Consider the following 57,671-nt stretch of genomic DNA (forward strand, 5'->3'; position numbering starts at 1 on the left):
CGAGGATTTCCAGCGGTTCTGGGACTATCAACGCCCCGACTTCGCGGGAAAGTTTCTCGACAACTGGGTGACCCGGGCACTTCAAACCGACTTGGAGCCGATGAAGAAAGTAGCCCGGATGCTGCGCAGCCACAAGCCGCTGATCCTCAACTGGTTCAAGGCCAAAGGGCGGCTTTCCAGCGGGGCCGTGGAGGGTATGAACCTCAAGGCGAAACTCACCATGAGAAAAGCCTTCGGTTTTAAAACCCTGAAATGCCTGCAAATCGCCTTATATCATGAACTTGGCAAGTTGCCGGAACCTGATTATCTCCACAGATTCTGCTGACGAGCCCTAAAAAATAAGGGAAGGGAGAGCTGACTATGAAACGACTGATGCAACTGGGCTTGACCCTTTTCTTTATGCTGGTTTCCAGCAACCTCTTCGCCGCTGTTGAGGACCTGAACCCGGAAGGCAAGTTCAAGGTCATTCCGGCCCTGATGATGATCGCCCTGCTGGTGCTGTTCGTTCTGGTCGGGGTGTTCGCCAAGGCACAGAATACCGAGGACTACTGGGCCGCCGGCCGTGGTGTCGGCCAGCTCGGTGGTGGTATGGCTATCGCCTCCAACTGGATGTCGGCCGCTTCCTATCTGGGTATGGCCGGCCTGATCTACCTCAAGGGCTATTTTGCCCTGTCCTACGTGCTTGGCTGGACCGGTGGCTACGTGCTGCTGCTGGTGCTGATGGCCGGACAGGTGCGGCGCTATGGCAAGTACACCGCGCCGGACTTTATCGGTGACCGCTACTATTCGACCACCGCGCGTCTGCTGTCGTCGCTGATCGTTATCGTCATCTCCTTCGTTTATTCCGTCGGCCAGTACAAGGGCATCGGCATGATGTTCAACTGGATCTTCGGTATCAATTATCAGATGTCGGTGTTTGTCGGTACCGGCGTCGTGCTGGCCTACGTGCTGATCTCCGGTATGCTCGGCGCCACCAAGAACATGCAGGTACAGTATGTCGTTATCGTCATCACCTTCTTCCTGCCGCTGTTCTTCATCGCCCACAAGCTTGGCTACTTCTCGGCCGTGCCGCAGATCGGTTATGGCGCCGCCCTGTGGGATATCGGTCATGGTGGCAATGGCATCGCCGCGGCTTCGGCCGACCCGAGCTACTATCTGCCGTTCTCGAACTACACCGCTTACCACTGGTTCGCGCTGTGCATCACCCTGATGCTGGGTACTGCCGGCCTGCCCCACGTTATTGGCCGCTTCTATGTGGTGCCGCGCGTCAGTGACGCCCGCTGGCAGGTGGTATGGGGCCTGTTCTGCATCGCCCTGGTGTACTGGACCGCGCCTTGCTACGCTGCTTTCGCCAAGTTCTCCAACCTGCTGGGTACTGCCGGTGTCAATGTCTCGCCCGACGCCATCGTCGTCAACGCCGCCGAATTGGCGGGTCTGCCCGAGTGGTTTGCCGGCTTCCTCGCTGCCGGTGGTGTGTCGGCCGCGTTCTCGACGGTTGGTGGCTTGCTGATGGCGGGTGCCTCGGCCTTCGCCCATGACATCTACTTCCGCGTCATGAATCCGAACGCGACGGAAGAGAAGAAAATGCTCATCGCCCGCGTCGGTACCATTATCCTGGGTGTGTCCATCATCATCGCCGCACTGAATCCGCCGGCGCTGATCGCTCAGATCACGGCTGTCGCCTTCTCGCTGGGCGCCAACACCTTCTTCCCGCTGTTCCTGCTGGGTCTGTGGTGGAGCCGCACCACCAAGGAAGCCGCCATCGCCGGCATGGTCGTCGGTCTGGTGGTGACTTTTGGTTCGATGTTCCTGCCCAAGGCATCGGTGCTGGCCTACTACATTCCGTTTACCTCCAGCGCCATCCTCGGTGTCCCGGCGGTTCTGATCACGATGATCGTGGTTTCGCTGATGACCCCCGAGCCGTCGCAGGAAATCAAGGAACTGCTCTACAAGGTACATAACGACGAATAAACGCCCAGCGTTGACCTCGTCATCTTGCCCTCCGGTGCTCCCTCGCGCCGGGGGGCTTTTTTTGTGGCGCAGGACAGCCGGATTTTGCCAGGCTCAGGCGGCCTGGTGTGACAGCCGGGCTTGTTGGGGGGGGCGGATTGGCAGTGGGCAGCGCTGGCCTGGCCGACGCAGAAGGGATGTCTTCGCAGCAACCCAGCAGCAAGTCAGCGTCGTATCCATGGATGGAGCGCTAAGCCAGCGCCTGACTTGCCGCGATGGATTTGCCGGGCAAGCTGGACCGCGTTCTCTTTGGCCGGTGGCAAAAAATGCCGTGGATGATGCTGTTGCAATTTGAGCAGGATTGCTTCCTACATGCTGCAGACGTGGTGTGGGGCGGTGGTGCCTCGTGGCGGAGATGAACGGGGCGGGTTGAGGCCAGGGCTGGGATATGGTGGTGTTGAGGAACAGGTAAGCAAATGCTGGTAATACGGGGCCGGGGGCCGCCGCTGTGGCCCACCGACACGAAGGGCCGGGATCAAAAACCAGACCGGGGCCAAGGCAGGAGCTGGGCAAGCTTCGGGTGGGGCGCAACGGGCAGGTCAGGACGGTCGGGCTGGGCGATTTTCAGGCTGAACCAAGGCGGGAAGCGGCGCCGCTCTTTTTCGATACGGGCGAACGGGTACAAAAAAACGGCAGGCGGAACAATCCGCCTGCCGCAGGTTTTAACCGGAGGGAGAGGAGAGCGCTGCTACAGCGGCAGTTTCTTGTAGCGCTCGCGTTCGGCCTTGCCGGCTTCGATATGGGGTTCCGATGGCAGCTGCAGCAGTTCGAAGCCGCGCAGGGCGGTGCCGTTTTCCGGGTTGCGCAGCAGGGCCAGGCGGTAGGCCTCAATGGCTTCGTCCTGTCGGTCGGCGTATTTCAGGGCGGTGCCATAGTTGGCGTAGGATTCGGCAATGGCATTGCTGTAGCGTTCGTAATCCTTGGGATTGTGGCCGAACCAGCGCTGATAAAAGTCGATGGCGGTTTCAAAAGACTGCAGGGCGGTCTGCAATTCGGCGGAGTCAATGCTGGCCGGGTCGATGTGGCTGCGCTCGGTGTCGAGCTTCTTGCCGTAGAGGGCCCAGCCGAGGTGGATGACGCCGATGTCGTTCATGACGAAACCGTAGTTGATGTAGACATCGGTCCCCTGGTTGGCCTGGATGTTGGGGTGCTCCATTTCCTGGCGCGCCAGTTCATAGTAGCGCAGGGCTTCCTCGAACTGCTTCTCCTTCATCAGCTTCTGGGCGCTGACGGCGGTGATGTGGGCGTTTTTGTATTTGGGATCGACATCCTGGTGTTCGGCACCGTATTCACATTGCGACAGCCACATGATCAGTGACAGAATGATGATCAATACAAAAATAGGTTTTAGATTCATCCGCTTTGCTCCTGTTGAAAAATAAAAGAAAAAGTATAGACTGGACACCAATGAACTGCCAGCCCTATTTTGCGGGCGAATTTGCGGCCGGCCAACCCTGACGGAACCAGAACAGGGTTTTGTCTCAATCGTGGCCAAGGGAGCCTGAGCCATGTGGAAGTCTCTGTTCAAATCGGCCCAGCGCCGGGTCAAGGGCGAGCGGGGCGATCCGGTGGCGGAGTTTGTTTGCCGCAAGGCCGAGCAGATCCGTTCTTCGGCGGTGCTGAAGCTGTCGCTGAGCGAGGCAACCTTCTGTGTTGTCGACCTGGAGACCACCGGGCTGGATCTGGACAGCGATGTCATTATCAATGCGGCGGCGGTCAAGGTGAAAAGCCGGCAGATCACCAAGATCTTCGATACCTTCGTCAAGCCGCCGTTTCCGGTGCCGCCCGATTCGATTCAGTGGCATGGCATCACCGACACCATGCTGGAGAACAAGCCGACCATTGCCGAGGTGTTGCCGGAGCTGCTGCGCTTTATTGGACCGAGCATCCTGGTTGGTCATCATATCAATTTTGATCTGCGCATGCTGGACCGGCAGCTGCGGCGTTATTACGACTGCCCGCTGGAAGGGGCGCCCTGGCTGGATACCATGCTGCTGCACAAACTGGTGATGGAAAACAACACCAGTACCCGGCTGGACGATCTGTTGATGACCTACTGCATCGACTGCGAACAGCGCCACCGGGCGCTGGGCGATGCCATTGCCACCACCCGGGTGTTCCTGCGCATCATCCAGGAACTGTCGACGTCCTATCAGTCTCTCAACGATCTCTACAGCGCCCAGCTCGATCTTTCACGCAAGGAAAACCTGTGATGGTGCATCCCCGGCTCGAATACCGCCGCCATAAGATCTCGGTTCACCAGTACGAGGCTTACAAGGCCATGCCACGGCTGGAGTTGTTCGATACCCTGGCCCGCAGATATCTGGAGTTTGCCGAGCCGTACCGGACCGTGGTCGATGAGATGGCGCCGCCTTATTACCGCTGGTATCCCGGCGGCCGTCTCGATGTGTTTCACAATCTGATTGGCCGCCACATGGACAGCCTGCGCCGCAACAAGGCGGCGCTGATCTGGCGTGGCATGAACTTCGAGGAGCGCACCTATACCTATCAGGCCCTGGGCCACGAGGTTCTGTGCCTGATCAACGCCCTGCTGCGCCTGGGGGTGAAAAAGGGCGATTTCGTACTGCTCTATCTGCCCGATCTGCCGCAGACGGTGGTGGCCATGCTGGCCTGTGCCAGTCTGGGCGCCATTCATGTCAATTTCCACATGGCCTATTCGGCCGAGGCTCTGGCGGAACGGCTGCAGCACTGCCGGGCCAGGTATATCATTACCTGTGATGGCGTCAGTTTCCGCAGTCGGGGGCTCAAAGAGGTGGTTAACGAGGCCCTTGAACGGATCGATTACAGTATCAGCCATTGTGTGGTGGTACGTCATACCGGTCAACATTGCCAGATGAAGCCCAAGCGTGATCTGTGGTACGAGGATCTGATCACTGACCCGGATTATGCCACCGGCGCGGTGTTCGATCCGCTCTGTTCGGCGGACGAGCCGCTGTTCATGCTGTATACCTCGACCAAATCGAAGCGACCCCGTGCGGTGCTGCACGGCCTGGCCGGCTATCTGGTGTGGGCCCAGTTCACCACCGAGCTGCTGTTTGATCTGGTCGATACCGATATCTACTGGAACACCTCGGATCTGGCCTGGATCAATGGCCACAGCTACACCGTCTATGGCCCCTTGGCCCTGGGCGCGACAGTGTTTCTCTACGAAGGAGCTATTTCCTACGAGAATACCCGCTGTTTTTTCGATTATCTCGACCGCTATCATATCACGGTGCTTTACACCAACCCGTCACTGCTGCGCAGTGTCATGCGGGCCAAAAGCACCAAGCGCTACCTCAACCGGTCGAGCAATTCCCTGCGCCTGATTGGTTGCGGCGGCGAGAAGATCAGTGAGGAACTCTACAACTGGGTACAGTTCGAGCTGACCAACAAGCGCAACCTGCCGATTACCCAGATCTGGGGTCAGACCGAAACCGGCGGTTGTCTGATCGCCGGCGTGCCGGGGGTGCTGGGCTTCGAGGACGACACCATGATGCAGCCGCTGCCGGGGGTGGATGCGCGCATTGTCGATCATCAGGGCCGGGTGATTAGCGCTGCCGGTGAGCCGGGGCGGCTGGTGCTGGCTTCGCCCTTGCCGTCGATGCTGCAGGACCTCTACAAGGATCCGGTGGGCTATCCGCAGACCTTCTGGAAGAAGTATCCCCAGCGCAGCTACTACGCCACGGGTGATGGGGCCAGTTACGACGCCAAGCACAATCTGGAGCTCACCGGCCGGCTTGATGACGTGGTCAGCACCGGCGGCGGGCGGCGCAGTGTCGCGGAAATCGAACAGGCGGTGCTGGGCATGGAACGGGTGCGTGAATGTGCCGCCACGGTAATCGATCACCCGCTGCAGGGCTACATGCTGGTGGCTTTCTGTGTCCTGACGGATTCACGCGATGAGAGTTATCGCGAGAAGACCCTGCGCGAGATTCGTGAGCACATCATCGAGGAGATCGGCGAGCTCAATCTGCCGGACAAGATCCGTTTTACCAAATACCTGCCGAAGACACCGGACAATCAGATCAACCGTGAGCTGCTGAAAGAAATCGCTTTGCAGATGGAAGGCATTTGATGGCTGGAGGGGGCTGAAGCGCCTGGCGCCGCAGCCCGGCCGGCGGGGAGGCGCGATGGCCTGCTATTTCCCGGACCATGCTCGTGGCAGTCGTTACGAGCAGCTTTACGCCGAACTCAGCGCGGTCGAGCGGGTGATGCTGCTGCGCGAGTTCATCGGTGTAACCTACCGTCGCCGGTTCTGGTTCTTCCGCCAGTATGACTACCGCGCCTTCTACCGCGCGCCCTTGCGGTATAACCTGCAGGTCGCCGCCGCCCGGCAGGATCAGCGCCTGCAGGTCCCCTGGCGCATCTGGCGTAAAAGCGACCTGCGGCCGCACTATCTGCGGTTGGTGCTGCGCCATTACCAGCTGGGCGCGCTGCTGCAGCGCCTGCGACGGCGCCATCGTGACCGGCTGCCGCCAGCGGAGCCGGGCTGTCATCCCGATGGGCCGATGCTGCTGACGGCCCTGGGCTGGTATCTGAACCATGCGGCGCTGCTGACCTGCCAGACCGACCAGCTGGTTGCCCGGCTGGAGGCGGAAAACTGCCGCAGTCTGTACCTCTACTGTCTGGCCTGCCAGCACCAGATCAGTCAGCTGCTGGCGCAGGATGACAGCCCGCTGGAGGACTGCTTGCCCCTGGCGCAGCGCGTCGGCGGCCGCTGGCCTCTTGGTGCTGAACTTGAATTCAGCAACCTGGGGTATCGGGCCAGTTTCGAGCACAGCTTCGGCCGGCACCGGCGTGACTCCCGCTTTCACAATTTCATCTACTTTCATCATTATTTTCTTGAGGATGTCAGCTGGCGCCTGGGCGGCTATCTTGATCACCATGTGCGGCTGCGGCGCTATCTGCCGGTGCCCTGGATTGGCGGCTTCTTCGAGTACTCCCTGGTGCGGATGGATTATCTGCGGCGCTACAGCCTGCCGCTGACCTGTGATCCGATGCTGCTGGCGCACTACATTGCGCGGGTGGTCCGTTTCAGCCCCGATATCGCGCCGCACAGCCTGCATCTGAATTGCGAGCAGATTGCCTGTGGCGAGCGTTTGCCGCCTCGGCTGGGCGATCTGCTGTGTCTGCTGCTGCTGGGCGGCGACCTGCAACGCGACGACAGTACGGGTGACTGGGTGGAACAGCGGCTGTCGCGCCACGAGCTGATCAAGCTGGTCCGCCGGCGCCAGCACCTGTCCCTGTGGGATGGCCGGCCCCATGCGGTGGTGGAATACGCCTTCTGCCGCTTGCGAGCCCACTGGCAGGAGGAGGACTGGTTTTTGCTGTTGCTGGCCGTCAAGGGCTTCAATGCCAGCGCGGATTTTGGCCACGGCGAGCAGGTGCCTATTGAGTTGCTGGCGCAGTGGGCCCGGCGGGCGCGGCCGCTGGCAGCGCACCAGATCGAGGGGTTTGTCACGCGGGTGGCGGAAGGGTTACTGCGCGAACAGGTGTACAGTGCTGCCCAGGTCAGCCGCTGGCGTGCGGCTCTGGAACAACGTCTGTGGCGGGAAAACCGGCGTTTGGCTGGGGAATGAGCTGGCGGGCCTGCTGGCACAGCCGGTGGCTGTCGCACAGCTGGCGGCAGGCCTGCTGTACCTGTGGCTGCTGGTAGAACAGTTCGTCGACCAGAATCTGCTGCTGGCTGTCGCACAGCCGCAGGCTGTGGCAGCCGGTGCGCACCGGCAGCTGTGGCGTGTCGCGAAAGGAACGCCATTGGCCGCAGGGCAAAGACAAGGCGCCGCGATCCTGGCGCAGCAGGCGGCGCGGGTAGATATAGACCCAGGCGTCGTGACGCTGCAGAACCGGCTGGCCATCGCCGTCGCTGGCGATTCGTTCCACCAGTACCGGCAGCCGGCGACGCAGATAGATGCTGCGACGTGGTTGCAGCGGATAGAATTCCTCCAGTTTGTCGAGCAGTCGCATGACCCGCAGCGGCTGGTCGAACTGCATCAGTTCGCCGGCCACCAGCTGATGGTCATGCTGGTCGCCGATGATCAATCCGGGGAAACCGGCGGGCAGAAAATAGAGACTGCCACGGCAGAAGGCCGGCTCGATCTGGCGGACATGCTTTTTGATGAAGCGGTTGAAGTTGCCGTAGCGCTCCATCAGGCTGCCATAGAAGAAAAACAGCGCGCTTCGCTCCAGGTCGGCCTGGCGCAGGCGGTTGGCGCGCTGCCAGTGGTGGCGCACAAGCTGCAGCATGGGGTCAGCTCAGTCCCTTGCCGAAGTGGCTGCGGGTGGCGTTCTGCAGTTTGCTGACAGCCTGGAAGGCGCTGCGCAGCAGATCCTGCTCGGTGCGCGACAGGCTGGTGGGATCAATGGTGCTGCTGGGCTTCTCGCCTTCGCGCAGCAGGCTGATCTCGTTGCGCAGCCGCAGAAACGACAGGGCCTCGAACGCCACCCGGATATGCTCGGCGGTGTCGGCACTGAACACCTGGTCGCGGGTCAGGGCCTTGAGCCGCTCCAGGGTGGTCAGGGCGCGGACCTCGTGTTCGAGGGCGAACATGCGCACGCAATCGACAATGTAGATCAGACCGCCTTTTTTCAGCGACAGACTGCCGGCGTTGGGCCCGCTCTTTTCGGTGATGAAACGGCCCCACAGCCCCAGCGGTACCCGGTGGGTCAGGTTGAGTTGCATCACATGGTAGAGAAAGCCTGGATGTTCGCGCACGGCCTGAAACACGATGCTTTGCAGGCTGTGAGCCAGGCTGGCGTCGCCGGCCAGGGGCGTGAAGTCAAAAAAGATCGATGAATAACGCACCTTGTGGGGTTCGGGATTGGCAGCCCAGTCGGCGATGCGCTGGCGCCAGTCGTGCAATCGGCCGCGCCAGGCGGCGTTGCTGACCATGACATCGCCCTCGCACAGCGGGTAGCCGATAAAGTCGAGGGCCTGGGTGATGCGCTGGGCCAAGGGAATGAAGTAGGCATCAACCTCGGCCTGGCGCTCATCGGGAAAGTCTTCGTAGATGAAGCCGTTGTCCTGATCCGGCCCCAGCAGCATTTCGCGCCGGCCGCCGCTGCCCATGATCAGAAAGCAGTAGCGGATGTCCGGTTCCTGCTGGCCTTCGGCCGCCAGTTGCTGGCGACAGAGGTCGAAACAGCGACGGATGAGGCCATGGTGAATGTACGACAGGGTTTCCATGACCTCCGGTGCGCTGCGCGTTTCCGACAGCAGGCTGTCGGCTACCTGCACCAGGGTATCGTGCAGCTCGCGCAGGCTGGCCAGGTCCTGCGCTTCCTCGATACGGCCGAGCATCAGCAGGGCTTTCTGACTGCGGTGTCGCACCAGATCGGTCATGGTGACCATGCCGAGCAGGTGACCCGCTTCGACCACCGGCAGATGCTTGATGCGGTGGCCGATCATGAAGGCCATGGCCTCGTACATGTAGGTTGACGGTGGCAGAGCCAGCGGTTTGTGGCTCATCAGGGTGCGGGCACTGATCTGCTCGGCGTCGACACTCTGGGACAGTACCCGGCTGATCAGGTCACGGCAGGTCACCAGCCCGACCATGGCGCCGTCAGCGTCGGTGATGACCAGCGAACGGATGTGGTGGTCGTGCATCTGCCGCGCCACGTCGCGGGCGCTGGCGTTTTCGTTGCAGGTGATCACCGGTGCCGTCATGATTTCTGACAGCCGTTTCTGGAACGGGTAGGCCTCCAGCCGCCCGAGGGCTTTCTGGCTGTGGCTGGCGACGATATCGGCGTAGAGGTGGCGCACGCGGGCGACGATGGCGTTGTTGAAATACTGGCGCAGCTGCGGTTCGGCATCGCAGACGGCGATGATGACCTGCTGCGGCAGCAGAAAACATTCGGTTTCCCGGGCGGTGCGGGCGCCGCCGGTATAGGCCTCGCCGCTGAAGATCGGCGTGCAACCGAAATGCTGGCCTTCTCGGCGGTAGTCCACCACCAGTTCCTCGCCGCCGGTGGTCAGCAGGGTGATTTCGACCGTGCCTTCGCGGATCAGATAGAGATAGCCGGTAAAGGGATCGTTCTGGTTGAAGACATGGAAGTGGGCGGGGAATTTGCGTATGATGGCCGCTTCTTCCAGGCGGGTGAGATGTTCCGGCTGAAGATGACAGAAGGGCTCAAAGTCGCGCAGGGCGCGTGACGCCGCCATGGGAACCTCCGGCACAGGTGGTAGATGAACCTGGGGCTGCTCGATTGAAACGCTGTTTTGCAGTCTAGCATTGCGGGGCGCCAAAAAGAACCGTTTTTTACCGGCGACTGGCAGGCGCCGTTGGCGCAGGGACAGGAAAGGAAGACAAATGCGGATCAAACAGATTTTGGCTCGGCGGCAAGACTGCGCCGACCTGCAGGTGCGCGGCTGGGTGCGGACCGTGCGACGTGGCAAGGAGGTGCTGTTTGTCGAGGTCAATGACGGTTCCTGTCTGGCGGGCTTGCAACTGGTGCTGCCGGCGGCCCAGCTGGACGCCGGAGTGGCGGCGGGCTTGACCACCGGCGCCTGTGTCTGGGCCCAGGGCGCGCTCTGTCCGTCACCGGCGGCGGGGCAGCACTGGGAACTGCAGGTGCAGCAGTTGCGGCTGATCGGGGCCAGTGACAGTTCCTACCCCTTGCAGAAAAAGCGCCACAGCTTCGAATACCTGCGCAGCATTGCTCATTTGCGGCCGCGTACCAACAGCTTTGGCGCCCTCTTTCGCCTGCGCAGCCGGCTCTCGTTTGCCGTCCACCAGTTCTTTCAGGAGCGGGGCTTCCTCTATGTTCATACGCCGATTATTACCGCCAATGACTGCGAAGGGGCCGGCGAGCTGTTTCGTGTCACCACCCTGGATGCGGGCCAGCCACCGCGCACGGCAGCGGGGCAGGTCGATTTCAGCCAGGATTTTTTCGCCACCCGTACCGGCCTGACCGTCAGCGGCCAGCTGCAGGGCGAGCTGTTTGCCTGTGCCTTTGGTGATATCTATACCTTTGGTCCGACCTTCCGGGCGGAAAATTCCCATACCAGCCGCCATGCCGCCGAGTTCTGGATGATTGAGCCGGAGATGGCCTTTGCCGATCTGGCGCAGGATTGCCAGCTGGCGGAGGATTTTTTACGTTATCTGGTGCGGCATGCCCTGGAGCACTGTGGCGAGGAACTGGCCTTTTTCAACGAGCGGGTCGAGCCCGGGCTGTTGCCACGGCTGGAGGCGCTGGCCGAGGCCCGTTTTGAAAACCTCAGCTACACCGAGGCCATTGCCCACCTGCAGGCCAGCGGTCGTGATTTCAGTTATCCGGTATCCTGGGGGGCCGATCTGCAGACCGAACACGAACGCTATCTGTGTGAGGAGGTCATCGGCGGGCCGCTGTTTGTGACCGATTACCCCAAGCAGATCAAGGCGTTTTACATGCGGCAGAATGACGATGGCCGAACCGTGGCGGCCATGGATCTGCTGGTGCCACGGGTGGGTGAAATCATTGGTGGCAGCCAGCGCGAGGAGCGTCTTGACCTGTTGCAGGCCCGCCTGGCCGAACTGGGTATGGAGGCCGCCGCTCTCGATTGGTATCTCGACAGCCGGCGCTGGGGCAGTTGTCCCCATGCCGGCTTTGGTCTGGGGTTTGAGCGGCTGCTGATGTATTTCAGCGGCATGGAAAATATCCGCGATGTCATCCCCTTTCCACGGACGCCCGGCCATGCCGAGTTCTGAGCCGGTGGCCGCCGGGGTTGCTCAGAGCGCTATGCGGCGCTTCTGGCAGTAGCCGCGCAGCAGATTCAGGGCCTGGTTGACCCGCTGCAGCTTGTTGTTGCGGGCCTTGAGAGCCAACACGTCGTCGAGCGGAATCTGTTCCTGCCGCAGGTCGCGCTGTACCAGGTTCAGCTGGCTGGCCAGGGTTTTCAGATCCACCGCCGTGTAGGGCCGCAGCAGCGGCGGCGACAGGCTGAAGTAGCCGTCGGCGATATCCTGCGCCAGCTTTTTGGGGTTGCCGCTGATGGCCATGCGATCCTCCGTATCAGGGAATAAAGGGATGCCCGATGGTTGAGTACAAGGTGATCGAAACCAGTATTGTAACGGACGAAACCCTGGAGCGCATTCTCAATGAGGGCACGCGCCAGGGTTGGTTGTTCGAACGTATCCAGTTTGCCATGTATGAGGGCAGCAAGCGGCCCGGCATGGCCTTTGTGCTGTTCACCCGCGAGCTGCCGCTGGCGGCGCAGGACTCCATGGCGCCCTGAGCCGCCAGCGGCGATCAGCGGCGGGAGGTGTCGTTCGGCTAGTAAGCCAAGCCGGCTTTTTTACGGACCTTGCGCATGACCCTGACCGCCTCGCGGCGCGCCTTGTCGGCGCCCTGTTGCAGGGTCTGCCGCAGTTGGTCGCTGTCCTGCAACAGGGCATTGCGTCGTTCGGTAAAGGGGGCGAAGTAGTCGCGAATCGTGACGAACAGCTCTTCCTTGATCTCGCCATAACCGGTGCCCCCGGCCAGATAACGCTGACGCAGGGCCTCTTGGCCGGCTTTGTCAAGGAACAGGCGGTAGATCTGAAACAGGTTGCAGCTGTCGGGATTCTTGGGCGCTTCCACCGGCGTGGAGTCGGTGACAATGCGCATGACCTGCTTGCGCAGCGCCTTTTCCTCCTGAAACAGGTCGATGGTGTTGCCGTAGCTTTTGCTCATCTTCTGGCCATCCAGGCCGGGCACGGTGGCCACCTCATCGTCGATGTCCGGCTCGGGCAGGGTGAAGATCTCGCCATAGACGTTGTTGACCTTGATGGCGATATCACGTGTCACCTCGACATGCTGCTTCTGGTCTTTGCCGACGGGTACCCGGTCGCTGTTGAACAGCAGGATGTCGGCACTCATCAGCACCGGATAGGCGAACAGACCGTGGTTGGCGGCAATACCCTTGGCGACCTTGTCCTTGTAGCTGTGGCAGCGTTCCAGCAGCCCCATGGGGGTGAAATTGGACAGAAACCAAGCCAGTTCCTGCACTTCGGGCACGTCGGATTGCACCCAGAAGGTGCTGCGCTGTGGATCCATGCCGAGGGCGAGGAAGTTGGCAGCCGCTTCCAGGGTGCCGCGGGCCAGGGCCTTGCCGTCGGACAGGCTGGTCATGGCATGATAGTTGGCGATGAAGCAGAACAGCTCGCCCTGCTGCTGGTAGTCGATCATCTTCTTCATCATGCCGAAATAGTTGCCCAGATGCAGGGAACCCGAGGGCTGGATGCCGGAAAGTATGCGCATGGTGGTGATCCTTCTGGTGGCTTTTGGTTGATAAGCTGGAAGCTGGCCGGCGGGGCCGCAGGAAAAACAAAAAAGCCGCGATCGGGCGATCGCGGCAGGCATTTGGTTTCAGGCCCGGCCGAACGAGGTGGCGGGCGGTTGATGGTCGGCAGCGCGCGGTCGCGGTTACGGCAGCGGGCAGCGGCGCCATCGTCTGGTCGGGGTCGGTTGCGGATTCATGGCGGGCAGACTAGCAGCTTCGCCGCTGCCGGTCAACGGCGGATTCCGCGTTCCGCGCCGGGTTTTCTGCCTGTGCCGGAAGGTCAGCAAGTGGTTTGTGGTGTCCCGGCTAGAGCAGGCGGCTGCGGAAGATAAAGAAGACCGCACCGAGCAGGCACAGGCCAGCCCACAGGTAATCGAGACTGAGTTTTTCTTTAAGATAGAGCAGCGAGAAGGGCACGAAGACCAGCAGGGTGATCACCTCCTGCAGAATCTTCAGCTGGCCGACGGGTAGGACGCTGTGACCGATGCGGTTGGCCGGCACCTGCAGCAGGTATTCGAACAGGGCGATACCCCAGCTGACCAGGGCTGCAATGATCCAGGGCTTGTGCGCCAGATTGCGCAGGTGGCCATACCAGGCAAAGGTCATGAACACATTGCTCAGGCTCAACAGCACAATGGTAATGACAATTCGGTTCATGATGGAGTAGCCGCCGCTGCCGCAGGAGTGGGAAAGCTGCCGGAAAAACCGCTTTCTTATGCGCCGGCCCGACCAAAAGATCAAGCCGGCTTTTGTCCGCTGAAACAAAAAGCCGGCTTGACTTTCTAGGGTCAAATTGCTAGGTTGCGCGTTCCGCTCCGCCTGCGGGGCGAATGTCACGGGAAAGCGAGGTGAAGGATACGTGGAAATTCAGGTTCTCGACAACAATGTCGAAAAGGCCATTCGCGTGCTCAAGCGTAAGCTGCAGCAGGAAGGGCTTTTCCGTGAGATGAAACAGCGCAAGTTCTATGAAAAACCCAGCGTCAAGCGCAAGCGCAAGGAGAAGGAAGCCCAGCGCCGTCTGCGCAAGAAGATGCGTCTGATGACCAACGACTGACGCCGGTTGATTGTTTTTTCCGGTAAAGCACAAAAAAAAGGGAAGGCCCGCGGGCCTTCCCTTTTTTTGTGTGTTGTACGGTGCGCCACTCAGGGCAACTGGGGAATCTTCAGCCCGACCAGATCCTCCAGCAGGCCGATCACCTGGCAGCTGTAGCCGAATTCGTTGTCATACCAGACATAGAGCACGCAGCGGTTGTCGTCAACGATGGTGGCCAGCGAATCGACCACGCCGGCATAGCGTGAACCGACGAAGTCAGACGACACCACCTCGGGCGAATTGGTGAAGTCAATCTGGTTCTGTAACGGCGAATCCAGGGAAATGTCACGCAGGTAGCTGTTCAGCTCCTGCACACTGGTGCTTTTATCCAGGGTCAGATTGAGAATGGCCATGGACACGTTGGGCGTCGGCACGCGGATGGCGTTGCCGGTTAGCTTGCCGGCCAGTTCCGGCAGCGCCTTGGCCACGGCCTTGGCCGCGCCGGTTTCAGTCAGCACCATGTTGAGTGGCGCGCTGCGACCGCGGCGCGGTTTTTTGTGGTAGTTGTCGATCAGATTCTGGTCGTTGGTGTAGGAATGGCAGGTTTCCACATGGCCGTAGCGGATGCCGAAACGGTCATTGACCGCCTTGAGCACCGGCACGATGGCATTGGTGGTGCAGCTGGCGGCGGAATAGAGGTGTTCGTCGGGCCGGATCAGCGCGTTGTTGACACCGTGAACGATGTTGGGGATGTCGCCCTTGCCCGGTGCGGTCAGGATCACCTTGGCGATGCCCCTGGCCTGCAGATGGCGGCCCAGTCCCTCGCGGTCGCGCCATTTGCCGGTATTGTCGATCAGAATGGCGTTGTCGATGCCGTAGGCGGTGTAGTCGACGGTTTCCGGCGCGTCGGCGTAGATGATCTTGATCAGGTTGCCATTGGCGACAATGGCGTTTTCCTCCTCGTCAATCTTGATGACGCCCTGGAACCGGCCGTGGATCGAGTCGCGCCGCAGCAGGCTGGCCCGTTTGATCAGGTCGTCGTCACTGCCCTTGCGCACCACGGCGGCGCGCAGCCGCAGCTTGTCGCCTCCGCCGGTCTGCTCAATAAGCAGGCGGGCCAGCAGCCGGCCGATGCGGCCAAAACCATACAGCACCACGTCGCGCGGTTCGGCCAGCACCGGTGTGCTGCCGGTATTGAGACCAGCCAGCTCGCGGCCGATAAAGGTCTCGACGGATTCACCGGCGGCCTGGGCCTGATAGCGCACGGTCAGCTTGCCCAGATCGATCTTGCAAGGCGCCAGGTCGAGTTTGCTGATGGCCTGCAGCAGCGGATAGCTGTCGCGCACGGAAATCTCGTTTTCCAGAATCTGGCGGGCGAACCGGTGAGCGCGCAGAATCCCGATGGGGTTGCGGTTGATCAGCGAACGGCCATAGATACTGAGGATGATGCCCCGGTTACGGTAGAGGCTGCCGATGATCGGCACCATGTTCTCGGCCAGTTCCGAACGCTGTGCCCAGTCGGTGAAATAAAGCTGCGCCTTGTCTTCCATGCGATGTCGTCCTTTATGCGCGAAGGGTTGGGGAAAAGGGCTGGGTGCCGTCAAATGGCAGACAATGGGCGGCATTCTAGGGGAAGCGGATTTTTTTCTCAAGGCGAAAGGACCGCCGGCGGGCGGGCTTGCCTTGGTGCCACAGTCATGTAAGATAGGGGCTGCCCCGGCTGGCGGGGCGATGTGACAGCACAGCCCGTGATTCGGAGGATGCCCCCTATGACGCAGCGCGTACAGTATTCAGAACTGGGACTGGTCAACTCGCGTGCCCTGTTTGCCCGCGCAATGGCCGATGGTTATGCTATTCCGGCCTATAATTTCAACAATATGGAACAGCTGCAGGCCATTGTGGTGGCTTGCGTGGAAAGTCGCTCACCGGTCATACTGCAGGTGAGCAAGGGCGCGCGGCAGTACGCCAATGAAACCCTGCTGCGCTACATGGCCATGGGCGCCGTGGCCATGGCGCGCGATCTGGGTGTCGACCTACCCATCTGTCTGCATCTGGATCACGGCGATTCCTTCGAGCTGTGCCAGTCCTGCATCGACGCCGGTTTTTCCTCGGTGATGATCGATGGCTCGCATCTGACCTACGAGGACAATGTCGCCCTGACCCGCCGGGTCGTCGACTATGCCCGCCGTTTTGACGTGACGGTGGAGGGCGAACTGGGCGTGCTGGCCGGCATTGAGGATGAGGTCAGCGCCGAGCACTCGACCTACACCCGGCCGGAAGAGGTGGAGGATTTTGTCAGCCGTACCGGTGTTGACTCCCTGGCCATTTCCATCGGCACCAGTCATGGCGCCTACAAATTCAAGCTCAAGGAGGGCGAGGAGGTGCCGCCGCTGCGCTTCGATATCCTTGATGAGGTCGCGCGCCGCCTGCCCGGTTTTCCCATCGTGCTGCATGGGGCCTCCAGTGTGGTGCCGGAATATGTCGCTCTGATCAATGCCCACGGTGGCCGGCTCGACGGCGCCGTCGGTGTGCCGGAGGAGCAGCTGCGGCGCGCGGCGGCCAGCGCCGTCTGCAAGATCAATATCGATTCCGATGGTCGTCTGGCCATGACGGCCAAGGTGCGCGAGTACCTGGCCCAGCATCCGGAGGAATTCGATCCGCGCAAGTATCTCGGCGCGGCCCGCAGCGAACTGGTCCGGCTGATCCGTCACAAGAATGAAGCCGTGCTCGGCAGCGCCGGCCGGGTCTGAGGCCCCTGCTTTGTTTCTCTTTTTCCAGCGACAGGAGAATCTCTCATGATCAGTGAAACCATGGCAGCAGCTCTCAACGAGCAGATGAATTACGAGTTCTATTCCGCCAACATCTATCTGGCCATGAGTGCCTATTGCAGTGCCAAGGGCCTCGACGGCTTTGCCAGCTGGCACTATAACCAGTATCTGGAAGAGCAGCTGCACGCGATGAAGTTCTACCATTACCTGCTGGACCAGAACCAGCCGGTGGAACTGGATGCCATGCCCAAGCCGAAGAAGGATTACGGGTCACCCTTAAGCGTGTTCGAGCAGGCCCTGGCGCACGAGCGTTCGGTGACAGCGCGCATCTACAAGCTGGTTGATCGTGCCCTGGAGGAACGTGACCATGGTACCAACTCCTTTCTGCAGTGGTTTGTCAACGAGCAGGTCGAGGAGGAGTCCACCATCAATGGCATTCTTGACAAGCTGCGGCTGGTGGAAAGTTCCGGCAATGGTATCTTTATGGTCAACAACGAACTGGGCCAGCGTCCGGCCCCGCAACCGCTGGCCTGATCCCCGCGGGATTTCCGGCCGGCCCTGAGCCAAAGGAGAGCGTGATGGAAAAGTACGTCTGTGGTCCCTGTGGTTATGTCTATGATCCCGCCGAGGGCGATCCGGACAACGGTATCGCCGCCGGCACGGCCTTTGCCGATCTGCCCGAAGACTGGTGCTGCCCGCTGTGCGGTGCGCCCAAGAGCGAATTCGATCCGGCCTGAAGCGCCCCCTTGTCGTCAGATAAAAAAGCCCCGTGTGGCCTGGTTGGCCGCGCGGGGCTTTGCTGTTGCGGTGCTGTCAGGCCGATGGCCGGCGGAGACGGGCGACTAGAAGATGTTCTTGGAATAGAAGATCTCGGTCATCTCGTGGCGCAGCAGTTCCTTGACCCGTTCCTTTTCGCTGTCGGAAAAATCCTGCATCGCCGTGCCGAACAGGTAGTTTTCCAGTTCCACATCCTTCAGCAGCATCTTGGTGTGGAACAGGTTTTCCTGGTGAATGTTGATATCGACACAGTGGTACAGATCCAGCGTCTTACGCTTGATGAACTGCTGGATCGAGTGGATGCGGTGGTCGATATAATGCTTTTTGCCCTTGGTGTCGCGGGTGAAGCCGCGAACCTTGTAGTCCATCAGCACGATATCCGATTCGAACGATTCGATCAGATGGTTGAGGGCCTTGAGCGGGCTGATCTTGCCGCAGGTCGACACGTCGACATCAACCCGGAAGGTGGAAATGCCCAGCTTCGAATCCGTTTCCGGATAGGTGTGGATGCACAGGTGGCTCTTGTCCAGATGTGCCAGTACCTGGTCGGGCTTGGGATCGACCGGTTCCTCGGCGATCAGGATCGTGACACTGGCGCCCATCGGGTCATAGTCCTGACTGGAAATGCTCAGGATGTTGGCGCCGATGATGTCGGCAACCTCCTGCAGGATGGTAACCAGCCGCTCGGCGTTGTATTCCTCGTCGATATACTCAAGGTATTCCTTGCGGTTGGCCGGCGCTTTGGCGTAACAGACATCGTAGATGTTGAACGACAGCGTCTTGGTGAGATTGTTGAATCCGCGCAGCTTGATTTTGTTGCGTGGCCGCTTGACCCGGGTGAGCTTTTTTGCACACATGGCCCGCCTCCTTTTTGTCAGAAAACAAAAGGCTGGAAAACGAAAAAACGCGCCAATAGAAGCACAAAGCCGTTGACAGAACAAGGAAATAAACGGCGGACGGCAGGAAAAAATCAGCCGGAAAATCCGGGCGGTAAAAACAGTGGCTTAGCTGGCTGGGGGTGGGGCACAGGGCGGACGCAGGGCGCTCAGGCACAGGTCGATGGCGTGTTCCGCCAGAGGGGGGATCGGCAGATCCTTGAGCAGGCGGATGCGCAGGATGCCGTAGAAGGCGGCGTCGATGAACCAGGCGGTCTTTTCGGCGTCCAGCGGGCGGACGCTGCCATCGGCCATGCCCTGCTGCAGAAAACGGATCAGCAGGCTGATCTTGTAGCCAAGAAAGTCGCGGATCAGCCCATGGCCGCAGGTGCCGGGTACCAGGACCTCGTCGGTCATGTCGCGGATCAGTACCCGCACGCGCAACTGTTCACGTTCGACCAGGGTTTGTTCGCTGCGTAGCAACCGTTCAACACAGGCATAGCCGCTTAGCCGACGGCTGTCGATGCGATCGTAGCCCTGCCGGGTGGCGTCGAGCAACTCGCGCAGCACCTCGGTGAGGATGCCTTCCTTGTTTTTGAAATGGTAGAACAGGGTGCCCTGGGCCACGCCGGCCTGACTGGCGATTTCCGCCGTGCTGGTGTTGCGGAAGCCTTTTTCGGCAAACAGGGTGATGGCCGCCGTGATGATTCGGTCACGCTTGGGGGTCATGGGCCCTCCCGGACAGTTCGAGTGATTGGTCAGTCAGTAACGACTGCGCCCGCTCTTGTCAAGGGAAAATTGCTGGTGCCCGGGCGCAACCCGGCGATAACGCGTCGCAGGCTGGTGCGCAGGCGCAGGCCGAGCATCAGGGCGGCGCAGCTGAGGCCGGCAATGAGGCCGTACCAGAAGCCGGGCGCGGCCTGTTGCAGGCGCAGTCCCAGCAGACAGCCGAGGGGCAGGCCGATGGCCCAGTAGGCCAGGGTCTGCAGCAGCATGGGAACGCGGGTGTCCTTGCAGCCGCGCAGGGCTCCGGCGAAGATCACTTGCAGGGCGTCGGGCAGTTGGAACAGGGCCGCCAGCAGAATCAGTTCGGCAGCGCGCTGGCGCAGATGGGCGTCGCTGGTGTAGAGAGCGGCGCAGGCCGGTGCCAGCAGCAGCATCAGGCTGGCGCTGGTCAGGGCCAGCACCAGGGCGGTGGTGACGGCGGTGCGTACGGCACAGCGTACCTGCTGTGGTCGAGCCCGGCCAATGCTGAAGCCGACCCGAACGGCCGTGGCACTGCTGATGCTCAGGGGAATCATGAAGATGAGCGAGACAAAGTTGAGGGCGATCTGATGGGCCGCCACCTCACCGGCGCCAAAGCGCGATAGCAGCAGGGCGATCAGGGCAAAACTGCTGCATTCGATGAACAGGCCGATGCCGATCGGCAGGCCCAGGCGCAGCAGTTGCAGCTGCAGCCGGCGATCCAGTAGGCGCCAGCCGCGCCGCCACTGAGACAGGGCGGCGCGGTCGATCCGGCGATAGAGCAGCAGCATGACCAGCAGCATGGCCCACATGGCCAGAGCCGTTGCCGGGCCGCAGCCCACCCCGCCCAGGGCCGGAGCGCCGAGCAGGCCGAACACCAGCACGGCGTTGGCGACGATGTTGACCCCCAGGCCAATGAAGCTGGCGATCATGCTTGGACGCGCGAGGGAACGCCCTTCGCTGCAGTAACGCAGGGCGAAGCAGACGCCGATAGCGGGGAAGCCCCAGGCCACGCCGACCAGATAGCCGTCTATCAGCGGTCGCACCGCTGTTTCGACCTGCAGCAGCGGTAACAGATGGCGACTCTGCGGCAGCAGCACTGCCAGGGCCAGGCCGGCCAGCCCGCCCAGCAGCATGCCCTGGGCCGGCAACTGGCGCAGTTGCTGCCGCTGGCCGGCACCCTGAGCCTGGGCCATCAGCGGCGTCAGGGCGCTGAGCAGGCCGAGCAGCAGCAGAATCAGCGGAAACCACAGACTCGAACCGATGGCCACCGCTGCCAGATCGCGCGCGCCGACCCGGCCGGCCATCAGGGTGTCGACAAAGCCCATGCTGGTCTGGGCCAGCTGGGCTAGAATCAGGGGAGCGCTCAGGCGCAGCAGTGCCGCCAGTTCGCAGCGGTAGAGGCGCAGGGAGGGAAAGCGGGCAGACCACATGCGGTTATCCGGAAAAAGCTGCAGGCCCTGCTCGCTGAACAAGGCCTGAGACGGGAAAAAGACGTAACAGCACCGCCTGCCGGAGCGGACCGCAACCTTGGCGCGGGTCAGCGGGCGGTGCGGCAAGCCGTGCCGGAGAAAAACAGATCGTCGGCAATCGATCGCCATACTATAATGAACGGTCATGTTGTTGGCCAGAGAAAGTCCCGTCCGAGAAGTTTTCGCCCGGCTGACGGAGCGCGTCGCCGCTGCCGCTGGGTGCATTTTCCCCTGATTGAGGAGCAAGGTGTCTGTTTCCATGGCGTTAGGTGCGTCGCTGGCGTCGGCCGGGCCTAAGGTGTTGCTGCACTGTCCGCGGCGGCGGCTGTGGCAGTTCTATGTCCGGCCGCAACAGGAGATCGTCGCTCATTCGCCGACCGAGGTGGTGGCGGCGCTGCAGGCTGTGGAGCAGGCCGTTGAAGGTGAAGGTCTGCATGCCGCCGGATTTGTCGGTTTCGAGGCGGGCGCCGCCTTCAGTCGCGCCCAGCCTTGGCAGCCACGGCCCCTGCCGCTGCTGTGGTTTGGTCTGTTCGCGCCGCCGCAGCTGCTGGCGCAGCTGCCGCCGCCCGATGGTCCCGATCTGGGTGGTTGCTGGCTGGCGCAGCTCGATGGCGCGGCCCATGCCCGCCAGGTGGCACGGATTCGCCAGCTGATCGCCGCCGGCGAAACCTATCAGGTTAATCTGACCTATCCGTACGATTGTCTGCTGCCGACCACGCCCTGGACGCTGTTTCACCAGTTGCAGCAGGGGCAGCCCGGCGGCTATGCCGCCTACATTGATCTGGGTCGTTTTGCCATCTGCAGCGCCTCGCCGGAGCTGTTTTTCGAGCGGGCCGGCAGCCGCATTTTGACCCGGCCGATGAAGGGCACGGCCGCGCGGGGTGCCGACACGGTCGCCGATGCCGCTCAGCGCCGGCTGCTGGCTGAAAGCGTCAAGGACCGGGCCGAGAACCTGATGATTGTCGACATGCTGCGCAACGATCTCGGCCGAATCGCCCGACCGGGGACGGTGCGGGTGCCGCGCCTGTTCACGCTGGAGGCCTATCCGACCCTGTGGCAGATGACCAGCAGCGTGACGGCGCGCACCGATGCCTCGCTGGCCGAGCTGTTCGCCGCGCTGTTTCCCTGCGCCTCCATCACTGGCGCACCCAAGGAGAATACCTTGCGGCATATTGCCCGGCTGGAACAGGCGCCGCGCCAGATCTACACCGGCGCCATTGGCTGTTGCCGACCCGGCCGGCGCGGCTGTTTCAGTGTCGCCATCCGCACGGCGCTGGTCGACCGTGCCAGTGGCACGGCCAGCTACGGTGTCGGCGGCGGCATTGTCTGGGATTCCGCCGCAGCGGCGGAATACCGTGAAAGCCAGCTCAAGGCCGCCATTCTGCCGCGGCGGCCGAGCGCTGTGCGGTTGCTAGAGACCCTGCGCTGGAGCGCCGGCGCCGGTTTCCATCTGCTGGAAGGGCATCTGCGGCGTCTGCTGCACTCGGCCGCCTGTCATGGCTACCCCTGCACGGCGAAGCAGCTGCGGCAACGACTGGCGGCGGCGGCGGCTTGTCAGCCACGGCAGGGCCGTTACCGCGTGCGTCTGCTGCTGGACAGTCAGGGTGTCATCGAATGCCAGTTTCTTGCCGAACCGCAGCGCGCGGCGTCGCGGCCGTTGCGGTTGGCCTGGGCGGCCGAGCCGGTGCAGTCGACCGATGCCACCCTGCGCCACAAGACCGAGCAGCGGCAACGCTATGACCGGTTGCGCCAGCTGGCGGGGCCGGAGGCCGATGAGGTGTTGCTGTACAATGAGCGTGATGAGTTGACCGAGGCCACTACGGCGAATGTTTTGCTGCGCCGTGCCGGTCGCTGGCTGACACCGGCGTTGCAATCCGGCCTGTTGCCGGGCGTGCAGCGTCAGCACTGGCTGGAGCAGGGACGTATCGAAGAGGCGATCATCCGGCGCCATGAAATCGGACCGGACACGCCGCTGGTGCTGATCAATGCCCTGCGCGGTTGCCGGCGCGGTCGGCTGCAACCGGACAGGCGGGAACTGCCGGATTTTTAAGGAGAATTAGGCGATGCAGAAAATCTTGCTGTTGCTGGGGGTGCTGTTTCTGCTGGCGGGCCTGTTGTGGCCCTGGCTGGCCAAACTGCCGCTGGGCCGACTGCCGGGCGATCTGCTGTTTGAGCGGCCGGGGCTGAAGGTCTGGTTTCCGCTGACCACGATGATCGTCGTCAGTCTGGTGTTGTCGTTGTTGCTGCACCTGTTTCGCAAGTAACGGGCGGGATTGCCGCCGAGAGGAAAAAATATGGAAACCTGTACAGAAATCATCGTGGTCAGCACGCGCCAGCAGGGCCAGAGCGCGCTGGAGATTCTGGCCGCGGCTGTCCCGGCCGCCGGTCGCGGCTATCTGCGCCAGCTGTTCAAGAAGGGGCGGGTGCGCTGTGATGGCCAGGTTTTGGCCGCTGATGCGTTGTTGCAGGCCGGTCAGCAGCTGCAGCTGGCTGGCAGCGCCCGGTTGGCGGAGTTGTTGGCGGCACCGCGCCAGGCGGCGGAGGCGGCGGGTGTGCCTGTGCTGTACGAAAGTGCCGAACTGCTGGTGGTCGACAAACCGGCTGGTCTGGCCGTGCATGGCGGCGCAGAGCAAACCGATCATCTGGTTGGCCGGGTACAGACGCTGATGACTCAGCGGGGCGAGCGTTTTGCCGTGGCGCCCATTCACCGGCTCGATCGTGCCACCTCCGGCCCGGTGCTGCTGGGCAAGGGCCGCAAGGCTTGTGGTGAATTGGGTCGCCTGTTTCTGCGTCAGCAGGTGGAGAAATGCTATCTGGCGCTGGTGCAGGGCCGGACGGCGCCCACGGGGGAGCTGGCCAGCCTGTTGCCGGCAAAGGGCAAGCTCAAGGAGGCACGTTGTGGCTTCCAGGCGCTGCGCCGCAGTGAGCAGGCCAGTTTGCTGCAGATTGACCTGCAGACCGGTCGCCAGCACCAGATCCGCCGCCAGCTGGCCGCCGCCGGCCATCCCCTGTTCGGTGATGCGCGCTATGGCGGCCCCTGTCCGCCGGCGCTGCCCCGGCTGTTTCTGCATTGCAGCCGGTTGGCCTTCGTCGATCCGTTCAGTGGCGCGCCGCTGATTTTTGACAGCCCCCTGCCGGCCGAGCTGCGGGTCTTTGCCGAGACCTTGCTGGGCGCGCCGCTCCCCTGAGCCGGCAGCGTCCCGACCGCCCCGATTGACCGTCGCCGGCTGTTTTCAGCGCCACGCTACAGCTGGCGATGATCGCGGCCGGTCTTTTCCAGGTAGTAATCGTAGTTGCCCTCGTAGGCGGTCAGGCAGCCGTGATCGATTTCGAACACGCGGTTGGCCAGATGGCGCAGCACATGGCGATCGTGGCTGACCAGCAGCAGGGTGCCGCTGAAGCCCTGCAGGGCTTCGAGCAGAACCTCGCGGGCGAGGATGTCGAGGTGGTTGGTCGGTTCGTCGAGGATCAGCAGGTTGAGTGGCTGGCCGAGCAGGGTGGCCAGCACCAGGCGGGCCTTCTCGCCGCCCGAGAGTTTGTCGACGCGTTTGTCGACCTCGTCGCCCTGAAACAAAAAGGCGGCGCAGAGATTGCGCAGCACACCGACGCTGAGCTGGGGCAGGGCAGCCTGCACCGTTTCGAACACCGTGCGGCTGGCATCGAGCAGTTCCATACTGTGCTGGCTGAAGTAGCCGCACAGCACGTTGGCTCCCTGGCTGCAGCTGCCGGCCGAGGGCGCTGTCTGCCCGGCCAGCACCTTCAGCAGGGTCGATTTGCCGGCGCCGTTGACGCCGACCACGGCCACCTTGTCGCCGCGCCGGACCAGGCCGGAAACGCCGCTGAATACCGTCTTTTCAGTTCCTTCCGGCTGTGGCCAGGCCTTGGCCAGAGCCGTGAAGGCCAGCACGTCATCGCCGCTGCGCGGCGCCTCGGCAAAAGCGAAACGCAGCCGCTTCTGTTCCGGCGGCAGCACGATGCGTTCGATCTTCTCCAGCTTCTTCACCCGTGACTGTACCTGGGCGGCGTGGGAGGCGCGGGCGGCGAAGCGGGCGATGAACTCCTCTTCCTTGGCCAGCATCTCCTGCTGGCGGCGGTGGCTGGCCTGCAGCTGCTCGCGGCGGATCTCGCGCTCGCGCAGATAGAAATCGTAGTCGCCGCTGTAGGTGGTCAGGCCGCCGTTGCCGACCTCGATGATGCGGTTGACCAGCCGGTTCATGAATTCGCGGTCATGGCTGGTCAGCAGCAGAGCGCCCTTGTAGTCGTCGCGCAGCCAGTTTTCCAGCCACAGAATCGATTCCATGTCGAGGTGGTTGGTCGGTTCGTCGAGCAGCAGCACATCGGGGTTTTGCGTCAGAATGCGGGCCAGGGCGATGCGCATTTTCCAGCCGCCGCTGAAGCTTTCCACCGGCCGCTGCTGTTCCTGCGGCGCGATGCCCAGGCCGGTCAGCACGGCCTGGGCGCGGGCCTCCAGATCGTAGCCGCCACGTTGTTCAAAGCTGTGCTGGGCCTCGCCGTAGCGTTCCAGCAAAGCGGTCAGTTCATCATCCTCCAGGCCGCTGGCCATGCGGCTTTCCATGCGGGTCAGTTCCTCGCCCAGGGCCACCACATCGCCACAGGCGGCCATGACCTCAGCCAGCGCGCTGCGGCCGGCCATGTCGCCGACATCCTGCGAAAAATAGCCAATCACACAGCCCTTGGCGCAGCCGATCTCGCCGCTATCGGGTTTTTCCTCGCCGCAGATCAGGCGGAACAGGGTCGATTTGCCGGCACCGTTGGGGCCGACCAGGCCGGTACGGCTGTTGGGCGGAATCTGGCAGCTGGCGTTGTCGAACAGCAGGCGCTGGCCGTGCTGCCGGCGGATGGAGCTGAGATGGATCATGGCAAGGGACTCCCGCGCGGGCAAAAGCGCCTTGGTAGCACGATTGCCGCGGCGCGGGCAAGTTCAAAGCAGGCCGGATGGATGGGACGGGTGGTTCAGCGCTGACCGCGGCGCGGCAGCAGGAAACGGGTACCGCCCTGGCGCAGCACGGCGCCCTGGGGGGTGATCTCTTCCAGCTGACAGCTGTCGATCCGGCTGCCTTCGCCGAGCAGCTGATTGTTGATGCGTACCAGCCGGCTGGCGGGGTCGGTGCTGTAGACATGCACACTCATGTCCAGGGTCGGCAGACGCTCCAGCAGTTCGCCCGGCAGCTGCTGGTAGAGGGGCAGATCGGCTGGCTGGTCGGCCGATTGATTCTCATGCCCAGGTCCTGCCGCCGGTGCTGGCAGCAGGGTTGGTTGGGGTTGCCTGCTGGTATCCGTTTTGGTGTTCGGCCCGCTCTCTGCCGCGGTGGCAGTTGGTGCTGGCAGCGCGAGGGGCGGCGGTGTGACCCTCTGGGTGGCCGGCGTGGGAGCGGGCGGGGTCAAGACTTCTGGCGCTGTGACAACAGGGACGGGCGCCGGCGGTGGGACAGCGCCAGAAGTGCTGTTGTAGGGGCTGGTTGTCTGCAGGGCGGCACCCTGCGGGGGTGCCGCCCTTAACAGCCACCAGAGGCCAACGGCGCCATTGAGCAGCAAGGCCAGGCTCAGCAGCAGCGGCCACAGCCGCCGGCGCGGTGGCGCGGCGACGGGTTCCGGCTGGCTGTGCAGGCCGGGGACCTGTTGTTGCTGGCGTTGCTGCTGGGATTTTTTCAGGGCATCAAGAATGATCGACATGGGCGCTGTCCGTTGGTGAAACCAGCAGGCGGGGCCGCTGGGGCAGGGCGTCGCGGGTCAGGCGGATCAGGGTCAGTGGTCCGATAATGCCATCGTCCTTGAGGCCTTGCTGGCGTTGAAAACGTTTGAGGGTTTCAAGCAGGCTGCCGCCAAGATGGGTGGACGGTTCCAGGGGCAGGGGTTCGTTGAAATAGCGGGCTAGGGCACGGGCCACCAGGGCGACCAGGGCGTCATCCTGGCCCGGTGTGATGGCTTCGCGGTAACTGGCCGGCGCTGGCCAGAGCAGCTGGTATTCGCCCAGCCAGCAGCGTACCAGCTGGTGCAGCGGCAGCTGGAAGAGCTCCTCGCCGATCTGCAGCAGGGCACTGCCGTCGCCGGCGGGGGTGCGCTGCAGCTGGCGCAGCAGGGCATAGACCGCCTGGCCGCTATCGTTCTTGAGGGTCAGGATGGCGGGCAGATCCAGCTGTTCCAGTCGGCCGAGACTGCCCTGCAGCCGCAGCCAGCGCAACGCGACCGGGCTGCCTGTGGGCAGCTGCTGCTGCCACAACAGTTGCAGCTGAAGGCGGCTGTGCTCATCATTGTGACTGCTGGCCGGCAGTTGCTGCCAGGGCAGACTGATCGGCATGGCCGGCGGGGAGGGGCTGCCGGCTGCGCTGGCGGGAGCCGGCGGCGTTGGCGGGGTTCCGGAGGCGGCCAACCAGAGCCCGGCGCCGAGAGCGCTGCCCGCCAGCAGCAGGACCATGCCAGCGCGCAGCAGATAGTGGCGCGCTGGCAGGCCATCGGGCTGGCCGAACAGCTCGCGGGCGCTGCGGCGCAACAGTCGGCGGTTGACGCGCGGTTGGCCGGCGACGTAGGCCGCCAGCAGGGCGCGGTCGCACAGCACGTTGATCAGGCGCGGTATCCCCTGGCTCAGCCGATGCAGCAGGCGCAGGGCTCCCGCGGTAAACAGCGGCCGGTCGCAGCCGGCCACCTGCAGCCGGTGGCGGACGTAGGCGGCGACCTCGGCGGCTGACAGGGGCTCCAGGTGGTAACGGGCGGTGATGCGCTGTTTGAGCTGGCGCAGTTCGGCCTGATCGAGCAGGCGGCGCAGTTCCGGCTGGCCCAGCAGCAGGATCTGCAGCAGTTTCTGCTTGTGGGTCTCCAGATTGGTCAGCAGGCGAATCTGTTCCAGGACGGCGAAATCGAGATTCTGCGCTTCGTCGATGATCAGCACCGTGCGGCGGCCGCGGCCGTGATTGGCCAGCAGAAAGGCGTTGATGGCATCGACCAGTACCTTGATGCTGCCGGTGCCGGCCGGCAGGGCGATGCCCAGTTCGTCACACAGACTGGCCAGCAGTTCGCTGGCGGTCAGGCGCGGGTTGAGGATGAAGGCCACGTCGGTCTGGTCGGGCAGCTGCTCCAGCAGGCAGCGGCATACCGTGGTCTTGCCGGTGCCGACCTCGCCGGTCAGCAGCACAAAGCCGCCGTCGCCCTCGATGCCGTAGAGCAGATGGGCCAGGGCTTCGCGGTGGCGTGGACTCATGTACAGATAATGCGGGTCGGGAACGATGGAGAAGGGCGTGTCGTTCAGGGCGAAATAGGCCTTGTACATGGCGGTCATCCAGCAGGGCAGTCGGGAACGGCAGGCGCGCGGCGCAATCTTCGCGGCCGAAAACGCGCCTGAGCATAGCATGATCACCGATGGGAACAAAGACCTGTTCGAATGGCCGTTCGCCGCCAGCGGCCAGTCGGCGCAAATGGCCGCTGGTAAAACCGCCGGGCTGCGTTATAGTCATTCAATAGACGGGGCCTGTTTTGCGGCACGGCGCCTGACAGCGCCGGAACGGAATCCTGCTGCTGGCGTCGACACCCACCAGCGGAGCGCTGTTGCCTGTGTACGGCGAAGCGGTGTGACCGTTGCGGCAACGCAGCCGTTGGGGCGTTTTTGCGCTGCCATCCGGTATCAATCTTTCAAGGGGACTGGTCTTATGGAGTGGAGTCGCTTTACCGAAGCCTCGCGGATTGCCTATTTTTCGATGGAAATCGGTCTGTCGCAGGATATCCCCACCTACAGCGGCGGTCTGGGAATTCTGGCCGGGGATACGATCAAGAGCGCCGCCGATCTGCAGGTGCCGTTGGTGGCGGTCACCCTGGCCAGTCGCAAGGGCTATTTCGAACAGACCATCGACAGTCAGGGCCGTCAACACGAACAGCCGGTCAACTGGGAGATCGCCACCTTTATGGAGCAGCTGCCAGTGCGGGTGACGGTCCCCGTCGAGGGCCATGCGGTGGTGGTGCAAGCCTGGCTCTACCGCGTGAAAAGTCCGTCCGGCGGGGTGGTGCCGGTGCTGTTTCTGGATACGGATGTGGCCGAGAACCGGCCGGAGGATCGCGCCATCACCGATTTTCTCTACGGTGGTGATCAAACCTATCGGCTGAAGCAGGAGATTGTGCTGGGCATCGGCGGCGCCCGGATTCTGGCAGCGCTGGGATTTCATATTTTTCAGTATCACATGAACGAAGGCCATGCCGCCCTGCTGACCGTCGAACTGCTCAACCAGACCCGCAACCTGTCGGCAGCCACCTGGACCGAAACCCTGGCCTTTGACCGTAATGCCGTGGTGCGGCGCTGCATCTTCACCACCCACACGCCGGTGCCGGCCGGTCACGATCGTTTTCCCTATCCGCTGGTGCAGCGCGTGCTGGGTGAGGATCTGATCCCGTTGGCGCAACTGCGCGAACTGGGCGGCCATGACGAACTCAACATGACCAGTCTGGCGCTGAAAATGAGCCGGTTTGTCAACGGGGTCGCCAAAAAGCATGGCCAGGTTTCCCGAGCCATGTTCCCCGGCTACGAGATTCACGCCATCACCAACGGTATTCATCCGCTGACCTGGGCCTCGCCCTACATGGTGGCGCTGTTCAACCGCTACATCCAGGGCTGGGCTCTGCAGCCGGAACTGCTGGTGCGGGTCGATACCATCCCCGATGAACAGATCTGGGAGGCCCACCAGGGCGCCAAGGCTTATCTGGCGCAGTATATCCAGGAGGTGACCGGCCAGAAGATCTACCTCGATATTCTCACCATCGGTTTTGCCCGCCGGGTGGCCAGTTACAAGCGCAATGATCTGATTTTCGAGGATATCGAACGGTTGTTGCGACTGGGTGAAGGGCGCTTGCAGCTGATCTTTGCCGGCAAATCCCATCCGCACGATGAGAACGGCAAGGCACTGATCCAGCGCATTCACGATTTCATGCATCGGCTGCAGGGCAAGATCACGGTAATCTATCTGCCCAATTACAACATCGACGTGGCGTACCGGCTGCTGCCGGGGGTTGATCTGTGGCTCAACACGCCGACGCGGCCGCTGGAGGCGTCCGGCACCAGCGGCATGAAGGCGGCCCTGAACGGGGTGCCCAACTTCAGTGTCCTTGACGGCTGGTGGATCGAAGGCCATATCGAGGGGGTGACCGGCTGGTCCATCGGCGCGGCGCCGACGGAGCTGCATGCTGACGAGAACAGCCGTGCGGCCGATGCCACCGATCTGTACGACAAGCTCGAACGGGTGATTCTGCCGCTGTATTACGACCACCCCAGTGACTGGGTCAAGGTGATGAAGAACGCCATCGGCAAGAACGCCTACTACTTCAATACCCATGTGATGATGCGCCGTTATGTGACGGAAGCCTATCTGCAACGCTGACGCCGGGAGAAGCCATGCCGCAGTCCTGTCCCAACCTGAATGAAAGCCGCCATTACGCCGACCTGCTGTCCCTGCCGTTTACCGATCTGCGCCGTCTGCTGACGGCGGCGCGGGTGAGCGCGGCCGAGGTGCCGATGGCGGCCGGGCTGCATTACAACTACGCCGCCATGCCGGTGGAGGAGCGCCATCTCGACCTGTTGCAGGGTCTTAGTGACGAATTCGACCTGGTTGGCCAGTACCAGCGTCTGCTGGCCGGTGAGCGCATGAACGTTGGTGAAAACCGCCGGGTGCTGCATCATCTCACCCGTGGTCAACTTGGCCCGGCGGTGATGCACGACGGCCGCGACCTGGGAGCCTTTTATCGCGAGCAGCATCAGCGCATCTTCGCCTTTGCTGAACAGGTGCATCGTGGCGCGCTGCGCGGCAGCAGTGGCGCGGCCTTTACCCAGGTGTGCCAGATCGGCATTGGTGGCTCGGATCTGGGGCCGCGGGCGCTCTATCTGGCCCTGCAGCAGGAGGCCCGTCGCCAGGGGTGTCAGCTGATGACGGCCGAGTTTTTGTCCAATGTCGATCCTGATGACGCTGACCAGGTGCTGGCCCGCCTCGATCTGGCCCGGACGCTGTTTGTGCTGGTGTCCAAATCCGGTACCACGCAGGAGACGCTTACCAACGAAACCCTGGTGCGCGTCGCCCTGCGTCACCAGGGGCTTGACGACCGTGCCCATCTGGTGGCGGTGACCAGCGAGACCAGTCCGCTGGCGGGCAACAGCGCTTACCGCGACAGCTTTTACATGGATGATTTTGTCGGCGGCCGTTTCTCGTCCACCAGTGCCGTCGGGGCGGTGGTGCTCAGCCTGGCCTTCGGTCCCGCCATCTTCCAGGCCCTGCTCGCCGGCGCCCATGCCCAGGACGCCCTGGCCCTGCAGCCGGACATCCGCCACAACGCCAGCCTGCTTGATGCCCTGCTGGGAGTTTATCTGCGCAATGTGCTGGGTTATCCGTGCAGCGCCGTGCTGCCCTACAGTCAGGCCTTAAGCCGCTTCCCGGCTCATCTGCAACAGCTGGACATGGAATCCAATGGCAAGTCGGTCAACCGGCGGGGCGAGCCGTTGCCCTACGCCAGTGGCCCGATCATTTTCGGTGAGCCCGGCACCAACGGTCAGCATTCCTTTTATCAGCTGCTGCATCAGGGCACCGATGTGGTGCCGCTGCAGTTTATCGGGTTCGAACAGGCGCAGGGGCAGCGCGATCTGCTGGTGCAGGGTTCGACCAGTCAGGACAAGCTCAATGCCAATCTGGCGGCCCAGCTGGTGGCCTTTGCCAAGGGCCGGGCCGACGAAAATGCCAACCGGCATTTTGCCGGTCAGCGACCGGCCAGCCTGATTCGCGGTGCGCGCCTGACCGCCGAGGCTCTGGGAGCATTGCTGGCCCATTTCGAGAACAAGATCATGTTCCAGGGGTTTGTATGGAACATCAACTCCTTCGATCAGGAAGGGGTTCAGCTGGGCAAGGTACTGACGGGGCAGCTGCTGGCGGGAACCGCTGAGGACGAGGCTCTGCAGGCCTATGGTCGTTTGTTGGGGCTGCGGCCGCCGGCTTGACAACGCCGGTTTTCTTGTCAGGATCAAAGGACAGGCTTTCATCTTCAGCTCAGGTGAAGGCCTGTTTGTGCGCCGGTCGCTCTGACGAGTTTATCGCCGCCCGGTTCTTCGTCTCATCAACCCCTTACTCGGGAGCGCCATGCTGTTACTTGCGGGAGATGTCGGCGGAACCAGTGCCCGTTTTCAATGGCTTGCCGTGGGTGAACGACAAACCGAACGATCGGCGGTCCACAGTTACCGCAGCGCCGACTTCGCCTCCTTTTCCGATCTGCTGGCGCAATTGCTGCGTGACTGTAGCATCGAACGGGTGGACGTGGCCTGTTTTGGCTTGCCTGGACCGGTCAACGACGCCGAGGTGACACTGACCAACCTGCCCTGGCATATTCGCGTCTGCCTGCTCAAGGCGCGCCTGCCGCTGGCTACCGTGACGCTGATCAACGATTTTCAGGCCGCCGCCCTGGGAATCGACGAACTTGCGGCCGACGCGCTGATCTGCCTGCATGAAGGCCGTTTCGATCCCGCTGGCAACCGGCTGGTGGTGGGGGCCGGGACCGGCCTGGGCGTGGCTCCGGTCTATCAGCGCGGCGGGCGGTTCTACCCCCAGTCGTCCGAGGGTGGTCACATGGCCTTTGCACCGCTGGACGAAGAGCAGGAGCGTTTGCTGCACTGGCTGCATGAGCGCTGGCGCCATGTCAGTTACGAAGATCTGTTGTCCGGCAGCGGTCTGGAAACGCTTTATCTGTACCATCTGCGGCGGATGGGCCGATCGGAGGCGCCGGTTTTACGGGCCGCCGAGGTTCATGCCGCCGCCGAACGCGGTGAAGCTGCCGCCGTGGCCGCCCTGACCAGTTTTGTCAATATCTATGGGCAGTTTGTCGGCGATGCGGCGCTGTTGTGGCCGGCCCGCGCCGGAATCTATATTGCCGGCGGCATTGGTGGCCGCATTGCCCGCTGGATGCGCGGATCGGCCTTCACCGAGTATTTTCTGGCCAAGGATCGCATGCGTGAGGTGGTTGAACAGATGCCGGTTTATCTGGTGACCGACGAACTGATCGGCTTGAAGGGCGCCCTGCTGCAGGCGCGCCGCAGCGCCGGCCTGGTGGAGCGCCCCTGAACGAAGCCCCTGAACGGGAGGCAGTCCCGGTTTTTTGCCCTGTGAGGAGACGATGAAGAACTATCCCAAAATCACCAAGTTGACCCACAATACCCTGGCGTTGGTGCTGGCTGGTGGCGAAGGCAGCCGGCTGAAGGATCTGACCCAGTGGCGCGCCAAGCCGGCGGTGCCGTTCGGCGGCAAATACCGCATCATCGACTTCGTCCTGTCCAACTGCGTCAATTCCGACATCCGCCGCATCGGTGTGCTGACCCAGTACAAGTCGCATTCGCTCATTCGTCACATCCAGCGTGCCTGGAGCTTCATGCGTTACGAGGTTGGCGAGTTCGTCGAACTGCTGCCGGCTCAGCAGCGCCTGGGCAAGGACTGGTACCAGGGCACGGCCAACGCCATCTACCAGAACATCGACATCATCCGGCGACACAAACCCCAGTATGTGCTGGTGTTGGGGGGGGACCATATCTATGCGATGGATTACCGCGACATGATCGAAACCCATGCCCTGAGTGGTGCCGATGTCACCGTCGGCTGCGTCGAGGTGCCGCGCCTGGAGGCGACCGGTTTCGGGGTCATGTCCGTCGATGAAAACCTGCGTATCGTACGCTTTACCGAAAAACCGGCCGATCCCGAACCCATGCCGGGCAAGCCGGACAAGGCCCTGGCCTCCATGGGTATCTACATTTTTTCGCCGGAGTTTTTGTTTGACAAGTTGATCGAGGACCATGACGACCCGGCCTCGTCAAAGGATTTTGGCAAGGACATCATCCCGTCGATTATCGCCAACAGCAACGTGCGGGCCTATCCCTTTGTCGATGAGGACGGCAAGCCCGGCTACTGGCGCGATGTTGGCACCATTGAGTCCTTCTGGAAGGCCAACATGGATCTGTGTTCGATCACGCCGGAGCTTAATCTCTACAACCGCGACTGGCCCATCTGGACCTATCAGGCCCAACTGCCCCCGGCCAAATTCGCCTTTGACGATCAGGGCCGGCGGGGTGCGGCCATTGATTCGCTCATTTCCGGTGGCTGCATCCTCTCCGGCGCCAGGGTCAAGCGTTCGGTGGTGTTCAGCGACTGCTTTCTGCACAGCTATTCCTTTATCAAGGACAGCGTCATTCTGCCCCATGTCGATATCGGTCGGCACTGCCGCATCACCAAAGCCGTGATTGACAAATCCTGTGTGATCCCGCCTAATACGGTGATCGGAGAGGATCACGCCGAGGATAAAAAACGCTTCTATGTCGATGAAAACGGAATTGTTCTGGTGACGCCGGACATGCTGGGCCAGCATCTGCACGTGGTGCGCTAGGCCCTGGGCGAGCGCTGGCGGGAAAGGACGCGCCACCTTCTTTATGGAAAAGAAAATCAAGCTGGCCCTGTGCTGGCACATGCATCAGCCCCATTATCGCGACGGGCTCGACGATATCTACCGTCTGCCCTGGGTCTATCTGCACGCCATCAAGGACTACGCCGACATGGCCGCCCATCTGGAGGCCTGTCCCCAGGCGCGGGTGGTGGTCAATTTTGCGCCGGTGCTGCTGGAACAGATCAGCGATTATGCCGGGCAGATGCGGGCCTTTCTCGCCGAGGGCGCCATCATGCGCGACCCGCTGCTGAATCTGGTGGCCGGCGCTTCACCGGTGCCGGCTGAACCGGAGGCTCGTGCCGAAATCATCCGGGCCTGTCAGCGCGCCTACGCGCCCACCATGATCGATCGTTACGCGCCCTTTCGTACCCTGGTCGATATCGCCCGGGAGCAGTACAGCGCCGGTGAACTCGACACGGTGCGGGTCAGTTATCTCAGTCGCCAGTTCTTTGTCGATCTGCTGGTCTGGTATCATCTGAGCTGGATGGGCGCCAGCCTGCGGCAGAAGGATTTTCGCGTTACCCGCCTGCTGGCGCGCAAGAACAATTACACCGCCGTCGACCAGCAGCTGCTGGTCGAGGTGATGGCCGACACCCTCGAAGGCATCATCCCGCGTTATCGCGCCCTGCAGCAGCGCGGCCAGATCGAGCTGTCGCTGACGCCCTACGGTCATCCCATCGTGCCGTTGCTGCTCGATTTTGCCGCGATGCAGCCGTCGCAACCGGCGGCACCGCCGCCCCAGTCACCGGCCTATCCCGGTGGTGAGGCGCGCGCCCGCTGGCATGTCGAGCGGGGCCTGGAGGTGTTCGAACAGCACTTCGGTCATCGGCCCAAGGGCGTCTGGCTGTCGGAAGGCGGGGTCAGCAGCGCCGCTCTGGGCTTGCTGGACGAGTTCGGTTTTGACTGGACGGCCTCGGGTGAGGGGGTCTGGCGTGCCTCCTGCGAGCTGTCGCGGATCAGCCCCCAGGATCTGGAACATAAAAAGCTGCTGTACCGGCCGCTGAGCCATCCACCGCGGCACTGTGCCCTGTTTTTCCGCGACGATGGCCTGTCCGATCTGATCGGTTTTCACTACAAAAGCTGGCGTGCTGAAGATGCGGTCAACGATTTTTGTCACCATCTGGAAAACATCCGCCAGTTTCTGCGCGATGAACCGGGCGAGCAGGTGGTGACGGTCATTCTTGATGGTGAGAATGCCTGGGAATACTATCCGGATAATGCCTACGCCTTTCTGTCCACGCTTTACCGCCGGCTGGCGGAACATCCCCGCATCGAGCTGGTCACCTTCAGCGAGGCGCTGGCCGCCTGTGGCGGACAGGCCCTCAGGGAGCTGTCCCAGCTGCGTGCCGGCAGCTGGGTGTACGGTTCTTTCTCCACCTGGATCGGCGACAAGGACAAAAACGATGCCTGGGATCTGCTGGCCGAGGCCAAGACCTGTTACGATCGGGTGATGGAATCTGGCCTGCTGTCGCAGGAAAAGAGCGCCAAAGCAGCGGAACAGCTGGCCATCTGTGAAGGTTCGGACTGGTTCTGGTGGTTTGGCGACTATAACCCGGCGGACAGCGTTCGCGATTTCGACCAGCTGTTTCGCCGTCATCTGATCCGGCTGTACCAGCTGCTGGAGAAGATCCCGCCTCAGAAACTGAAGAATCCCCTGTCGCATGGCGGTGGCGGTCCGAGCGACAATGCCGGCACCATGCGACGCAACGGGTAGTATCCGAAAATCTTTGCTGTCCCAGGCATGATGTTTTTGCAAAAAGCATCAGGTTCGATGGCCAAAGCAAAAACGGCCAACGGTAAGGTGCGAGTCGTACGGCGCCATGGCGAAGCCACGCGCCGGTTGCCGCAACGCAGCTGTTGGCGCGTTTTTGCGCTGCCATCAAGAAGGAAGGCTGAACATGCGCAAGGCGGGAGTACTGCTGCATCCGACCTCGTTGCCGCACGGCGTGATTGGTGACGAGGTCGAGAATTTTCTCGACTGGATGGCTCAGGCCGGTCTGACTCTGTGGCAGATGCTGCCGTTGACGCCGCCCCATGCCGACCGGTCGCCCTATCAGGCCTACAGCAGTTTTGCGCTCAATCCGGCCCTGCTGCCGCCCGCTGCCGCCCAGGCGACGCCTGATGCCGACGAATTGGCCGACTTTGAGCGGCGTGAGGCCTTCTGGCTGGAGGATTATGCCCTGTTTGTTGCCCTGCGGCAGCAGCATGCCGATCGGGCCTGGTGCGACTGGCCCGAAGCCTTGCGGCACCGTGAGCCTGAGGCTCTGCAGCAGGCGCGGCGTGTTCAGGCGGACACCCTGGCCCGGCTCAAAAAGGAGCAGTTTCTGCTGCAGCGGCGCTGGCAGCTGATCCGCCAGCAGGCGCGGGCACGCGGTATCTGCCTGTTTGGCGATGTGCCCATCGCCGTGGCCTATGACAGCGCCGATGTCTGGGCCCGGCCGCAGCTGTTCAAACTTGATGCCGACCTGCAGCCGACGGTGGTGGCGGGCGTGCCCCCCGATTATTTCTCGCGCGAGGGTCAGCGCTGGGGCAACCCCCATTACAACTGGGAACTGCATCAGGCGACGGACTTCGCCTGGTGGCGCCAGCGCATGGCGGCAGCCCTGCGGCTGTTCGATCTGGTGCGTATCGATCATTTTCGCGGTCTGCAGGCCCTGTGGGAGATCCCGGCCGCATCGCCGACGGCGATGGAGGGCCGCTGGGTTGAAACCCCCGGCCGCGCCCTGCTCGAAGCCTTGCGGCAGGATTTTCCGGCCATGCCCTTTGTGGCCGAGGATCTTGGCCTGATTACCCCGGAGGTGATGCAACTGCGGGACGATTTCGGTCTGGCGGGTCTGGCGGTGTTGCAGTTTGGTTTCGATGACAGCCCCGACAACCCCCACCGCATTGGTGCGCAGCGGCCCAACTGCGTGGTTTACACCGGCACCCACGACAACAACACCAGTCTGGGCTGGTTCGAGGAGTTGCCCGCCGAGCGCCAGCAGCAGGTGCTGCGGCAGCTGCCAGAGGAAGCCGGCCCCATGCCCTGGCCATTGATCGTGGCGGCCCTGGTCTCGGCCGCCGATCTGGCGGTGGTGCCGTTACAGGACTGGCTGGGGCTCGATGGCCAGCACCGCATGAACGTGCCCGGCACCTGTGAGGGCAACTGGCGCTGGCGTTTCCGGGCCGAGCAGCTCGACAGCATTCTGGCTGGCCGCATCCGCCGCTGGCTGGAACAGACCGGCCGCCTGGCCCTCAAGGAGCGTTGAGCATGGACCAGCCCGCCGAATTTCTCACTCCCGCCAGCTACGATGTGCAGTGTCTGCGACAGGGCCGCCACTACGATCCGTTCACCCTGCTGGGTTGTCATCCCCATCCACAGGGCGGCTGGTTGTTGCGTTGCTGGTTGCCCGGTGCCGTGCGTGTGCGGCTTGAGCAGGGCCCTGAACTGCGCCGCGTCGGTGACAGTGCGCTGTTTTCTGTCTGGCTGTCGGGGGCCGACCGTGCCAGTCTGCCGCGCCATTACGCTTTGCTGTGGCAGGATGGCTGTGGCCAGGACCGCCGCAGCCTGTGCCCGTACAGCTTCGCGCCACAGATCGGCGATCTCGACCTGCATCTGTTCGGCGAAGGCCGTCACTGGCAACTCTACAACGTGCTGGGTGCCCGCTGGTGCAACATTGAGGGCGTCGAAGGTGTACAGTTTGCCGTCTGGGCGCCCTCGGCCGAGCGGGTGTCGGTGGTCGGCAATTTCAACGGCTGGAACGGCCTGTGCCATCCCATGCGCTCGCGCGGCGGTTCTGGCGTGTGGGAGCTGTTCATTCCCGGCCTGGATGATGGTGAACGTTACAAGTACGAGATCCGCAACCTGCATAGCGGCCACTGCTTCATGAAGGCCGATCCCTATGCCCGTTCGATGGAGATGCGGCCGCGCACCGCTTCCATCGTTCACCGTAGCCGTTTTCCGTGGCAGGATGGCGACTGGCTGGCCCGCCGCGCTGACTTCGACTGGCAACACCAGCCGTTGAATATTTATGAGGTGCATCTGGGTTCCTGGCAGCGCAGCGATGATGGCCGTTTTCTCAACTATCGCGAGCTGGCCCGCCGGCTGGTGGACTATGTACGCTGGATGGGATTCACTCACATCAATCTGTTGCCGCTGAGCGAGCATCCGCTGGATGAATCCTGGGGCTACCAGACCTCGGCCTACTACGCGCCGACACGGCGCTATGGCGATCCCGATGACTTCCGTTACTTTGTCGATTATTGTCATCAGCACGATATCGGTGTCTTTCTCGACTGGGTGCCGGCCCATTTTCCCAAAGACAGTTTCGCCCTGGCCCGTTTTGACGGTACGGCGCTGTACGAACACGAAGATCCGCGGCTGGGCGAGCACCAGGACTGGGGTACCTACATCTTCAATTTCGGCCGCAACGAGGTGCGCAATTTTCTGCTGGCCAATGCCCTGTACTGGATGCGCGAGTTTCATGTTGATGGCCTGCGGGTTGATGCCGTGGCCTCCATGCTCTATCTCGACTATTCGCGGGCCCCGGGCCAGTGGCTGCCCAACCGCTACGGTGGCAACGAGAATCTCGAAGCCATTGAATTTCTCAAACAGCTCAATACCGAGGTGCATGCCCAGTACCCCGGCGTGGTGATGATGGCCGAGGAGTCGACCTCCTGGCCAATGGTGTCGCGCCCCATCTGGATGGGGGGGCTGGGATTCTCAATGAAGTGGAATATGGGCTGGATGAACGACACCCTTAGCTACTTCGAAAAAGATCCGATTCATCGGCGCTATCACCATAACCAGCTGACCTTCAGCCAGCTCTACGCCTACAGCGAAAATTTTATCCTGCCGCTGTCCCACGACGAGGTGGTGCATCTCAAGCGTTCGCTGCTCGACAAGATGCCCGGCGATCTGTGGCAGAAGTACGCCAATCTGCGCCTGCTGCTGGCTTGGCAGATGCTGCATCCGGGCAAGAAGCTGCTGTTCATGGGTGGCGAATTCGGCCAATGGGCTGAGTGGGACTGCCGTCGGGCCCTCGACTGGCAGCTGTGCGATGTGCCGGCGCATCGGGGTGTGCAACTGCTGCAGCGCGATCTCAATCAGCTTTACGCCACCGAACCCGCTCTGTACCGACATGACTTCGACCACCAGGGCTTCTGCTGGCTCGACTGCAATGATTACGAGCAGTCGGTGCTGGCCTTCATTCGCCAGGACCACGACCAGCAACTGCTGTGCATTTTCAATTTCACCCCGGTGGTGCGCCATGATTACCGCCTTGGCGCGCCGCGCCGCGGCGTTTACCGCGAACGGCTCAACAGTGACGCCGCCTTCTATGGCGGCAGCAACCTGGGGATGGGCGGCCAGGTGACGGCCGAGCCGACGCCCTGGCAACACTGGCCGGCCAGCCTGCGGCTGACGTTGCCGCCGCTGGCGGTTGTGGTGCTGCGTTTTGAGGAGACCTGCTGATGCGCCTGCTGTTTGCCACCTCCGAGATCTATCCGGTTGTCAAGACCGGTGGTCTGGCCGATGTCAGTGCCGGGTTGAGCAACGCCCTGCAGCAGCTGGGGGTCGAGGTGCGCCTGCTGTTGCCGGCTTATGCTGTGGCGCTGGAGCGATTGCAGCAGGTCGAGGAGTTGGCGCGTTTTGATGTCGCCGGTTGCGGTCGTCAGCGGTCGGCGCGGCTGCTGCAGGCCCGCCACGCTGAACTCGACAGCCCCCTGTGGCTGATCGATATCCCCGGCCTGTTCGATCGGCCCGGCAACCCCTATCAGGCGGCCGATGGTAGCGACTGGTGGGATAATGGTGAACGCTTCGGCCTGTTCTGTCTGGCCGCCGCCGAACTGGCCCAGGGCCGTGTCGGCTTGTCCTGGCAGCCCGATCTGGTGCAGGCCAATGACTGGCAGACCGGCCTGCTGCCGGCCCTGCTGACGCGGGAGTCGCGCCGGCCGCGCACCCTGTTCACCATCCACAACCTGTCTTACGGCGGCCATTTCCCCCCCAGCCTGTTCACCGGCCTGGGGCTGCCGCCGCACTGGTGGCAGATCGAGGGGGTTGAATTTTACGGCCAGTTTTCTTTTCTCAAGGCCGGTATCCAGTTTGCCGATCAGGTCACGACGGTCAGCCCCAGTTACGCGGCCGAGATCTGTCTGCCGCCGCAGGGTTATGGTTTTGATGGCCTGCTGGCACGGCGCCGGGCCGAAGGCGCGCTGCACGGCATTCTTAACGGCATTGATACGCGGGTGTGGAACCCGGCCAACGATCCGGCACTGGCCCGCAACTACAGCCTGACCGCCGATCTGGCGGCGGGCAAGGCCGCCAATCAACAGGCGGTGCTGCGCCAGTTGGGCGCGGCGCACCCCGCCCGGCCGGCGGTGCCGTTGCTGGCCTTTATCGGCCGGCTGGTGGAGCAGAAGGGCATTGATCTGCTGCTGGAGGTGCTGCCCTCGCTTCTGCAGCAGACGGCGGCGCGGGTTGTGCTGCTTGGCAGCGGCATGGCTCATTACGAAGCGGCTTTGCGGACACTGGCGGCGCAGCAGCCCGAGCGGGTGCTGCTGCATATCGGCTATGATGAGGTTCTGGCCCACCGTGTTGAGGCGGCGGCTGATCTGTTTCTGATGCCGTCACGCTTTGAGCCCTGTGGTCTCAATCAGCTCTACAGTTTGGCCTATGGCACGCCGCCGCTGGTGCGGGCCACCGGTGGGCTCAGGGATACGGTGACCGATGCCGACGCGACCAGCCTAGCTGCCGGCACGGCTACGGGTTTTGTTTTTCATGAGGCCACGCCCACGGCCTTGCTGCAGACGGTTCTGCGGGCCCTGCGGCTGTGGCAGCAGCCGGCCCTGTGGCGTCAGCTGCAGGAAGCCGGCATGGGGCAGGATTTCAGCTGGCAGCGCAGCGCGCGCAGCTATTTGCAGCTTTATCGCCAGGGAGAAGCCGATGTACGCACCGGACAATGAGGATTGCGCCAACTTCGAGGCCGAGGTGCTGGCCAAGGCCATGCGCTGTCTGGGCAATGACAGCGCCAGCCTGGAAACCAGTTTTCTGCACTATCTCTACAATACCTTTGGCCGCCAGCTGGCCTCGCCCGACTACTACCAGTTCAAGGCGCTGTCGTTCAGTATCCGCGACCGCTTGATGTGTCAGTGGAAACAGACTTGGCTGGCCCATTACCGCAGTGGCACCAAAAAGGCCTACTACCTGTCGATGGAATTTCTCATCGGCCGGTCATTGATCAACAATCTGCTCAATCTCGGGCTGGAGGAGTCGGTGCGTCAGGCCCTCCATGCGCTGGGCATCGCTCTGGAAGAGCTGGAACAGGCCGAGCGCGATGCCGGTCTTGGCAATGGCGGTCTGGGACGGCTGGCGGCCTGCTTCATGGACAGCTGCGCCACCCTGCAGCTGCCGGTGATGGGTTATGGTCTGCGCTACAAATACGGCATGTTCCGCCAGCGTATCCAGAACGGTTATCAGGTGGAAGACCCCGATCCCTGGTTGCGTCATGGTGAATACCCCTGGGAGGTGCAGCGCGCCGATTACACCTGCGTGGTACGCTTCGGCGGCTATACCCGCATGTACAAGGAACCCCACAGCGGCCGGCTGATCGTGCACTGGGAACATGCCGAGGAGGTGCTGGCGGTGCCCTATGATGTCCCCATCGCCGGTTTCCGCAACCAGACCGTCAACACCTTGCGGCTGTGGTCGGCCACCTCGGCCGAAGATTTCGATCTATCTGACTTTAACGCCGGTTCCTACTTTGAGGCGGTGGCGGAAAAGAACGACGCTGAAGCCATCACCATGGTGCTTTACCCCAACGATGCCAGTGAGAATGGCAAGGAGCTGCGCCTGCGCCAGCAGTATTTTCTGGTATCGGCCAGCCTGCAGGACGTGGTGCGCCACTGGAAACGGGCGCATGGCAGCGATTTCAGCCGTTTTGCCGAATTCAACGTCTTTCAGCTCAACGATACCCATCCGAGTCTGGCGGTGCCGGAACTGATGCGGATTCTGCTCGACGAGGAGCAATTTGACTGGGACAGTGCCTGGGCAATTGTCAGCCGTACCCTGGCCTATACCAATCACACCCTGCTGCCGGAGGCGCTGGAAACCTGGCCGGTGACGTTGCTGCAGCGGTTGCTGCCACGCTTGCTGGAGGTGATTTACGAGATTAACGGCCGCTTTTTGTCACAGGTGGCGATGAAGTGGCCGGCCGACCGCGACCGGCTGCGGCGCATGTCCATCGTGGACCAGGACGGTCGTGTGCGCATGGCCCATCTGGCATTGGTAGGCAGTTACTCCGTTAACGGCGTGGCCGCGCTGCATTCCCGCTTGCTCAAAGAGGGGCTGTTTCGCGACTTTCACCAGCTCTGGCCCGAGCGCTTCAACAACAAGACCAATGGCGTCACGCCGCGGCGCTGGTTGGCGGCGGCCAATCCGGCCTTGCGCGGCCTGCTCAACGAGACGATTGGCGAGGGCTGGCTGACCGATCTCGACCAGCTGCAGGCGCTGGAGGAAAAGACCTACGATCCGGTTTTTCTTGAGCGTTGGCATCAGGTGCGGCGCCACAACAAGCAGCGCCTGGCCGCGCTGGTGCGCGAGCGTACCGGCATTGTCCTGAATACCGAGGCCCTGTTCGATGTGCAGGTCAAGCGGATTCACGAGTACAAGCGTCAGTTGCTCAATGTCCTGCATCTGATTCACCTGTATGCCCGGATCAAGTTTGGCCCGGCGGAGCCCTGGACCAACCGTTGCGCCATCATCGGCGGCAAGGCGGCGCCGGGATACGCCATGGCCAAAACCATCATCAAGCTGATCCACAATGTGGCGGCCGTCATCAATCGTGATCCCGATGTGGGTGATCGCCTCAAACTGGTGTTTCTGCCCGACTACAACGTGTCGGCCATGGAGGTGATCTGCCCCGGTACCGATCTGTCCGAGCAGATTTCCACCGCGGGTAAGGAGGCCTCGGGTACTGGCAACATGAAGTTCATGATGAACGGCGCCCTGACCATCGGTACCCTCGACGGCGCCAACGTCGAAATCCGCGAAGCGGTGGGCGAGGAAAATTTCTTTCTTTTTGGCTTGCGGGCCGAAGAGGTCGCGGCCGCCCGGCGCAATTACAATCCGCAGGCACTGGTCGAGGCTGACACCAGTCTGCGCCAGGTGCTGCAATTGCTGGAAGCCGGCCACTTCAACCAGTTCGAGCCGGGGATCTTCGACGACCTGATCGCCGGCATGCTCAGCCCGGCTGACCCCTGGCTGACCCTGGCCGATTTCCGCAGCTACATGCAGGCCCAGCAGCGGGTCGATCAGGCCTATCTTGATCAACCCGGCTGGATGCGCATGAGCATTATCAATACCGCCCGCAGTGGCCGGTTTTCCACCGACCGCACCATGCGCCAGTACAACGAGGAGATCTGGCATCTGCGGCCGATTCAGGTGGCGCCTCTGATGACGACGGCGCGGGGCTGAAAAAATCATGAAAGCCCCGGCCGCCATTCCAGCTGACCGCTGCCAGCGGGGCCGCGATGCCCTGAAGATCCTTCTGGGCGGCATGCTCGGACTGGTGGTGGCCATGGGGATTGGTCGCTTTGTCTACACGCCGATTCTGCCGCTGATGCAGCGTGATCTGGGTCTGAGTCACGCCCAGGCCGGCGTGCTGGCCGGACTCAACTATCTGGGCTATCTGGCTGGTGCCATCGCCTGTTCCTGCGCGCCACAACTGTTGCGTTCGCGCAGCCTGGGGCTGGCCGCCCTGCTGACCAGCATCCTGACCACCCTGGCCATGGGGCTGACCACCTCGTTGCATCTGTGGGCGCTGTTGCGTCTGGCGGCCGGTGCCGCCAGCGCGCTGCTGTTCATTCTGATCGCCGCCGAGGTGGGAGACTCCCTGGCGCGACGCGGTTATGGGCACTGGGCCGGCAATCTTTATGGCGGTATCGGGTTGGGCATTGCCCTGAGCGGTCTGCTCGTGCCAGCTCTCGACCGGCTGGGAGGCTGGGCCGCTGCCTGGCTCGGCAGTGGGCTTCTGGCCGCCCTGCTGGCGTTGCTGGGTGTTGCGCTGGGGCGCCGCACCCGCCGGCTGCCCTGGGTGGCGCCGCCGGAGTTGGGCTCCCCGCAGGGCTTAAGACCCATCGCCCTGCTGGCATTTGCCTATTTCTGTGAAGGTCTCGGCTATGTGGTTTCGGCCACCTTTTTGGTGACCATTATCGCGGGCAACAGCCAACTGGCGCCTTACGCCGGCTACAGTTGGGTGGCTGTCGGTCTGGCCGCTGTGCCCTCAACACTGCTGTGGCCCCTGCTGGCGCGCCGGATCGGTTTCCGTTGTGCCTTGCTGGCGGCCTATGCAGTGCAGGGCGCCGGGATCTGGCTCAGCAGCCAGGCAACTTCATTGGCAGCTATCCTGTTTGTCGCTCTGTCCTTTGGCGCCACCTTTCTCGGTATTGTGGCCCTGACGCTGGCCGAAGGCCGTCGCCGCCTGCCACGCAATCCGGCCCAGGCTGCTGCTGTGCTTACGGCCAGTTTCGGTATCGGTCAGATGCTTGGTCCCATGGTCGCCGGTTGGCTGGCCGATATCGAGGCCGGTTTTGCTCTGCCATTGCAGCTGGCGGCCGGCTGCGTTGCCCTCGCTGCCTTGCTGACCCTGGTGGATCGTCGTCAACGCCAGACCTTAGACCCCTGATGACACAAGGAGGCCAATGCCATGCCCTACGTCAATATCAAGATTACTCGCGAAGGTGCCACCGCCGAACAGAAAGCCCGCCTGATCGAGGGCGTGACGGCTCTGCTGGCCAGGGAACTGGGTAAGAATCCCGCCACCACCGTGGTGGTGATTGACGAGATTGATACCGACAACTGGGGCATAGGCGGCGAAAGTGTCACCGTTCGTCGACGCAGCGGCCGCTAGCGCTGCTTGTCCGTCCGGCCGGTAACGCTCCGGTTTTTGCGAATGGCAGGCCCCGCTTGGGATAAACGGTGCCAGAGGCGATGAAGGTTTATTATTGATGTGCAGGTTCGCTTTGCCAGCTTTTATGGTATTTTGCTTAACATGCAAACGGGACCGGCCCGCGATTTTTTTGAGCGGCCTGTAGGAGCAGCTGTTTTTCGGGGAGAGAGTGCATGAAAAAGACGGAATGGAGGAAATGGTTGGTGACGGTCGGCTGCTGCTTGCTGACGGCCTGCGGTGGTGGGGGCGGCGGCGGTGGTGGTGGGTCAGCCAGCACGCCGCCGCCGGTCGATCCGGGCGCGCCGCCGGTCGAGGCGGTCCGCCTGCTGAACGACAGCGGTATTCAGAGCTTTGGTGACGCCAACGCGAACAATCTGACCAGTGCTCCGGCCGGCTTTCCCTGGCAGGATGCCGCTCTGGGCCGTGATGCTGCAGCCGCGGCCGGCAGTTTGCAGAAAACCGGCGGTGGCGCGGCCGGCTTTGATTTCAGCCGTATCGGGATTGATGGCGCGGTGGTCAGTGCCGCCGAACTGGGTAGCAAAACCTGGGTGGCGGTGCGCGATAACACCACCGCTCTGATGTGGGAGGTGAAGACCAACGATTACGGTCTGCGCGATGCCCGCTGGTTGTACCGCCGGAGTGCGGCGGCAGACGGAGCCGGGGTGCCGGGAGAGGACGATTGCATTGCCGACAATGGCTGTGATGTGGACAGCTACATTGCCCGGGTCAATGCTGCCGGATTGGCGGGTTATTCGGACTGGCGGCTGCCGACCCGTGAAGAGTTGCGCAGCCTGGTACACTATGGTACAGCCGGTCCGGTTATTGACGGCAGCTATTTCCCGGACACGCCCAATGATAATACGGCTTACTGGACAGACACTGATGATCCGGCCAGCGAAACCGACGGCGGCGTGGTGGAAAATGCCTGGGTTACCGAGTTTTGCTGTGGCATGGAAGAATCCGTAAAAAAAGACAGTATGTTGCATGTGCGATTGGTCCGTGAAACCGGCTCCCCGGCACGCCAGACCCTGGTGACGCATGCGGATGGCAGTGTGACCCACCTGGCCAGTCAGCTGCGCTGGCAGATCTGCCCCGAGGGCCAGCTCTGGGATGCGCAGAACGGCTGCGGCGGCAGCGAAACCCTGACCACCTGGTCCGAGGCTCAGGCGCTGGCGGATGCGGTTTCCGGCTGGCGCCTGCCAACGGCCGATGAGCTGCAGTCCTTGGCCCGTTACTATCAGCTACGCCAGCAGCACCCGGAATGGCTGTTGCCGGATGCCTTTGCGGCCAGCGCGGTCGCCCACAGCTGGAGCAGTACCGCAGATCCGCAGGATGGTGACCGGGCGCTGGCGGTTGATTTCCGCAGCGGTGAACAGACCAGTCTGCTCAAGGAGGCGCCTGCTGTTGTTGAGGAAGAAGATGAGGGTGAGGGTGAGGAAACGGCAGAAGAGCCTGCCGAAGAGCCTGCTGAAGAGGTGTCAGAGGCCGAAACATTTGAACCTCAGGCGGTACGCTTGGTGCGGCAGGATCAGGTGAACTACTATCTGCAGGATAACCACGATGGTACCGTCACCGACCGGTTTAGCGGTCTGATGTGGAAGGTCTGTTCTGAGGGCCAGCTGTGGAATCCGCAAAGCGGCTGCATCGGCGTGGCGGCCCAGTTTGACTGGCAGGGCGCGCTGCAACAGGCGCAGACGGTACGAGCTGCCGCCGAGGCGGGTTACAATGACTGGCGGTTGCCCAATATCAAGGAGCTGACCAGCATTCTCAACGCCGATCGCCTCGAACCGGCCAGCTATCGTGAGTCTTTCCCGGCCACGCCGGCAGGAATCTACTGGTCGGCCTCGCCCTATGCCGTTTTTCCGGCCTTTGCCTGGACGGCAGATTTTGCCGATGGCGCGCTGGCAGCGTTACTCAAGATGAGTCCACATCATGTGCGACTGGTGCGCGATGCCCGCTAGGTGCGTCGTCGTTGCTTCTTGGTGAGAGCAGCTAAAACCTGGGCGGCGTTCCGTGGTTACGGAACGCCGCCCGTGTTTTATGTCGCGGGCGGTGTCGGGCGAGGATAGGGCCGCAGATGACTTTCCAGCGCGGCGCGCCAGCAGGCCAGTTTCGCGGTATAGGGCATGGAGGCGTGGGCCGGGCTGGTGGAGGGTAATTGCAGCACGCCGAGATTGAGGCGCTCGGGGGGCAGGTCCGGCCGGATCAGGCGTTCAAACAGCCGTTTTGCCGTGGCGCCATTGCACAGCACGCCGGTGATGCCGGGTTGGCTTGTCAGTAGCTCCGCCACGGCATTGGCCTGGGCCGATGCCATGACAATGGCCTGATCGCTGCTGCCCGGTCGTTGACAGCAGCGCAGTACATCCCACAGGGCGACGCTTGCCGTGGTGAGGGCAGCAAGGCGCTGCGGGTAGGGTTGCGTTGGATCGAATTGCAGAATGTCACCGAGCAGGCGCCAGAAGAGATTGCGTGGATGGGCATAGTATTGCCGTGCTTGCAACGAGGCCACGCCGGGCATGCTGCCGAGAATCAGCAGCCGCGGTTGTGGCGGCAGCAGCGGGGCGAAGCTGTGGAGCATGTCAGAGGGAGCTGGACGGGGCATGGCGATGGCTGGCGCGAAGTGATGCTGCACTGTCACCGGCAGCTGGCGCCCGTGGCGGCACCGCCGGCTTGGGGCGCAAGATCAGCGGCGCTTCTGGTGGGCAAAAGCGCCGCTGTGTTGTGATGACCGGGGCTGCGTTGGCGGATCAGCTGGCGCGTTTCTTCAGTTCGTCGCGGCGATCATCCATGACCTTGACGGCGCACAGATCACCGCACATGGTGCAGGCGCCGTGTTCGTCGGCGGCCTTGTTTTCACTGCGGCGGGTGCGGGCGCGGGCCGGGTCGAGGGCAAGTTCGAACTGCTTTTGCCAGTCGAGATCCTTGCGCGCCTGGGCCATGGCATGGTCACGATCGATGGCGCCGGGCACCTGCTTGACGATGTCGGCGGCATGGGCGGCGATCAGGCTGGCAATGACGCCTTCGTGAACGTCCTGCACGTTGGGCAGGCACAGGTGCTCACTGGGGGTGACATAGCACAGGAAGTCAGCGCCGGCCGAGGCGGCGATAGCGCCGCCGATGGCGCAGGCGATATGATCATAGCCGGCCGCCAGATCGGTGACCAGCGGCCCCAGCACATAAAAGGGCGCGCCGTGGCACAGGCGTTTTTGCAGCTGGATGTTGGCCTGGATCTGGTCGAGGGGCACATGGCCTGGGCCTTCGATCATGACCTGGATGCCGGCATCCCAGGCGCGCTGGGTCAGTTCGCCGAGAATCAGCAGCTCCTGCACCTGAGCGCGGTCGGTGGCGTCCTTCAGACAGCCGGGCCGGAAGCCGTCACCGAGGGAGAGGGTAGCATCATAGGGTTTGACCAGCTCAAGCAGGCGGTCGTAGTGTTCGTACAGCGGGTTTTCCGCATTGTTGAAGGTCATCCACTTGGCGGTAAAGGAGCCGCCGCGTGAAACCACCTCCATCAGGCGGCCTTCGCGATCCATCACCTCAAGGGTACGACGGGTAACACCGCAGTGGACGGTGATAAAGTCAACGCCATCGTCCAGGTGTTTTTTAATGCCGTCGAAGATCTCGTCAACGGTCATTTTGACCATGGCCTTTTTCTTTTTGGCCACGGTGTCGACGGCGGCCTGGTACAGTGGCACGCTGCCGATGCAGGCGTTGGTCTGGCCGATGATGGCGGCGCGGATTTCGTCGATCGGGCCGCCGGTGGACAGGTCCATGATGGCGTGGGCGCCGGCGGCAACGGCGACGCGGGCCTTTTCCATTTCCTTGTCGATGCTGGTGTCGTCCTTGCTGGTGCCGATGTTGGCGTTGACCTTGGTGCGCAGGCCCTGGCCGACGGCCAGCGGCAGGCCGTTGGTGTGCTTGACGTTGTGGCAGATGCAGACGGTGCCCTGGGCAACACGGGCCCGCAGGGTCTCGGCGTCGATGCCTTCGATTTCGGCGGCCTGGCGCAAGGTGTCGGTGATGATCCCCTGACGGGCGGCTTCCATGAGCGTCATGGTCGGTTTCCTCTCTTTCGGGCCTTTTGAGGTGGGCGGTTAGTCCAGCTGCGGCCGCAGGGCGGCGGCAGCCAGATAATGATTGACCGGGCCATGTCCCTGGCCGTAGCCGGGAGCGTGGCGGATGGCGGTTTCAATGAAGGTTTTGGTCAGACGCACGGCCTCGGCCAGGGCAAAACCGCGCGCCAGCAGGGTGGCCACGGCGGCGGCGGTGGTGCAGCCGGTACCGTGGGTATGGGCCGAATCGAGCCGTTCGCCCTGCAACAGCAGGGTGGTCGTTCCCTGACGCAACAGATCGACGGGTGCGCCGGCCAGATGACCGCCCTTGATCAGCACATGGCGGGCGCCGAGCTGCTGCAGGCGGATGGCGGCCTGTTCCATGGCGTCCACATTGGTGATGCCACGACCTGTAAGGGCTTCGGCTTCGGGCAGATTGGGTGTGAGCAAATAGGTTTGCGGCAGCAGTTGGCTGATCAGGGCCTCGATGGCGTCCTGTTGCAGCAGGCTGGCACCTCCCTTGGCGATCATGACCGGGTCGACGACGGTTAGACCGGCCTGGCCGCGCAGTTCCTCAGCAACGGTACGGATGATTTCGCTGTTCAGCAGCATGCCGGTTTTGATCACATCGGCGCCGAGATCATCAAGGACGGCGCGCAGTTGCTGCCGCACAAAGTTGGCCGGCACGGCATGAATGCCACTGACGCCGAGGGTGTTCTGGGCGGTCAGGGCGGTGATGACGCTGCTGGCATAGCCCCCCAGCAGGCTGATGGTCTTGATGTCGGCCTGAATGCCGGCGCCGCCGCCACTGTCGGAGCCGGCGATGGTGAGAACCCGGCCGCAGGGGACGGGTTGGCGCCGGTGAAACAGCAGGGCCATTTCGCGGGCGGCCAGATCGGGGCGTGGGTCGGCCATCAGGGCCGACACTACGGCGGCACCATCGGCACCGGCCGCGATGACGGCGGGTAGGCCGGCGGCATCGATGCCGCCAATGGCGACGAGGGGCAGATCGACGGCGGCGCGGATGGCGCGCAGGCCTTCAAGGCCGATGTGAACGGCGTCGTTCTTGGTACGGGTCGGATAGACGCTGCCGACGCCAAGGTAATTGGCGCCTTCAGCCACGGCGGCCTGGGCCTGTGCTACCGTGCGGCACGAACGGCCGATGAGGGCAGCCGGCCCGAGCGCGGCGCGGGCGACGGCGATGGCGCCGTCCTGCTGGCCGAGATGAACACCATCGGCCATGCAGGCGCGAGCCAATGCGATATTGTCATTGATGATCAGTTGGGCCTGATGATGGTGGCACAACTGGCGCAGGCGCTGGGCAATGGCGAGTTGCTCGTCGAAGGGCCGGGTTTTGTCGCGGTACTGCAGCTGGCGGACACCGCCGCGCAGGGCGAGTTGGCAGCATTCGAACAGTCGGGCACTGTCGCTGGCGTCGGTGATGAGATAGAGACCACCAATGGTGGCATTGGAGCGGGGCGTCGTTGTCATAAAAAAACCGCGGCCGGCAACGGGCGCGGTCGAGACAGACAGTCCCAAGGGGCTGTCTGGTTCTGGTCGCTTCCCTACGCCGGCATGATCCGGATCAGGTTCCAAGGGTCGTCCGTCGAGGACTCTCAGTGAATGAACTTCACTCCCCCAGCTTCATGTCCTACAGGTTGTGATTGCTGACTGTGCAGGTCAGCCTATGTCATCCGGCAGGTGCTGTCAACCGCCATTGTCGTTGGCCGGAAGGCCAAAAAGTGCTTTTTTGTTGCTAAATTGATGTTGTCCATTGGCTGGGCTGGACAGTTGAGGCCGCAGGCGGCTGGTGCCGGTGAGGGTTTTGTGGGGGGCTGGTCAGAATTTTGTTATGCGTTTTTGCTGGATTCCGCCGGGTGAAAAGCGCTAAAAGGATGATCTAAGTTGCCGACAGCATGAAAATTTTGTTTTTCGTGAAAAGCTCAGGGATGTGTGGGCAGGAGTTGACACAGCCGGCGGTCCGGCCGGGGGGAGTGGTGCGCGGTGGAATATGCCGATCTGGTGGAAAACAGTAACGATCTGATTCAGGTGGTGGGCTTTGACGGCCAACTGCTGTATGTCAATCAGATGTGGGTCGATACGCTGGGCTATCCGCGCGATGAAGCCTACCGCATGAACTTTTTCAATATTCTGCACCCCGATTGTCACTGTCGCTGTGGCGAACGGGTGGAGCGATTGCGTACCGGCGAGAGTGTGCCACGCTTCGAGGTGGAGTTCATCACCCGTACCGGCCAGAAGATCGTGGCCGAAGGCAGCATCTCCCTGTATCGCGAACAGGGTGAGGCGCGGGGTATTCAGGGGTTTTTCCGCGACATCACCCTGCGCAAGAAAACCGAGAATGCCTTGCGCGAGCGTGAGGAACAGCTGCGCACCATCTTTGAATCTTCCGTTGCCGGCATTGCCATGCTGGCGCCCGATGGCCGTTTTTTGCAGGCCAACCCCGCTTTCTGCAATTTTCTCGGTTACAGCGAGAATGAACTCAAGCAGATGAAGATAACCGATGTGACGCATCCCGACGATATTGAGGATACCCTGCGGCGGCGCCAGATTGCCCGGGCCAACCGCAGTCAGTCCATCGTCTGTGAGAAACGTTATCTGCGCAAGGACGGGTCGGTGTTCTGGGCGCAGTTGTCGTCGACCTGGTTTTTTGATCCCCAGGGCCAACCGCTCTACACCGTTCCGGTCATTCAGGATATTACCGCCCGCAAGCTGGCTGAGGAGCGGATTCGCGAGCTGGCTTATTACGATGGCCTGACCCGGCTGCCCAATCGCCAGCTGCTGCATGACCGGTTGGAACTGGCACTGGCCCAGGCGCGGCGGCATGATCGTCAGATGGCGTTGCTGTTTCTTGACCTTGACCGTTTCAAGGGTGTCAATGATACCCTCGGGCATGCCATTGGCGACCGCCTGTTGCAGATTGCCGCCGAGCGCCTGACCGCCTGTCTGCGCGACAACGATACCGTGGCGCGACTGGGTGGTGATGAATTTGTCATTCTGCTGGCGGATTTCAAAAGCAGTGACAATTTGCCCCATGTGGCCGGCAAGATTCTCAAGGCGCTGGCGCAGCCCTTTGATCTGGGGGTGCGCGAGGTTTATATCTCCACCAGTATTGGTATCGCGCTCTATCCCGATGATGCCGAGGATGCCGGTGAACTGTTGCGCCATGCCGACATGGCCATGTATGCCGCCAAGGAGGAGGGCGGCAACGGTTTCCGGTTCTATTCCAGTGAAATGAACGCTCGCGCGGTGGCGCGGATGGACCTGGAATCCAATCTGCGGCGGGCGTTGGACGAAAAGGAATTCTTTATCGAATATCAGCCGCAGATCGATCTGGTCAGCAACCGCATGGCTGGTCTCGAAGCTCTGGTGCGCTGGCGCCATCCGCAGCTGGGGGTCATTCCACCGGCGCAGTTTATTCCGCTGGCAGAGGAGACCAATCTGATCCTGCCGCTGGGTGAGTGGGTGATGGAGCAGGTGTTTTTGCAATGCTGTCGCTGGCACGCCAACGGCCTGGCCAACCGGCAGGTGCGGGTGGCCATCAATGTGTCGGGCCGGCAGTTCGATCAAGCCGATTTTGTTGAAATGGTCAAGCGGCTGTTGCAGCAGACCGGCGCCAAGGCCCATTGGTTCGAGTTTGAAATCACTGAGAACGTGTTGATGAAGGATGTTCAGCGCACCATCGCGACGTTGCGCCAGATCCGCGAGCTGGGCATTCATGTGGCCATTGATGATTTCGGCACCGGCTATTCCTCCCTCAGCTGTCTGAAACATCTGCCCCTCAATCGGTTGAAGATCGACAAGAGCTTCATTGCGGACATTCAGACCAATGCCGATGACCGTGCCATCGTTTCGGCGACGATTGCCATGGCCAAGCGTCTTGATCTGGAGGTGACGGCTGAGGGTGTCGAAACCGAGGGGCAGTACGGTTTTGTCTATCAGCGTGACTGTGACGAGGTGCAGGGGTTCTACTTCTGCCGACCGTTGCCGGCCGACAAGGTCCTTGATGCCTGTCGCAAGCATCTCGACGAGAGCTGACGACCGGCACGGCGCTTTACTGTTTTTCGGTGCTCGTGATACAAGGACGCGGCCGTATGCGTCGGCAGGGCTTTCGTCCCGTTGCGCCATGGGCGGTTCCTGCCGTGGCGGCGCATTTTTTGTCTTCTTTTCCGCAGCGCGACGGCTGTCGCGCCCAGCCCTTTTGAGTCCAGTCATGTACGCCCATCGTCCCACCGAGGTCGAAATCGATCTGGCCGCCCTGCGGCACAATTATCTGCTGTTGCGTCAGGCCCTGCCGCCCCAGGTGGCACTGCTGGCCGTGGTCAAGGCCGATGCCTATGGCCACGGTGCCGTGGCGGTGGCGCGCTGTCTGCAGCAGGCCGGCGCCGATCTTTTCGGTGTCGCCATCGTCGAGGAAGCCTTGGAGCTGCGCCAGGCCGGTATCGACCGGCCAATTCTGCTGCTTGGCGGCGCCTGGCCGGGACAGGAGGATTGCCTGGTGCAGCATCAGCTGCAGACGGCGGTGTTCGAAATGGCCCAGCTTGAACGGCTGCAGGCGGCGGCTGCGCGGCGGGGGCGGCGGTGCGCCTGCCATCTCAAGCTCGACAGCGGCATGGGCCGACTGGGGGTGCAGCCGGCCGAACTGCCAGCCTTTCTCGAAGAGTGGCATCGTTTTCCGGCCCTCGATCTGGTGGGTGTGATGACCCATCTGGCCATGGCCGATCTGCCGGCGCACCCGCACAACAGCGCCCAGCTGCGTCACTTTGCCGAGGCGGTGGCGCTTGTGCGCCAGGCGGGTTTCAGTCCTCGCTACCTGCATGCGGCCAACAGTGCCGCCAGTCTGGCGCAGCCGGCCGGTCTCTGCACCCTGGTGCGTCCCGGTATCGCTCTTTATGGTGGCCAGCCGTTCGAGGATCAGCCTCTGGCCGGGTTGCAGCCGGTGATGCATTTTCATAGCCGCATTGCGCACCTGCGCGAATTGCCGCCGGGCCACAGCGTGTCCTATGGTCAGCTGTTCGTTGCCCGCCGACCGACCCGTATCGCTGCTGTGCCGGTGGGTTATGCCGATGGCTTCAACCGTCGTCTGTCCGCTGGCGGTGCCGTGCTTATTCGCGGCCAGCGTGCGCCCATCGCCGGCCGGATCTGCATGGACTGGACGCTGATTGACGTGACCGATCTGGCGGACGTCCAAGTCAACGATCGGGTTACCCTGCTGGGCTGCGACGGTGATCAGTGTATCCGGGCCGAGGAATGGGCCGAGCGCATTGGCACCATCGCCTATGAGGTGTTCTGTCAGGTCAGCAAGCGCGTGCCGCGCCACTACCTGGGCCAGACGCTGTTGCCGGCCGCGGAGAGCCCGGCGGCCGCAGGCGGGGTCGTTTCGTGACGGCGTCGCCCGCATTGCAGCTGCTGATCGATCTGGGAACAACCCGCCTTGCCGGCCGTCTGCTCGATGCCCAGGGGGCCTTGCTGGCCGAGGCCGGTCTGGATAACCCGCAGTTTGTTCATGGCACGGATGTGATTCGCCGCTTGCAGGCTGCGACCGAGGGCGCGGCGGCGGAGCTGCAGCAGCAGGCACTGCAGGCCGTGACGCAGCTGACCGCCGAGCTGCTGAGACAGGCGGGACAGCCGCTGGCGGCGGTGCGGCAGGGCCTGCTGGCGGCCAATCCGGCCATGATTACCCTGCTACGGGGCCAGCCCGTGACCGGTCTGCTGCGGCCACCCTATCGGCCACCCTCTCTTGACGGCGTCTGGCTGCACGAAGCCGGACTGCCGCCGCTGTATCTGCTGCCGGCGGTCAGTGGTTTTGTCGGCGGTGATCTGCTGGCCTACGTTTACGGCCAGCTGCCCCTGGTGGGACCAACCCTGCTGATCGATGTCGGTACCAATGGCGAGATGGCTTTGTGGGACGGGCAGGCTTGGTGGTGCAGTTCGGTGGCGGCCGGGCCGACCTTCGAGGGTGCACATCTGGCCTGTGGCATGCGGGCCGAGGCCGGCGCGGTTTATGACGTGGCGGTGGAGGAAGATCGCCTGCGCTTGCGGGTGATCGGCGATGGCCTGCCGCGCGGCCTGTGCGGCAGCGGGCTGACGGCGGCGATTGGCGCGGCGGTGGCCGCCGGCCTGGTGGGCGCGGACGGTGGCCTGCGGCCCGCCGCAGCCATCGACAGCAATCTGGCGCGTTATCTGTGTCAGGACGCTGGTCAGCCGGCCCTGTGTCTCTATCGTGACGCCCGTTGCCAGTTGCTGATCCGCCAGGAAGAGATTCGCCAGTTTCAGCTGGCCAAGGGGGCGCTGCATGCCGGTGCCGAGTGTTTGCTGGAACGGGCCGGACTGGCGCCGCCGGCGCTCGAAAGGGTGTTGCTCAGTGGCGCCCTGGGGCAGGCGCTGGCGCCGCAGACCCTGAAAAACGTTGCCCTGCTGCCGGAATACATGATAAAAAAAGTAAGATTTGTGGGCGCCGGAGTCCTCGTCGGACTCGGGCGCCTTGCTGTCCGGCCCGAGGGGCTGGCGGAGCTCGACGCGTTGCGCCGGGCCATGCGGCCCTATCCGCTGTCGGGCACACCAGCCTTCGAGCAGGCCTTTCTGGCGGCTCTCGATTTCGCCAGCGGGCCAGCCTGAACGGCGTCCTCCCGGTTTTTGCTTGTCAGCCCCGGTGTGACAGGGTAGAAAAAGCCTTTTCTGTCATTGTTCCCTGTTTCTGCCGTGCCGCTGGCGGCGCGGTGTTTTTTTCAGAAAGGATGGTTTCATGGCCACCATCAAACGTGCCCTGATCAGTCTGTCCGACAAGACCGGTATTGTCGATTTTGCCCGTGAACTGGTAGGTTTCGGTGTTGAGATTCTCTCGACCGGCGGTACCGCGAGCCTGCTGCGCCAGGCCGGTCTGCCGGTCAAGGACGTTTCCGAATACACCGGCTATCCTGAAATGCTCGATGGCCGGGTGAAAACCCTGCATCCCAAAGTTCACGGCGGCCTGCTTGGCCTGCGTGACAATCCGGCGCATGTGGCGAAAATGGCGGAGCATGACATCCAGCCCATCGACATGGTGGTGGTGAATCTGTATCCGTTTGAAGCCACGGTGGCCAAGGATGACTGCACCCTGGTGGACGCCATCGAAAATATCGACATCGGCGGTCCGACCATGCTGCGCAGCGCGGCCAAGAACAACCGTTTTGTTACCGTGGTGGTTGATCCGGCCGACTATGCCGTGGTGCTCGACGAGATGCGCGCCAGCAACGGCGCCGTGAGCGAGTCGACCAACTTCGGTCTGGCTGTAAAGGTCTATCAGCATACGGCGGCCTATGATGGCGCCATTTCCAACTGGCTCGGCCGGCGGCTGGAAGAGGGCTGCGTGGCCGAGTTCCCCCCCGCGCTGACGCTGCAGTTTCAGCAGAGCCAGATCATGCGTTACGGCGAAAACCCGCACCAGAAGGCCGCCTTCTATGTGGAGAAGAATGTCGCCGAGGCCTCCATTGCTACGGCCAGACAGCTGCAGGGCAAGGAGTTGTCCTATAATAATATCGGCGATACCGATGCGGCGCTGGAGTGCGTCAAGCAGTTTGGCGAGGGCCCGGCCTGCGTCATTGTCAAGCACGCCAATCCCTGCGGCGTGGCGGTGGGCGCTACGATTCTGGAAGCCTATGAGCGCGCGTTCAGCACCGATCCCGAGTCGGCCTTCGGCGGTATTATCGCGTTTAACCGCGAGCTCGATGGCGCGACGGCCAAAGCCATTTGTGACAAGCAGTTCGTTGAGGTGATTATTGCGCCGGTGGTCAGTGCCGAGGCGGTAGAGATCGTCAAGACCAAGAAAAACGTGCGCCTGCTCGAGTGTGGCCAGTGGCCCGCCCAGCCGGCGGATCGTTTGGAATACAAGCGGGTCAATGGTGGTCTGCTGGTGCAGGATGCCGACCATGCCCTGTATGAGGAGTTGAAGGTCGTGACCAAGCGCCAACCGACGGAGCAGGAGATGAAGGATCTTCTCTTCACCTGGCGGGTGGCCAAATTCGTCAAGTCCAACGCCATCGTCTACGGCAAGGAGAATATGACCATCGGTGTTGGTGCCGGTCAGATGAGCCGCATCAATTCGGCACGTATCGCCGCGATCAAGGCAGAGCACGCCGGACTCGAAGTTCAGGGCTCGGCCATGGCCTCGGATGCCTTTTTCCCGTTCCGTGACGGACTCGATAACGCAGCGGCTGTAGGCGTGACGGCGGTCATCCAGCCCGGCGGGTCGATTCGTGATGAGGAAGTGATTGCGGCCGCTGATGAGCACGGTATTGCCATGGTGTTTACCGGCATGC

45 protein-coding genes, 1 pseudogene and 1 riboswitch (1 of these 47 running past the window's edge) are annotated in these 57,671 nt (G+C 62.5%); of the genes and pseudogenes, 30 read left to right on the forward strand and 16 right to left on the reverse strand.

The genetic code is table 11. From position 1 onward, the window contains the following. Positions 1–325 (forward strand): transposase (locus BLR80_RS02255; protein ID WP_143012067.1); only part of this gene is annotated, 325 nt, incomplete at its 5' end. A 35-nt stretch (positions 326–360) separates the two neighbouring features. Further along, positions 361–1,971, forward strand: coding sequence for a VC_2705 family sodium/solute symporter (locus tag BLR80_RS02260; RefSeq protein ID WP_092075869.1), 1,611 nt, complete (start codon positions 361–363; stop codon positions 1,969–1,971). 727 nt (positions 1,972–2,698) lie between these two features. Here BLR80_RS02260 and BLR80_RS02265 read toward each other — a convergent pair. Next, positions 2,699–3,367, reverse strand: coding sequence for a tetratricopeptide repeat protein (locus BLR80_RS02265; protein WP_092075871.1), 669 nt, complete (start codon positions 3,365–3,367; stop codon positions 2,699–2,701). Between the two features lie 151 nt (positions 3,368–3,518). Here BLR80_RS02265 and BLR80_RS02270 point away from each other — a divergent pair, with 151 nt between their 5' ends. From BLR80_RS02270 to BLR80_RS02280, 3 genes are read left to right on the forward strand one after another with little or no spacing between them, the layout of a single operon-like run. Then, positions 3,519–4,223, forward strand: coding sequence for a 3'-5' exonuclease (locus BLR80_RS02270; protein ID WP_092075873.1), 705 nt, complete (start codon positions 3,519–3,521; stop codon positions 4,221–4,223). Continuing rightward, on the forward strand, positions 4,223–6,088 hold the full coding sequence (locus BLR80_RS02275; RefSeq protein ID WP_092075875.1) for an AMP-binding protein: 1,866 nt from the start codon (positions 4,223–4,225) through the stop codon (positions 6,086–6,088). Before BLR80_RS02270 ends, BLR80_RS02275 begins: the two co-directional genes overlap by 1 nt. 55 nt (positions 6,089–6,143) lie before the next feature. Continuing rightward, positions 6,144–7,592, forward strand: coding sequence for a hypothetical protein (locus BLR80_RS02280; RefSeq protein WP_092075877.1), 1,449 nt, complete (start codon positions 6,144–6,146; stop codon positions 7,590–7,592). Here BLR80_RS02280 and BLR80_RS02285 read toward each other — a convergent pair. Both BLR80_RS02285 and BLR80_RS02290 read right to left on the reverse strand, forming a co-directional pair. Next, positions 7,525–8,259: a gamma-glutamylcyclotransferase family protein gene (locus tag BLR80_RS02285; protein ID WP_092075879.1), complete on the reverse strand. Its 735-nt coding sequence runs from the start codon at positions 8,257–8,259 to the stop codon at positions 7,525–7,527. The two genes, BLR80_RS02280 and BLR80_RS02285, sit on opposite strands and share 68 nt — an antisense overlap. A gap of 4 nt (positions 8,260–8,263) precedes the next feature. Beyond that, on the reverse strand, positions 8,264–10,174 hold the full coding sequence (locus BLR80_RS02290) for a putative nucleotidyltransferase substrate binding domain-containing protein (RefSeq protein ID WP_092075881.1): 1,911 nt from the start codon (positions 10,172–10,174) through the stop codon (positions 8,264–8,266). A 148-nt stretch (positions 10,175–10,322) separates the two neighbouring features. Between BLR80_RS02290 and asnS the strand changes: the two genes are divergently transcribed. Beyond that, positions 10,323–11,699, forward strand: a complete 1,377-nt coding sequence (asnS, locus tag BLR80_RS02295; protein WP_092075883.1) for an asparagine--tRNA ligase — start codon at positions 10,323–10,325, stop codon at positions 11,697–11,699. Positions 11,700–11,720: 21 nt separating this feature from the next. On the opposite strand, the gene BLR80_RS02300 is transcribed toward asnS, so the two are convergent. Continuing rightward, positions 11,721–11,990 (reverse strand): hypothetical protein, encoded by a 270-nt coding sequence (locus BLR80_RS02300; RefSeq protein WP_092075885.1) that lies wholly within the window; start codon positions 11,988–11,990, stop codon positions 11,721–11,723. 35 nt (positions 11,991–12,025) lie between these two features. Here BLR80_RS02300 and BLR80_RS02305 point away from each other — a divergent pair, with 35 nt between their 5' ends. Further along, positions 12,026–12,226: a DUF4177 domain-containing protein gene (locus BLR80_RS02305; RefSeq protein ID WP_092075887.1), complete on the forward strand. Its 201-nt coding sequence runs from the start codon at positions 12,026–12,028 to the stop codon at positions 12,224–12,226. Between the two features lie 38 nt (positions 12,227–12,264). Here the strand turns inward: BLR80_RS02305 and trpS are convergent, their stop codons facing one another. Beyond that, positions 12,265–13,230, reverse strand: a complete 966-nt coding sequence (gene trpS / locus BLR80_RS02310) for a tryptophan--tRNA ligase (RefSeq protein ID WP_092075889.1) — start codon at positions 13,228–13,230, stop codon at positions 12,265–12,267. Positions 13,231–13,558: 328 nt separating this feature from the next. After that, positions 13,559–13,909 (reverse strand): DMT family protein, encoded by a 351-nt coding sequence (locus tag BLR80_RS02315; protein ID WP_092075891.1) that lies wholly within the window; start codon positions 13,907–13,909, stop codon positions 13,559–13,561. 202 nt (positions 13,910–14,111) lie between these two features. Between BLR80_RS02315 and rpsU the strand changes: the two are divergent. Then, a pseudogene (gene rpsU, locus BLR80_RS02320) lies at positions 14,112–14,288 on the forward strand (30S ribosomal protein S21); the annotation flags it as partial. A 107-nt stretch (positions 14,289–14,395) separates the two neighbouring features. Here the strand turns inward: rpsU and BLR80_RS02325 are convergent. Next, positions 14,396–15,835: a glyceraldehyde-3-phosphate dehydrogenase gene (locus tag BLR80_RS02325; protein ID WP_092075894.1), complete on the reverse strand. Its 1,440-nt coding sequence runs from the start codon at positions 15,833–15,835 to the stop codon at positions 14,396–14,398. 219 nt (positions 15,836–16,054) lie between these two features. Between BLR80_RS02325 and BLR80_RS02330 the strand changes: the two genes are divergently transcribed. The 3 genes from BLR80_RS02330 to rd are packed head-to-tail and all read left to right on the forward strand — an operon-like array spanning position 16,055 to position 17,790. Further along, a complete protein-coding gene (locus tag BLR80_RS02330; protein ID WP_092075896.1) occupies positions 16,055–17,035 on the forward strand; it encodes a class II fructose-bisphosphate aldolase in 981 nt (326 codons plus the stop codon). A gap of 45 nt (positions 17,036–17,080) precedes the next feature. Beyond that, positions 17,081–17,587 carry a ferritin gene (locus BLR80_RS02335; RefSeq protein ID WP_092075898.1) on the forward strand — a complete coding sequence of 169 codons (507 nt, stop codon included), beginning with the start codon at positions 17,081–17,083 and terminating at the stop codon, positions 17,585–17,587. A 44-nt stretch (positions 17,588–17,631) separates the two neighbouring features. Next, the gene (gene rd / locus BLR80_RS02340; RefSeq protein WP_092075900.1) at positions 17,632–17,790 is read left to right on the forward strand and encodes a rubredoxin; all 159 of its coding nucleotides are present in this window, start codon (positions 17,632–17,634) and stop codon (positions 17,788–17,790) included. Between the two features lie 105 nt (positions 17,791–17,895). Here the strand turns inward: rd and speD are convergent, their stop codons facing one another. From speD to BLR80_RS02355, 3 genes are all read right to left on the reverse strand, one after another. After that, positions 17,896–18,687, reverse strand: a complete 792-nt coding sequence (speD, locus tag BLR80_RS02345; protein ID WP_092075902.1) for an adenosylmethionine decarboxylase — start codon at positions 18,685–18,687, stop codon at positions 17,896–17,898. Positions 18,688–18,834: 147 nt separating this feature from the next. Continuing rightward, complete coding sequence (locus BLR80_RS02350) at positions 18,835–19,434, reverse strand: TetR/AcrR family transcriptional regulator (RefSeq protein WP_092075904.1); 600 nt, start codon at positions 19,432–19,434, stop codon at positions 18,835–18,837. Positions 19,435–19,463: 29 nt separating this feature from the next. Further along, positions 19,464–20,882 carry an MATE family efflux transporter gene (locus tag BLR80_RS02355; RefSeq protein ID WP_092076447.1) on the reverse strand — a complete coding sequence of 473 codons (1,419 nt, stop codon included), beginning with the start codon at positions 20,880–20,882 and terminating at the stop codon, positions 19,464–19,466. Between the two features lie 298 nt (positions 20,883–21,180). Here BLR80_RS02355 and BLR80_RS02360 point away from each other — a divergent pair, with 298 nt between their 5' ends. From BLR80_RS02360 to BLR80_RS02370, 3 genes are read left to right on the forward strand one after another with little or no spacing between them, the layout of a single operon-like run. Beyond that, positions 21,181–22,971 carry a chorismate-binding protein gene (locus BLR80_RS02360; protein WP_092075906.1) on the forward strand — a complete coding sequence of 597 codons (1,791 nt, stop codon included), beginning with the start codon at positions 21,181–21,183 and terminating at the stop codon, positions 22,969–22,971. 13 nt (positions 22,972–22,984) lie between these two features. Beyond that, the gene (locus BLR80_RS02365) at positions 22,985–23,185 is read left to right on the forward strand and encodes a DUF2905 domain-containing protein (protein ID WP_092075908.1); all 201 of its coding nucleotides are present in this window, start codon (positions 22,985–22,987) and stop codon (positions 23,183–23,185) included. Positions 23,186–23,215: 30 nt separating this feature from the next. Then, positions 23,216–24,109: an RluA family pseudouridine synthase gene (locus tag BLR80_RS02370; protein ID WP_092075910.1), complete on the forward strand. Its 894-nt coding sequence runs from the start codon at positions 23,216–23,218 to the stop codon at positions 24,107–24,109. 56 nt (positions 24,110–24,165) lie between these two features. On the opposite strand, the gene BLR80_RS02375 is transcribed toward BLR80_RS02370, so the two are convergent. The 3 genes from BLR80_RS02375 to BLR80_RS02385 form a co-directional block, all read right to left on the reverse strand. Then, entirely contained in the window at positions 24,166–25,800 is a 1,635-nt protein-coding gene (locus tag BLR80_RS02375) for an ABC-F family ATP-binding cassette domain-containing protein (protein WP_092075912.1), read from the reverse strand. 95 nt (positions 25,801–25,895) lie between these two features. Next, the gene (locus tag BLR80_RS02380; protein ID WP_092075914.1) at positions 25,896–26,615 is read right to left on the reverse strand and encodes a general secretion pathway protein GspB; all 720 of its coding nucleotides are present in this window, start codon (positions 26,613–26,615) and stop codon (positions 25,896–25,898) included. Further along, a complete protein-coding gene (locus BLR80_RS02385; protein ID WP_092075916.1) occupies positions 26,599–28,206 on the reverse strand; it encodes an ExeA family protein in 1,608 nt (535 codons plus the stop codon). Before BLR80_RS02385 ends, BLR80_RS02380 begins: the two co-directional genes overlap by 17 nt. A 376-nt stretch (positions 28,207–28,582) precedes the next feature. Here BLR80_RS02385 and glgP point away from each other — a divergent pair, with 376 nt between their 5' ends. From glgP to BLR80_RS02445, 12 genes are all read left to right on the forward strand, one after another. Then, complete coding sequence (gene glgP / locus BLR80_RS02390; protein WP_092076449.1) at positions 28,583–30,298, forward strand: alpha-glucan family phosphorylase; 1,716 nt, start codon at positions 28,583–28,585, stop codon at positions 30,296–30,298. 14 nt (positions 30,299–30,312) lie between these two features. After that, positions 30,313–31,899: a glucose-6-phosphate isomerase gene (locus BLR80_RS02395; protein WP_092075918.1), complete on the forward strand. Its 1,587-nt coding sequence runs from the start codon at positions 30,313–30,315 to the stop codon at positions 31,897–31,899. Between the two features lie 139 nt (positions 31,900–32,038). Next, complete coding sequence (locus BLR80_RS02400; RefSeq protein WP_092075920.1) at positions 32,039–33,013, forward strand: glucokinase; 975 nt, start codon at positions 32,039–32,041, stop codon at positions 33,011–33,013. A gap of 52 nt (positions 33,014–33,065) precedes the next feature. After that, on the forward strand, positions 33,066–34,322 hold the full coding sequence (gene glgC / locus BLR80_RS02405; RefSeq protein ID WP_092075922.1) for a glucose-1-phosphate adenylyltransferase: 1,257 nt from the start codon (positions 33,066–33,068) through the stop codon (positions 34,320–34,322). A 43-nt stretch (positions 34,323–34,365) separates the two neighbouring features. Further along, positions 34,366–36,093: a glycoside hydrolase family 57 protein gene (locus BLR80_RS02410; RefSeq protein WP_092075924.1), complete on the forward strand. Its 1,728-nt coding sequence runs from the start codon at positions 34,366–34,368 to the stop codon at positions 36,091–36,093. A gap of 184 nt (positions 36,094–36,277) precedes the next feature. After that, positions 36,278–37,627, forward strand: coding sequence for a 4-alpha-glucanotransferase (gene malQ, locus BLR80_RS02415; protein ID WP_171906280.1), 1,350 nt, complete (start codon positions 36,278–36,280; stop codon positions 37,625–37,627). A 2-nt stretch (positions 37,628–37,629) separates the two neighbouring features. Then, positions 37,630–39,831 carry a 1,4-alpha-glucan branching protein GlgB gene (gene glgB / locus BLR80_RS02420; protein WP_092075928.1) on the forward strand — a complete coding sequence of 734 codons (2,202 nt, stop codon included), beginning with the start codon at positions 37,630–37,632 and terminating at the stop codon, positions 39,829–39,831. Next, positions 39,831–41,321: a glycogen synthase GlgA gene (gene glgA, locus BLR80_RS02425; protein WP_092075930.1), complete on the forward strand. Its 1,491-nt coding sequence runs from the start codon at positions 39,831–39,833 to the stop codon at positions 41,319–41,321. Before glgB ends, glgA begins: the two co-directional genes overlap by 1 nt. Then, complete coding sequence (locus tag BLR80_RS02430; RefSeq protein ID WP_171906281.1) at positions 41,302–43,830, forward strand: glycogen/starch/alpha-glucan phosphorylase; 2,529 nt, start codon at positions 41,302–41,304, stop codon at positions 43,828–43,830. Before glgA ends, BLR80_RS02430 begins: the two co-directional genes overlap by 20 nt. Before the next feature lie 7 nt (positions 43,831–43,837). After that, the gene (locus BLR80_RS02435) at positions 43,838–45,040 is read left to right on the forward strand and encodes a YbfB/YjiJ family MFS transporter (RefSeq protein ID WP_092075932.1); all 1,203 of its coding nucleotides are present in this window, start codon (positions 43,838–43,840) and stop codon (positions 45,038–45,040) included. Between the two features lie 21 nt (positions 45,041–45,061). Then, positions 45,062–45,265 carry a 2-hydroxymuconate tautomerase family protein gene (locus BLR80_RS02440; protein ID WP_092075934.1) on the forward strand — a complete coding sequence of 68 codons (204 nt, stop codon included), beginning with the start codon at positions 45,062–45,064 and terminating at the stop codon, positions 45,263–45,265. A gap of 212 nt (positions 45,266–45,477) precedes the next feature. After that, on the forward strand, positions 45,478–47,265 hold the full coding sequence (locus tag BLR80_RS02445) for an Lcl C-terminal domain-containing protein (protein WP_092075936.1): 1,788 nt from the start codon (positions 45,478–45,480) through the stop codon (positions 47,263–47,265). 77 nt (positions 47,266–47,342) lie between these two features. On the opposite strand, the gene BLR80_RS02450 is transcribed toward BLR80_RS02445, so the two are convergent. The 3 genes from BLR80_RS02450 to thiD form a co-directional block, all read right to left on the reverse strand. Then, on the reverse strand, positions 47,343–47,942 hold the full coding sequence (locus BLR80_RS02450) for a DNA-deoxyinosine glycosylase (RefSeq protein ID WP_216095163.1): 600 nt from the start codon (positions 47,940–47,942) through the stop codon (positions 47,343–47,345). A 109-nt stretch (positions 47,943–48,051) separates the two neighbouring features. Then, positions 48,052–49,359: a phosphomethylpyrimidine synthase ThiC gene (thiC, locus tag BLR80_RS02455; protein WP_092075941.1), complete on the reverse strand. Its 1,308-nt coding sequence runs from the start codon at positions 49,357–49,359 to the stop codon at positions 48,052–48,054. A 39-nt stretch (positions 49,360–49,398) separates the two neighbouring features. Beyond that, entirely contained in the window at positions 49,399–50,847 is a 1,449-nt protein-coding gene (gene thiD / locus BLR80_RS02460) for a bifunctional hydroxymethylpyrimidine kinase/phosphomethylpyrimidine kinase (RefSeq protein ID WP_092076453.1), read from the reverse strand. Positions 50,848–50,901: 54 nt separating this feature from the next. Then, a riboswitch (TPP riboswitch) is annotated at positions 50,902–51,006 on the reverse strand. Positions 51,007–51,360: 354 nt separating this feature from the next. On the opposite strand from thiD, the gene BLR80_RS02465 reads away from it, so the two are divergent. The 4 genes from BLR80_RS02465 to purH form a co-directional block, all read left to right on the forward strand. Further along, positions 51,361–53,412: a putative bifunctional diguanylate cyclase/phosphodiesterase gene (locus tag BLR80_RS02465; protein WP_092075943.1), complete on the forward strand. Its 2,052-nt coding sequence runs from the start codon at positions 51,361–51,363 to the stop codon at positions 53,410–53,412. 175 nt (positions 53,413–53,587) lie between these two features. Further along, positions 53,588–54,760: an alanine racemase gene (gene alr, locus BLR80_RS02470; protein ID WP_092075945.1), complete on the forward strand. Its 1,173-nt coding sequence runs from the start codon at positions 53,588–53,590 to the stop codon at positions 54,758–54,760. Continuing rightward, positions 54,757–55,992: an ASKHA domain-containing protein gene (locus BLR80_RS02475; protein ID WP_092075947.1), complete on the forward strand. Its 1,236-nt coding sequence runs from the start codon at positions 54,757–54,759 to the stop codon at positions 55,990–55,992. The genes alr and BLR80_RS02475 overlap by 4 nt, the downstream gene beginning before the upstream one ends. Positions 55,993–56,119: 127 nt before the next feature. Next, on the forward strand, positions 56,120–57,671 hold the 5' portion of the coding sequence (gene purH, locus BLR80_RS02480) for a bifunctional phosphoribosylaminoimidazolecarboxamide formyltransferase/IMP cyclohydrolase (RefSeq protein ID WP_092075949.1). The gene runs 17 nt beyond the window's last position; 1,552 of the gene's 1,569 nt are visible here — the first part of the coding sequence; it begins with the start codon at positions 56,120–56,122; its stop codon lies beyond the right edge, outside the window.

Source organism: Desulfuromonas thiophila, assembly GCF_900101955.1.
GTDB lineage: Bacteria > Desulfobacterota > Desulfuromonadia > Desulfuromonadales > Desulfuromonadaceae > Pseudodesulfuromonas > Pseudodesulfuromonas thiophila.

Bases quoted from the DNA above. Each gene is read 5' to 3' on its own strand.
- BLR80_RS02260 (WP_092075869.1), top strand. From the start codon at position 361: ATGAAACGACTGATGCAACTGGGCTTGACCCTTTTCTTTATGCTGGTT.
- BLR80_RS02265 (WP_092075871.1), bottom strand. From the start codon at position 3,367: ATGAATCTAAAACCTATTTTTGTATTGATCATCATTCTGTCACTGATC.
- BLR80_RS02270 (WP_092075873.1), top strand. From the start codon at position 3,519: ATGTGGAAGTCTCTGTTCAAATCGGCCCAGCGCCGGGTCAAGGGCGAG.
- BLR80_RS02275 (WP_092075875.1), top strand. From the start codon at position 4,223: ATGGTGCATCCCCGGCTCGAATACCGCCGCCATAAGATCTCGGTTCAC.
- BLR80_RS02280 (WP_092075877.1), top strand. From the start codon at position 6,144: ATGGCCTGCTATTTCCCGGACCATGCTCGTGGCAGTCGTTACGAGCAG.
- BLR80_RS02285 (WP_092075879.1), bottom strand. From the start codon at position 8,259: ATGCTGCAGCTTGTGCGCCACCACTGGCAGCGCGCCAACCGCCTGCGC.
- BLR80_RS02290 (WP_092075881.1), bottom strand. From the start codon at position 10,174: ATGGCGGCGTCACGCGCCCTGCGCGACTTTGAGCCCTTCTGTCATCTT.
- asnS (WP_092075883.1), top strand. From the start codon at position 10,323: ATGCGGATCAAACAGATTTTGGCTCGGCGGCAAGACTGCGCCGACCTG.
- BLR80_RS02300 (WP_092075885.1), bottom strand. From the start codon at position 11,990: ATGGCCATCAGCGGCAACCCCAAAAAGCTGGCGCAGGATATCGCCGAC.
- BLR80_RS02305 (WP_092075887.1), top strand. From the start codon at position 12,026: ATGGTTGAGTACAAGGTGATCGAAACCAGTATTGTAACGGACGAAACC.
- trpS (WP_092075889.1), bottom strand. From the start codon at position 13,230: ATGCGCATACTTTCCGGCATCCAGCCCTCGGGTTCCCTGCATCTGGGC.
- BLR80_RS02315 (WP_092075891.1), bottom strand. From the start codon at position 13,909: ATGAACCGAATTGTCATTACCATTGTGCTGTTGAGCCTGAGCAATGTG.
- BLR80_RS02325 (WP_092075894.1), bottom strand. From the start codon at position 15,835: ATGGAAGACAAGGCGCAGCTTTATTTCACCGACTGGGCACAGCGTTCG.
- BLR80_RS02330 (WP_092075896.1), top strand. From the start codon at position 16,055: ATGACGCAGCGCGTACAGTATTCAGAACTGGGACTGGTCAACTCGCGT.
- BLR80_RS02335 (WP_092075898.1), top strand. From the start codon at position 17,081: ATGATCAGTGAAACCATGGCAGCAGCTCTCAACGAGCAGATGAATTAC.
- rd (WP_092075900.1), top strand. From the start codon at position 17,632: ATGGAAAAGTACGTCTGTGGTCCCTGTGGTTATGTCTATGATCCCGCC.
- speD (WP_092075902.1), bottom strand. From the start codon at position 18,687: ATGTGTGCAAAAAAGCTCACCCGGGTCAAGCGGCCACGCAACAAAATC.
- BLR80_RS02350 (WP_092075904.1), bottom strand. From the start codon at position 19,434: ATGACCCCCAAGCGTGACCGAATCATCACGGCGGCCATCACCCTGTTT.
- BLR80_RS02355 (WP_092076447.1), bottom strand. From the start codon at position 20,882: ATGTGGTCTGCCCGCTTTCCCTCCCTGCGCCTCTACCGCTGCGAACTG.
- BLR80_RS02360 (WP_092075906.1), top strand. From the start codon at position 21,181: ATGGCGTTAGGTGCGTCGCTGGCGTCGGCCGGGCCTAAGGTGTTGCTG.
- BLR80_RS02365 (WP_092075908.1), top strand. From the start codon at position 22,985: ATGCAGAAAATCTTGCTGTTGCTGGGGGTGCTGTTTCTGCTGGCGGGC.
- BLR80_RS02370 (WP_092075910.1), top strand. From the start codon at position 23,216: ATGGAAACCTGTACAGAAATCATCGTGGTCAGCACGCGCCAGCAGGGC.
- BLR80_RS02375 (WP_092075912.1), bottom strand. From the start codon at position 25,800: ATGATCCATCTCAGCTCCATCCGCCGGCAGCACGGCCAGCGCCTGCTG.
- BLR80_RS02380 (WP_092075914.1), bottom strand. From the start codon at position 26,615: ATGTCGATCATTCTTGATGCCCTGAAAAAATCCCAGCAGCAACGCCAG.
- BLR80_RS02385 (WP_092075916.1), bottom strand. From the start codon at position 28,206: ATGTACAAGGCCTATTTCGCCCTGAACGACACGCCCTTCTCCATCGTT.
- glgP (WP_092076449.1), top strand. From the start codon at position 28,583: ATGGAGTGGAGTCGCTTTACCGAAGCCTCGCGGATTGCCTATTTTTCG.
- BLR80_RS02395 (WP_092075918.1), top strand. From the start codon at position 30,313: ATGCCGCAGTCCTGTCCCAACCTGAATGAAAGCCGCCATTACGCCGAC.
- BLR80_RS02400 (WP_092075920.1), top strand. From the start codon at position 32,039: ATGCTGTTACTTGCGGGAGATGTCGGCGGAACCAGTGCCCGTTTTCAA.
- glgC (WP_092075922.1), top strand. From the start codon at position 33,066: ATGAAGAACTATCCCAAAATCACCAAGTTGACCCACAATACCCTGGCG.
- BLR80_RS02410 (WP_092075924.1), top strand. From the start codon at position 34,366: ATGGAAAAGAAAATCAAGCTGGCCCTGTGCTGGCACATGCATCAGCCC.
- malQ (WP_171906280.1), top strand. From the start codon at position 36,278: ATGCGCAAGGCGGGAGTACTGCTGCATCCGACCTCGTTGCCGCACGGC.
- glgB (WP_092075928.1), top strand. From the start codon at position 37,630: ATGGACCAGCCCGCCGAATTTCTCACTCCCGCCAGCTACGATGTGCAG.
- glgA (WP_092075930.1), top strand. From the start codon at position 39,831: ATGCGCCTGCTGTTTGCCACCTCCGAGATCTATCCGGTTGTCAAGACC.
- BLR80_RS02430 (WP_171906281.1), top strand. From the start codon at position 41,302: ATGTACGCACCGGACAATGAGGATTGCGCCAACTTCGAGGCCGAGGTG.
- BLR80_RS02435 (WP_092075932.1), top strand. From the start codon at position 43,838: ATGAAAGCCCCGGCCGCCATTCCAGCTGACCGCTGCCAGCGGGGCCGC.
- BLR80_RS02440 (WP_092075934.1), top strand. From the start codon at position 45,062: ATGCCCTACGTCAATATCAAGATTACTCGCGAAGGTGCCACCGCCGAA.
- BLR80_RS02445 (WP_092075936.1), top strand. From the start codon at position 45,478: ATGAAAAAGACGGAATGGAGGAAATGGTTGGTGACGGTCGGCTGCTGC.
- thiC (WP_092075941.1), bottom strand. From the start codon at position 49,359: ATGACGCTCATGGAAGCCGCCCGTCAGGGGATCATCACCGACACCTTG.
- thiD (WP_092076453.1), bottom strand. From the start codon at position 50,847: ATGACAACGACGCCCCGCTCCAATGCCACCATTGGTGGTCTCTATCTC.
- alr (WP_092075945.1), top strand. From the start codon at position 53,588: ATGTACGCCCATCGTCCCACCGAGGTCGAAATCGATCTGGCCGCCCTG.